The sequence below is a fragment of the Paludibacterium sp. B53371 genome (assembly GCF_018802765.1).
Classification (GTDB): Bacteria; Pseudomonadota; Gammaproteobacteria; order Burkholderiales; family Chromobacteriaceae; genus Paludibacterium.
This window is the reverse complement of the sequence record NZ_CP069163.1, coordinates 3,585,172-3,626,872: the sequence shown is the minus strand read 5'-3', so window position 1 is coordinate 3,626,872 and position 41,701 is coordinate 3,585,172. Positions and strand designations below refer to the sequence as shown.

Below are 41,701 nucleotides of genomic sequence, written 5' to 3'. Positions count from 1 at the left end.
TAATGTTTTACGCAATGTTCTTAAAGCAAAATCCCGCCGTGATCCGGAGCTGGAAGGCGGCGGGAGCTCCGGCGCGTTGCCGCGCCCGGAGCGGTATTCGGCATGGATACGAAGGACCCCGGTTGGCACCTGTTGGTTGGTTCAGGCACAAGGACTCGGCCGGGGTTCTGCAAACAGCCATCATTCTAATGGTTTTTGCCCTAGTTATCCACAGGCGCATAAAAAATTAGCGGTTGACTTTTCCTGTAACATGTTGTCAAATCTCGCGTTTATCTCTTTACCGTTTCGATAATAGGAACACCGCATCATGAAGCGTACTTATCAGCCTTCTACCACGCGCCGCAAGCGCACCCACGGCTTCCTCGTCCGCTCTAAGACCCGTGGTGGCCGCGCCGTCCTGGCTGCTCGCCGCGCCAAGGGTCGTAAGCGTCTGGCCGTATAACCGGACTTGGACTACAGCTTTCGCCGCGCCCACCGGCTTCTGAAAACGGATGATTTTTCATCCGTTTTTGGTATGCGGCAGGCACGCAGCAATGCTCTCTTTCAGGTGTTTGCCCGGCCGAACGATCTGGGCCACCCCCGTCTGGGTCTGGTGGTCGGCAAGAAGGTCGCCAAACGGGCGGTTCGCCGCAACTATATCAAGCGCACCGTGCGCGAGTGGTTCCGGCTCAACCAGCACCAGCTCGGTGGCATGGACTTTGTAGTGCGCTCCAAGCTTGTCTTTGATCGCGACAAAAGTTCCGAAGCTGTCATCGCATTGTCGGCTCTGTTTGCTAAACTAGCTCGATGTCGCGACTCCTCATCCTCCTGATCCGTTTCTATCAGCTGGCCATCAGCCCGTGGCTCGCGCCCCGGTGCCGCTTTATGCCCACCTGTTCTAGCTATGCGATCGAAGCAGTGAGGAAACACGGTGCCTGCAAAGGCACCGCGCTCGCGGCAAAACGGATTGCGCGCTGTCACCCCTGGGGCGGCAGCGGCTATGACCCGGTACCCTAACTTTCCGGTAACCAAGATGGATTCCAAGCGCCTTATCCTGTTTATCGTGCTGTCCTTGGGCATTCTGCTGATCTGGCAGGAAAAATTCGCGCCCAAGCCGCAGCCCGCCGCTGTCGTGCAAAGCCAGACCGCCTCGGCCAGCGCCGCGGCCCAACCTGCCGGCAACACCAGTGCCGCAGAAGTGGACAAGCTGGCCCGTGGTCAGCGCATCACGGTCAATACTGACCTGATCCACGCCGAAATCGACACCACGGGTGGCGATCTGCGTTCCCTGCAGCTGCTGAAGCATGACTCGACCACGGATGCCAAGAAGCCGTTCGATCTGCTGACCGACACCAATGGCCGCGTGTATGTGGCTCAGACCGGTCTGCTGGCGGACAGCAACCCGGCTCTGCCGACGCACAAGACCGTGTTCACCTCGGCTCAGCAAAGCTATCAGCTGACCGGTGACTCGCTGGAAGTGAAGCTGACTGCCCCGGATGCCAACGGCGTCAAGGTGAGCAAGATCTACATCTTCAAGCGCGGTTCCTACGACATCGGCGTGCGTTATGAGATCACCAATGGCGGCAGCACCCCGATCGCGCCGACGGCCTACTATCGCCTGATGCGCGACGGCAAGGCACCGGAAGGCGCGAGCAGTTTTGCCCAGACCTTTACCGGTCCGGCGGTGTACACCGAAGCCAACAAGTTCCAGAAGGTGAAGTTTGACGATCTGGTCAAGGGCAAGGGCGATTACACCAAGGACGGTCACGGTGGCTGGATCGGCATGCTGCAGCACTACTTCATGACCGCCTGGCTGATGAAGCCGACCGGTGGCCAGGACGTGTGCCTGGCGGTGAAGAGCTGCCGCTTCGACATGGGTGCCAGGGATGGTCTGTACTCGGCTGACGCGCTGCTGGATCTGAAGCCGATCGCCCCGGGCAAGACCTTTGACCTGACCGTGCCGCTGTATGCCGGCCCGGAAGAGTACAGCACCATCACCAAGGTGGCGGATGGCCTGGAGTACTCCAAGGACTACGGTATCTTCTATATCTTCGCTTCGCCGCTGTTCTGGCTGCTGACCAAGCTGCACGGTCTGGTGTCGAACTGGGGCTGGGCCATCATCCTGCTGACGCTGATCGTCAAGGCGGTGTTCTACCCGCTGACCGCGGCTTCGTATCGCTCGATGGGCAAGATGAAGGCCTTGTCGCCGCGTCTGGAGCGTCTGAAGGAACAGTTCGGTGATGACCGCGTCAAGTTCCAGCAGGCGGTCATGGAAATGTACAAGAGCGAGAAGGTCAATCCGCTGGGCGGCTGCCTGCCGATGCTGATCCAGATCCCGGTGTTCATCGGTCTGTACTGGGCGCTGCTGTCGTCGGTTGAGCTGCGTCAGGCGCCGTGGATTCTGTGGTACACCGACCTGGCTCGTCCGGAAGCGTTGTTTACCATTCCGGTGATTCACATGCCGGTCGGCCTGTTGCCGATCATCATGATGGCCACCATGTTCCTGCAGACGTTCCTGAACCCGCCGCCCACCGATCCGGTGCAGGCGAAGATGATGAAGATCATGCCGCTGGCATTCTCGATCATGTTCTTCTTCTTCCCGGCGGGCCTGGTGCTCTACTATACGGTCAACAGCATCCTGTCGATCGCGCAGCAGTGGTACATCAACCGCTCGATCGAACAGGCCAAGAAGGTTGCTCAACAGAGCTGATTCACGGCTGATCTGATCCACGAGCCCGACCGCCTGCGGTTGGGCTTTTTCACTTTCAAGAGTCGACCATGTCCATTGCCTACAGTCCGGTCACCATCTGTGCCATCGCTACCGCGCCCGGTCGCGGCGGTGTCGGCGTCATCCGCATTTCCGGCCGCGATCTGCTGCCGTTTGCCAGCGCGATTGCCGGCGGCAAGACGCCGAAGCCGCGTTATGCGCTGTATACCGATTTCCTGGCCGCCGACGGCCATGCCATCGACAATGGGCTGCTGTTGTATTTCCCCGGGCCGAATTCGTTTACCGGCGAGGATGTGATCGAGTTGCAGGGACATGGCGGGCCGGTGGTGATGCGCATGCTGCTGGCGCGTTGTGTCGAGCTGGGGGCGAGGCTGGCCGAGCCGGGCGAGTTTTCCAAGCGGGCCTTCCTCAACGACAAGATGGATCTGGCGCAGGCGGAGAGTGTGGCCGATCTGATCGACGCTGCCAGCGAGTCGGCGGCGCGCAGTGCGCTCAAGTCGCTCAAGGGGGCGTTCTCGGACGAAATTCATGCGCTGACTGACGAGCTGATCACGCTGCGCATGCTGGTCGAGGCGACGCTGGATTTCCCGGAGGAGGACATCGACTTCCTCAAGGCGGCGGATGCCACCGGCAAGCTGGCAACGTTGCGCGAGCGGCTGGAAAAGGTGCGTGCCACCGCGCGTCAGGGGGCGATTCTGCGCGAGGGCATGCATGTGGTGCTGGTCGGCCAGCCGAATGTCGGCAAGTCGAGCCTGATGAACGCGCTGGCCGGCGATGAGGTGGCGATTGTCACCGACATCGCCGGCACTACCCGCGATACGGTGCGCGAGGAAATCGTGCTGGACGGGGTGCCGATGCACATTATCGATACCGCCGGTCTGCGCGAGACCAATGATGTGGTCGAGCGCATCGGCATCGAGCGTACCTGGCAGGCGGTGGAAACCGCGGATCTGGCGCTGGTGCTGGTGGATAGTCAGGAGGGGGTGGACGAGGCGCTGGAGGCGATTCTGGCACGGCTGCCGGCCAGCCTGCCGCTGGTCTTTGTGTTCAACAAGATCGACCTGACCGACGATGTCGCGCAGCAGGATACGCACAACGGTCACCCGGCGGTGTATCTGTCGGCCAAGACGCAGGACGGGGTGGATCTGCTCAAGGCGCGGCTGTTGCAGATGATTGGCTTCAGCGGCGGCAGCGAGGGGGTTTATCTGGCCCGGGCGCGCCACATGGACGCCATCGCCCGCGCCGCCCACCATCTGGAACTGGCCGCCACCGGCTGGCAGCAGATCGAAATCTTCGCCGAAGAACTGCGACTGGCTCAGCACGCCTTGTCGGAGATCACCGGCGAATTCAGCTCGGACGACCTGCTGGGCGTCATCTTCAGCCGCTTCTGCATCGGCAAATAAAGCATCCAAGACGGGGTCAGGTCTTGTTTTTTGCGTCGTGATGCAAAAAACAAGACCTGACCCCGTCTTTGCGCGCCGTCTTTGCGCCGTCTTGGCGTGATGCTTCAGCCGGCCTTTTTCCCTGCAATGATCCGGCTGATGGTGGCGTAGTGCAGGCCGAAATAAGCGGCGAGTTGTACCAGGGTAAAGCCGCCGCTCTGCCATGCCAGCCGGATGGCTTCATTCCTGTCTGAGGTTTGACTCACACACTGGGTCAGCGTTGGTGCCGGCAGTCGGCGCTGGACCCTGGGGATTTCACTGGCGGTCGGCACGGACACGACTTTTTTGGCCCGGCGCTGCATTTGCGCGACAAAGGCGTCATCGCCCAGAAACACCTGCCCTTGCAACTGGTGCCAGGGGGAGGCCGCACTCAGGCCTTGCTGGACAAATTGCCGGTAGTGCAGGCGCGCCATGGCACGATCTTCGGCAAACATCGCCAGCAGGCTGCGGGTGGCCAGCCAGGGGCTTGTGCTGTCTTGCAGCATGGCCGAGTAGCTGCTCCAGCGCCACTGCGCAACCTGTTGCACCAGCCCGGCACGGACCGGGTTCAGCACCACGTAGCGTGCGACCTCCAGCAGATGCGCATCGGCATCGACCAGTACCGCGTGATATCGCCCCTGAAACACATGCCCCACCCGCTGATGGCGACGATTGAACGTCTGGGTATAGACGCCGTTGAGCTGGCGCATGCCTCTGGACAAGTTGCCATGCAGGGTTTGCAGCAGCAGGTGGTAATGGTTGCCCATCAGGCAGTAGGCATAGACCTGCCAGTTGAAATGCGTGCAAACATCACTCAGCAGGGTGAGGAAGCCAGTCCGGTCGTGCTCGTCCAGAAACACCTGCTGCTGTTGATTACCTCGTGTGGTGACATGGTAAGTTGCCCCTGCAAATTCGATACGTAACGGTCTGGACATCGAAGCCTCCGCACTGACAAAACCGCTTGGATGCCTGGATGTGCCAACGATTTCCTGCCGCCTGCAACTTCAGAAAACAGGAAGGCCATCATGACGGGGTCAGGTCTTGTATTTTGCGTCTCGATGCAAAATACAAGACCTGACCCCTGGGTGACTGGGCTAGGCGCTTTGTCGTGTCATCTGGCTGATGTCGCGCTTGGGGGGCAGGCCGAACAGGCGGCCGTATTCGCGGCTGAACTGGGACGGGCTTTCGTAGCCGACGCGGAAGGCGGCGGTGGCGGCTTCCAGTCCGTCGTTGAGCATCAGGCGCCGGGCTTCGTTGAGTCGCAGCCATTTGACGTATTGCAGCGGGCTCATGGCGGTGAGTTGGCGGAAGTGGTGGTGCAGGCTGGAGGGGCTCATTTGTGCCCGGGATGCCAGTTCGTCGATGGTCAGTGGTTCGGTGTAGTGGGTTTTCAGCCAGTCGATGGCGCGGGCGATGCGCTGGCTGTTGCTGCCGGCGGAGAGGATGTGCCACAGGCGCGAGGCTTGTTCGCTGACCAGCAGGCGGTAGTGGATTTCGCGCTGGATCAGGGGGCCGAGCACGGCCAGGTGTTGCGGCTGGTCGAGCAGGGCCAGCAGGCGGCAGAAGGCGTCGAGCAGGCTCGGGGTCACTTTGCCCTGGGCCATGCACTGGCCGCCGGCCGGGCGTTCCGGCGGCGGGCAGAGGCCGCCCTGGGCGATCAGTTCGTTCATGATGCTCAGGTCGAGGCGCAGCACCATGCCCAGGCAGGGGGTGTCTTGGCTGGCCTCCAGGACTTGCGAGCTGGCCGGCAGGTCGATGGCGGTCAGCAGAAAATGTTCGGCATTGTAGGGATAGTGCTGGTCGCCCACCAGCATCTGCTTGCTGCCCTGTACCACCAGCACCAGGCTGGGTTCCACCAGGCAGGCACAGGGTTCGGTGCGGTTTTCGCGCCGGTAGAAGCTCAGGTTCGGAATGCCGGATTCCCGGTCTTCGTTGCCGACGGTGCGGGCTGCGATGATGGTGCCCAGCCGGGCCAGCATGGCGGCTGAATCGGTGTCTCTGGCAAGGTTCATGGGCAGGTTTTCCTCTGTGTTTCTGCCGGGCCGCCGGCACAGGCGAGGCGGCCCGGTGTCTGTCAGCCTTCCTGCTTCAGGGAGGCCATGTCGATGACGAAACGGTACTTCACATCACTCTTGAGCATACGCTCATAGGCCTGATTGATGTCCTGCATGCGAATCACCTCGATATCGGCACCAATGTGGTGTTCGCCGCAGAAGTCCAGCATTTGCTGAGTGGCGGCAATGCCGCCGATCATCGATCCGGCCAGGCTGCGTCCGCCCATGATCATCACCACCGAGTTGAGTGTCGGTTCCAGCGGGCCGAGGTAGCCGACCAGCACCAGCTTGCCCTTGTGGGTCAGGGTCGGCAGGTACGGGTTCAGGTCATGTTCATAGGGCACGGTGTCGACGATCAGATGGAACTGATTGGCCACCGCCGTCATGCTGGCATCGTCGCCGCTGACCACGACATGGTGGGCACCCAGGCGCCGGGCTTCCTGTTCCTTGCCGGCCGAGCGGGTCATCAGGGTCACTTCCGCCCCCAGGGCGCTGGCCAGCTTGATGGCCATATGGCCCAGGCCGCCGAGCCCGACGACTGCCACCTTGCTGCCCGGACCGATGCCGGCTTCCTGCAGCGGGGCCCAGGTGGTGATGCCGGCGCACAGCAAGGGGGCGGCGCTGGCCATGTCGAGTTGATCGGGTACGCGCAGGACGAAGTCCTGGTTGACGACGATCTTCTCGGAATAGCCGCCCTGGGTGATGCCGCCCAGTTCGCTGTCGGGCCAGCCATAGGTAAAGGTAGCACCGCTGTGGCAATGCTGCTCGTAGCCGTCTTCGCAGGCGGCACAGTGGCCGCAGGAATCGACCATGCAGCCGACGCCGACGGTGTCGCCGACCTTGAAGCGGGTGACGCCGGGGCCGACGGCTTTCACTTTGCCGATGATTTCGTGGCCGGGAACGATCGGGTACACCGTCCAGTTCCAGTCGTTGCGGGCGGTATGCAGATCGGAATGGCAGACGCCGCAGTAGTGGATGTCGATTTCGACGTCATTGTCGCGCACCCGGCGACGCTGTATCGGATAGGGGCCCAGCGGGGTGGTGGCGGAGGTGGCCGCATAAGCTTTAACGTTTGATGTGCTCATGATTGTCCTTTCTTCATGGTTCCACAGGGTTGGGGAGTAAGGCTTGCCTTTCGGGCGGTCGTGCCGGTTGTAGTTGCTGGCCGTTGCCCAGCAGCAGGGTCGCCAGCAGCATCAGGCTGCCGGCGCCAAGCAGGGTGGCCTGGATCGACAGATGGTCGAGCAAGGTGCCGCCGAGCAGGCCGCCGAGCAGGATGGCCAGCTGGATGCCGGCGACCAGCAGACCGCCGGCGCTTTCCTGCTGGTCGGCCACGCCCAGCGCCAGCCAGGCGGACCAGCCGACCGGGATGGCGGCGTTCAGGCAGCCCCAGACAAACAGCAGCATGGCCACCCCCCACAGGCTGGCCCCCGGCATCAGCAGGGCGAGGGTCACCAGGGTCAGCGCCAGGGGCGCGCGGCCGAGCAGGCGATAGAGATGGCGCGGCAGCAGGGCGGTGGCCAGGCGGGTGCCGGCCAGGCCGGCAATGCCCAGGCTGAACAGCATCAGCGACAGTTGCTGCGGGCTGACGTGGGCTTGCTGCTCGAGGAAGGGCCGGAAATAGGTGAAGGCGCAGAAGGCGCCGGCAAAGGTCAGCATGACGGCCGGCAGGGCCAGGCGGACATGACGCCGTCGCAATAGCTGCCAGGGTGATGTCGTGGCGCGTGCGGCCTGACGGGGCATGACCGGCAGTGTGCGCCAGAGTGCCAGCAGGTTGAGGGCGGCCAGCGGCACCAGCAGCCAGAATACGCCGCGCCAGCCGATCAGGCCGCCCAGGTAGCTGCCCAGCGGGGCGGCCAGGGTGGTCGCGACGGCGTTGCCCATGTAGACGGTACCGAGCGCGGCCGGGACGGCGGGCGCCGGCACCAGTCGGCTGACGGTGGCGGTCGCCAGGGACCAGAAGCCGCCAATCACCAGTCCCAGCAGCGCACGCGACAGCATCAGGCCGGTAAAGTCTGCCGCCTGCGCCATCAGCAGCAGTGACAGCAGCATCAAGCCGGCCAGGGTGAGCAAGACCCGCTTGCGATCCAGACGGGCAGTCAGACGGGCGATGGTCAGGCTGGCCAGCACGGCAAACAGGCCGGAGAGGGAGATGGCTTGTCCGGCCATGCCGTCGGTGGCCTGCAGGTCGCGCGCCATGGGGGTCAGCAGGCTGACGGGCATGAATTCGGCCGCGATCAGCAGGCCGACGCACAGGGACAGCGACCAGACGGCGGCGCGTGCCGGCGGCGGGATGGCTTGGGTTGGTGGCATTCGGGTTCGTTCTCGGACACCGGTTGGCCGGAGGCCATGCCCCCGGCGCCGTGTCATTTCAGGTTGCGGTTGAAGAAGGCCGTGATGGTGTCAAAGGGGATGACGTCCATGCGGTCGTACAGGTCGACGTGGTTGGCGCCCGGGATAATCAGCAGCTGTTTTGGTTCTGCCGCCGCCCGGTAGGCGTCTTCGCTGAAATAGCGCGAGTGGGCCTGTTCGCCGGCGATCAGCAGGATCGGCCGCGGGGCGATGTCCTGGATGTGGCTCATCAGGGGCATGTTCATGAAGGCCATGGCGCTGGTGGCGGTGAAGGCACCGGTCGAGTTGACGGAACGGCTGTGGTAGCCGCGCGGGGTGCGGTAGTACTCGAAGAATTCCTGCAGCACCGGGTGCGGGTTGGCCGGCAGGGTTTCCGGCAGGCCGCGTGCCGTCATCAGCACTTTCCCCTCGGCATCGAAGGCAAAGCTGTGGCTGCCGGGGGCCGGCTGGCCGGCGGCGGCGTCTTTCCAGCGTTGCTCGCTCAGGAAGGTCAATACCTGGTTGCGCTGGGCGTCGCTCATGCTGTCGCCCAGTCCACGGGCCATGACGCGCGACATGTCGTACATGCTGGTGGTGACGACGGCTTTGATGCGCTTGTCGGCGGCAGCGGCATTCAGGGCCATGCCGCCGAAGCCGCAGATACCGATGATGCCGATGCGCTGGCGGTCAACGTTGGCTTGCAGACCGAGATAATCGACGGCGGCCATGAAGTCTTCGGTGTTGATTTCCGGTGAGGAGACATTGCGCGGGGTGCCGCTGCTTTCTCCGGTGTAGGAGGGATCAAAGGCCAGGGTCACAAAGCCGCGCTCGGCCATGGTCTGGGCATAGCGTCCGGAGGACTGTTCTTTCACGGCGCCGAATGGGCCGCTGACGGCAATGGCGGGCAAGGGGCCGGCCGGGTGTTGTTTCGGCAGATACAGATCGGCCGCCAGGGTGATGCCGTAGCGGTTGACGAAGGTGACTTTGCGGTGATTGACCTTGCTGCTTTCGGGAAAGGTCTTGTCCCATTGTTGACTCAGGTGCATGGCGCTGCCTTGTGCCGGCAAGGTGTCTGCCTTGGACAGGAGTGGCAGTGAACTCATCAGCAGTGCCGAGCACAGCGACAGCAAGCCTCCGAGGGAGGGAAAGCGGGGGGTTGATGCAAACATGGCAGGGGCCTCCGTGTAATCAAGACGGGCTGTCGTCGGGTCGCCACCGGCCGGGTTCGGTGGCGACATGACACGGAGGAAAGTCTAGGGGGGAGGGACTGAAAACCGGTATCTCAGTCCTGCAGGTTTCTTGCCTGATCCTGCAAGACGCCGGTGTTTTGCTCAAGTCAGGGGGTCAATTCAGCCAGCTGGCGACCAGGGGGGCCAGCAGTACCATGCCGATGCCGGTGAAGATCATGGTCAGGCTGGAGATCACGCCTTCTTCCAGGCCGAGTTCATGGGCCTTGGCGGTGCCGGCGCCATGGGCGGAGGAGCCGAGGCCGGCACCACGGCCATGGGCGGTGCGGATGCGCGTCAGCTTGAACAGCGGTTCGCAGCACAGCATGCCGATCAAGCCGGTCAGCACCACCAGCATGGCGGTGATGTCGGGCATGCCGCCGAACTTGGCCGAGACCTGCAGGGCAAAGGGTGTCGACACCGAGCGTGGCAGTACGCTGCGTTCCAGTACCGCCGGCAGCCCCATCAGATGGGCCAGGGCCCAGTTGGAGGCCAGCCCGAGGATCAGCCCGGTGACGACGCCGGACAGGATGGTGATCGGGTAGCGCAGGATCATCTGGCGCTGGCGGTAGATCGGCAGGGCAAAGGCAATGGTGGCCGGCCCGAGCAGCATCACCAGCCAGTGGGTGTAGCGGAAATAGTCATTCAGCGGGATCTGCAGCGAGTACACCAGCAGGATGACGCCGGCCGGCGCCGCCAGCAGCGGGGTCGCCCAGAAGCGGCGGGTCTGGCCGTAATGGTGCTTGGCCAGGTAGTACAGGGTCAGGGTGACGGCCAGGCTGAGCAGGGCCCAGAGATAGTCAGGCATGTTGTTTCCCCTCGCGCAGGCGGGTTTCGAAGGCGAAGACCCGATCGACGACCAGGGCGGTGCCGATCATCACGGTGGCGGTGCCGCCGAGCAGTACCACGAACAGGGAGAGGCCGCTCTGACTGATCAGGGTGCCGTATTTGAGCACGGCCACCACCGGCGGAATGAAGAACAGCAGCATGTCGGCCAGCAGCCAGGCGGCGCCCAGCTCGACCACGTTTTCCGGCACCACCTTGCCGATCAGCAGCAGGGCGAGGATGCCGAGCCCGAGCACGCTGCCCGGCAGGGGCAGGTGGCTCCAGGCCACCAGCAGGTTGCACAGCCACAGCAGCAGGCAGATCAGCGCGACTTGCACCACGGTGCGCAACAGACGAGACAACTTCACGATCAACCTCGAGAAACACGAAGGAACAGGATTCAGAGTATATGCACGGCTGAAAAATAAATATAATGAATACAATTACATGATTAGATAACTTTTGGTTATTCAATGGACTTGCGCGTACTGAAGTACTTCGAGGAAGTGGTGCAGAGCGGCAGTTTCGCCCGGGCGGCTGAGCGGGTGCATATCACCCAGCCGGCACTGAGCAAGGCCATTCATCAACTGGAAGACGAGCTGGGGGTGGTGTTGCTGGAGCGCGGCAAGCGCGGGGTCGGTCTGAAGGTGACGGCAGCAGGCGAGCTGGTGCTGGAGCACGCGCGCCAGTTGCTGGCCGGCCGGGCGCGGCTGCTGGCGGATCTGCAGGATATGACGGCGCTGCAGCGGGGCGAGTTGCGGCTGGGTCTGCCGCCGCTGGGGAGTGGCGAGATTTTTGCGCCGATTCTGGCGCGCTTTCGTGAGCAGTATCCGGCGATTCAGTTGTCGCTGCTGGAGCGCGGGGGCGAGGAGCTGGCGGCGGCGGTGCGTGATGAGCAGATCGAGCTGGCGGCGACCATCCTGCCGTTGCGCGAGGACATGGCGATGTTGTTTGTTCATGACGATCCGATCCGGGTGGCGCTGCCGCGCTCGCATCCGCTGGCCGGCCAGTCAGAGATTGCCCTGGGTGCGCTGGCGGAGACGCCGCTGGTGATGTTCGAGCATGGTTTCGTACTCAACCGGCTGATTCGCGAGGCGTGTCAGTCGGTCGGCTTTACGCCGCGCGAAGTGGCGCGCATTGGTCAGCCCGGTTTCGGTCTGGCGCTGGTGGCGGCCGGGGCCGGGGCGATGTTGTTGCCGGACATCGTGGCGCAGCGCCATGCGGTCGAGGGGGTGGTGTTGCGCCCGCTGACCGGCAGTGATCTGCGCTGGCGGCTGGCGCTGGTCTGGCGCCAGGGTGCCAGCCTGTCTTTCGCGGCACGCGCTTTCATCGCGCTGACGCGCCAGGCTCATCCGCTGGGCTGAGCCGGCGGGGGCCGCTCAGGCCTGCAGGCTGCCGAACAGTTCTTCTTCCTGGGCGAAATGCAGTCGTAGGATGGCCTCCAGTCCGTAGAGACTGCGCTGGATATCCTGAATGGCCGCCACGGTGCAGCTGGTCTGCAGCAGGGTGGTGAGTTGTGCCAGTCTGCGCACTTCGCGATGGATTTCCTGATGGCTGCGGCTCAGTGCCGCCAGGGGGTCTTCGCCGGGCAGCATGGCGGTCACGGCGGGATACAAGCCTTGCTCGTCCTGCTGTTCATGGGTGAGCAGTTCTTCGGTCAGCTGGTGGCAGAGCGCCTGCAGTCTCTGGTACTGCTCTGCTTCACTGGCTTGCGGCAGCAAGGCGGCCACCTCGGTCAGGCGGTTGAGCAGCGGCAGCAATTGCTGATGTTCTTCGCGCAGGGCATTGACCCGTTCGGTGCTCAGCGTCCGGTCCGCCGGGCGAGCGGACTGGCCAAGCAGTGCCCGCAGGGCGGAGAGGATGGCCAGCACATCGATCACCTCCTGTAACAGCGCGCCCTGCAGGGGCGGCAAGTCGCCCAGTGCGGCCGTCAGCATGGCCAGCAGGCACAGCCCCATGCCCAGCATGACGCTCTGGCGGGCGATACGCATGGTCCGCATGGCAATCTGCTTGGCATCGGCCAGGCGATCCAGCCGGTCGACCATCAGCACGATATCGGCGCTCTCTGCCGCCGCTGCCGCTCCCCGGACGCCCATGGCCACACCCACGCCGGCTGCCGCCAGTGCGGGGGCGTCATTGACGCCGTCGCCGACCATCATGGTGCAGTGCTGACCGGAAGCGGCACGGATCTGCTGCAGCTTCATGTCCGGTGTCAGTTCCGCCAGCACCTGATCGACACCGATGCCGGTGCCGATGCCCTCGGCGACCTCCTGCTTGTCGCCGGTCAGCATGACGATTTTCTGCACGCCGGCCCGGCGCAGCATGCGCAGGGCGCGTGGGGTTTCCAGACGCAGCTGATCGGCGAGCAGCAGCCATCCGGCCAACTGGCCATCAATGGCGACGGCCACCACCGAGGCGGTCTCCAGCGGCAGGCGTTTGCGTTCCTGTTCGAACCAGGGTCCGGCGCTGGCATGGGTCAGGACAAAATCCAGTGTTCCCAGGCAAACCTGCTGCGTCCCTACCCGTCCGGTCAGGCCGGCACCGGCGACTTCCTGCACGTCCTCCGGCAAGGGGAGTGGCGTCAGGCCCTGTTCATGTGCCGCCTGCAAGATGGCGGTGGCCATCACATGGCAGGACATCTGGTCCATGCTGGCGGCCAGCCTGAGCAGTGTCTGTGGTGTATGCGGCGGCTCGAAGCAGCGGATCGCCGTCAGGCGGGCGGTTCCCCCGGTCAGCGTGCCGGTCTTGTCAAAGAACAGGTGGTCCGCCCTGGCCAGCTGTTCCAGCGCCGCACTGCCCTTGATCAATACGCCGCGCCGGGCCGCGCGCGACATGCCGGAGACCAGGGCGACCGGCACTGCCAGCAATAGCGGGCAGGGGGTTGCCACGACCAGTACGGCCAGCGCACGGACCGGGTCATGGCTGATCAGCCAGGCCAGCAGTGACAGCAGGAGGGCGAACGGAATGAACCAGAGGGCATGACGGTCTGCCAGCCGGGTGGCTGGCGAGCGGGTCTGGCTGGCTTGCCCGACGATGCGGATGATGCCCTGAAAGGTACTGTCTGTCGCGGCGCGGGCCGCCCGCATGCGGATGGCTTCGCCGGCATTGATCACGCCGCTGAGCAGCAGATCACCGGCTTGTCTGGTGACCGGCAGGGCCTCGCCGGTCAGGGAGGATTCATCCAGGGTGGCGTATTCGCTCATCAGGGGCCCGTCCACCGGGACCGTCTCCCCCTGTCTGACCAGCAGCAGGTCGCCCGGCGCGATGGCCTCGACCGGGATGCGTTCGAGCTGTTCTGCGTGGAGGCGATTGGCCTGGTGGGGTGCTCTGGCCAGCAGGGCGGTCATCTCGCGTTCGGCACGGCCTGTGGCATAGCGATCGAGCCCTCTGCCGGTGGCGGTCATGGCGGCAATGACGGCCGCGGTGGCCGGCTCTCCCATCCATAAGGCCCCGAGCATGGACAGAATGGCCAGCAGGTCGACGCCAAACTGCCGGCGGATCAGCGCGCTGCCGGTTTCAAACAGCAATACCAGCAGGGCCGGTATCGTGGCGCACACCAGCAGCCAGCGGGTCGGCAGGTGCCAGTCACTGGCCGCGCCAAGCCAGTGCAGCATCAAAGACAGCAAGGGAATCGCCAGCAGCAGCAGATTCCATCCCATCGCGTGATGTTTCATGGCGGTGACTCCGCGGCAGAGGTGGTTGGGGGGATCATCGGTAATCGCAAGGTGGCGCACAGTCCGCCCTGCGGTGAAGGTTCGAGCTGCAGCTGCCCGCGGTAAAGCGCTGCCAGTTCGGCGACGATCGACAGACCCATGCCATGTCCCGGTACCGACTCGTCCAGTCGCACGCCCCGCTGCCGCACGGCATCCAGTGCTTCGGGCGCAATGCCGGGGCCGTCATCCCGGATCTGGCACTGCAGTTGTCCCTGCCGGGTGGTCACCGTCAGCGTGACCTGATGCCGTGCCCATTTGCAGGCATTGTCCAGCAGGTTGCCGAGCATTTCCTGCAGGTCCTGTTTTTCGCCGGCAAAGCGAAGCCGGCCATTGGCCTGATCCCACTGCATGCTCAGTTGCCGCTCGGCATGGACCAGTTGCATGGTGCGCAGCAATCCGTCGATGACCGGACCGACTTCGACGGCATGCCCGGGCACTTCTGCCGCGGCGGCGGCGCGCGCACGGGCGAGGTGCCATTGCACCTGGCGACTTGCCAGATCTATCTGCTCCTGCATCCGCTGACTGATGTCGCGCATGCCGGGCTGTGACGATGCCAGTTGTTCGGCGGTTTGGCGCATGACCGCCAGCGGTGTCTTGATGGCATGCGCCAGATTGCCTGCCTGTATCCTGGCCCGTGCGACCAGTTCGGCATTGCGCTGCAGGACCAGATTGAAATCTGCTGCCAGCGCTTGCATTTCCTGGGGGAAGCGTCCCTGAAGCTGGCTGGCTCGTCCCTGCTGGATGTCCTGCAAGGCCTGGCGCAATCCTCGCATCGGAGCGAGGCCGACATGGACCTGAACCAGGGCGGCAATGATGAGCAAGAGGCACAGCAGACCGAGTGCCAGTGTCAGCATGCCGGAAAAGGCACTCATGGCCTGATGGATGCTGCGCATGTCGGCGGCCACGATCAGCCGCCACTGGCTGCCCTGCGCCGCCGGCAGGCGAACGACGCGCTCCAGCGCCATCAGTTGCTGGTCTGCCGGTCCGCTGATGTCGTGCTGGTGCAGGGAGCCGGCCACCAGCCCATCGTCCGGCAGCCGCAGGGTGACATCCCACAATGAGCGCGAGCGCAAGCGGCCAAGTTGCAGGACATGACCGTTTTTCAGTTGATCAATTTGCCAGTACAACCCGGCATAGGGGCGGGACAGGCGTGGGTCGGACAGCCGGGAGGGGTCCACCACCGGCTCGCCTTGGGGACTGAGGTCGAATTGGGCGGTGAGTTGATCCAGTTGCCAGGAGAGCATCTGTGCCATCTGGCGATCCACGTGGTCGTGGAACAATCGCTGCAGGGACCAGCCGGTCAGCAACAGCGCCAGACTGATGCTGATGGCGGTGGCGAGCAGCAATCGCCAGCGCAAACTGTCCCGGAGCGTGGTCCACAGCGGCATGGTTATCCCTTGTTCAGTCGGTAGCCCAGTCCCCGCAGGGTTTCAATGGCTTCGGTGGGGAGTTTTTTGCGCAGGCGCCCGATGAACACTTCGATGGTATTCGAATCCCGGTCGTAATCCTGGGCGTAAATGTGTTCGGTCAATTCGCTGCGGGAGATGATGGTATCCGGCCGGTGCATCAGGTAGGCCAGCACCAGGTACTCATGGCGGGTCAGGTTGACCGGTACGCCGCTGACACAGACTTTGCCGCTTCGGGTATCCAGCGTGATGTTGTGGCAGGAGAGTAATGGTGAGGCCAGGCCATGGGCGCGACGGATCAGCGCACGGACCCGCGCCAGTAGCTCTTCCATATGAAATGGCTTGGCAAGATAGTCATCCGCGCCGGCATCAATGCCCTCGACCTTGTCATGCCAGCTGTCCCGGGCGGTCAGAATCAGTACCGGCATGCTGCGGGCGTTCTGCCGCCAGCGCTTCAGCACCGAAATCCCGTCCATCCCGGGCAGGCCGAGATCCAGGATGACGGCATCGTAGTTTTCGGTATCCCCCATGAACCAGGCCTCCTGGCCCTGCTCGGCTTCATCGACGACATAGCCGTTGGTGCGCAGGGTGTCCGCCAGTTGCTGGCGCAGGGTCCGCTCATCTTCGACCAGCAGCAGTCTCATGCCCCCTCTCCCGGCGCATAGGGATGGCCATGTCTTTTGCCTGCCCTCTGCGGCTTGGTTCTGCTATCGATCAGGGTTGCCGTTCTGGCGTTGTAGCGCACTTTGCGCACGACGCCATTGTCCTGCAGCAGCTTGATCTCATAAACCCACAACTGCTCCTGGCGATCCAGCTCGACTTCCAGGACCGCGCCGGGGAAGGCCTGCTGCACGACTTTCATGACCTTTTCCAGTGGCAGGATTTCGCCCGCCTGCACGGCTTTGCGGGCGACATCCTGCTCCGTGTCTGCCCGGCACGGCAGCGGGAGCAGCAGCCCCGGCAGCAGCATCATGCCGGCAAATGAACTCCACTTCATGGTGTGGTCCTGTGTTGGCGAGTTTTCACCCTATCTCACTGTAGCTGAACGGCAGATGAACACGGCCTTCAGGCTGGCTTCAAGTGTGTTGGTGGAGACTGGCAGCATCACTCAGCAAAGGAGTCACAACATGCAGCGATGCGCTCTTCTGGCCGGCTTGACCTGCCTGTGCCTTGGTGCCCTGGCACAGGCTGGCGACACCACCCCGGCCGCTCAGTTGCAACACTGGAACCAGCAGGCTGGCAGCCCCGGTCAGGCCGCTCGTGGTCAGCTGTTCTTTACCCGGAATCATGGTGCCGAGTGGTCGTGTGCATCCTGTCACGGCAACCCGCCCAGTGCACCAGGCAAGCATGCCGGTACCGGCAAGGTCCTGTCACCCCTGGCCCCCGCATTTAATCCGGCCGCCCTGACCGATCAGGCCAAGACGGACAAATGGTTCCGGCGCAACTGCAATGACGTGCTGAAGCGGGAATGTACCGCACTGGAAAAAGCCGATGTGCTGGCTTTTCTGATCAGCCTGCGTCGCTAGGAGAACGGCCATGCACATTGCCAAGCCGATTTTGCTGGTGGCATTACTGAGTGGCCCGGGCTGGATCCCGGCGGCCCTGGCCGAGGGCAAACACGCGATGCCGCGCACGGTGCCCAAGGCCTATCAACAAGAATGTGCGGCCTGCCATCTGGCGTATCCCCCCGGGCTGCTGCCGGCCGAGTCCTGGCAACGCATCATGGGCAATCTGGACAAGCATTTCGGGACGGATGCCAGCATCGACCCGGCCAGCGTCAAGCTGATCGCCAGTTGGCTGCAGGACAACGCCGGGCAAGGCAAGCATATGCGCTCGGCGCCAGCGCAAGACCGGATTACCCGCAGCAGCTGGTTCATGCACAAGCATTCGGCCATCGGTCCGGATGTCTGGCGCCTGCCCTCGGTGAAGGGTGCCGCGAATTGCCAGGCTTGCCATGTCGGCGCCGAACAAGGGCGTTTCAGTGACGATGCGCTGCGCTTGCCGGCCGGGCTGTCGGTCGGGCAAATGCGTGCCTTTCAGGGAGACTGACATGACAACCCGGATGGAATCTCCCGCTCAGGGCGCCCCGGTGACGGCTCCGGCCTCTCGCCGGGTGGTCGATGCGCCGGTGCGGATGTGTCATGCCTTGAGTGCTTTGTGCTTTACCGGCGCCTGGCTGACCGCGGAAAGCGAGGCCTGGCGCAGCCTGCACATGACGCTTGGCTATGCACTGGCCGGACTGCTGGTCTTTCGTCTGCTGTATGGCCTGATGGGGCCGGGTCCGGCGCGACTGTCGCTCTGGCAAAGCCGTGCCGGGCTGTTGCCGGATCTGCTGCGCAAAGGCCGGTGGTGGCAGCCGTCGCCGAAGCAGTGGATCAGGCAGGGGCAGCAGGGTGTGATGGCCTTGCTGGTGCTGTTATTGCTGTTCGGGATTGTGCCCCTGACGCTCACGGGCTATCTGAGCAATCATGACGCCCCCGAGTGGGTGGCAGAAGGTCATGATCTGCTCGGCAATCTGATGCTGGGACTGGTCCTGGCTCATGTCGGGCTGGTACTGCTGGCCTCGCTGCTGCGTCAACAAAACCTGCCCTGGTCGATGCTGACCGGCCGTCTCCCGGGTCGTGGCCCTGATCTGGTGACGCGCAATCATCACTGGCTCGCCCTGCTGTTGCTGGCTGCCGTTCTGGGCTTCTGTGCCTATGACTGGCTGTCTGCCAGCAGTGCGACTGTCGGTTTGTCCGGCCCCACCCATTGGAATGAAAGCACACATCATGATGAGTCAGACTGAAACGCTCTATCTTTGTCAGGCCTGTGGCGTGGTCTATGACCCGCGCGCCGGATGGCCGGAAGAAGGATTCGCCCCCGGCACCCCCTGGGAGGCCATTCCGGATGACTGGCGCTGCCCGGAGTGTGGTGTCACCAAGCGTGATTTTGTCCCCCTGGCTTGTTAGGCCGGCCATTTGACTGCTGGCGGATGGCGGCTTGCGCCGTCCGCCAGCGATACAGGAGAAAAGTATGCATCCGGCACTCGACCAATTCGTCCGGCAATTCATCGGCACGGTCATGGCGACCCTGCTGCCCCTGATCGTCATGGTGTTCCTGCACATGCCGTCCCATCTGGCGGCAACCACTGCCGGCGAACATCTGTCGGCGCCCGCCGAACTATCCGTACAAACGTCCCGCCCGGGCAAAGCCATCGGCTGACGGCTGCCCCGGGTCTCGCGCTTCCCCTCGCTCACATGACTAGACAAATTAAACATTTGTCTAGTTTTCCTGCTTTATGCTAGATTTTTCCAAACCACGATTTTTATGTGATTTTTGCCGTTTTTCGTGCTGATTTCAGCTTTTTTGCATATTTTTGGAAATATTTCATTTTATCTGATTGATCTGTCTAGACTGATGCCCGCCGCAGCGCGGCATGACCCAAGATAGCGATATCCCGATCCAAAGGTTTTGACATGCAAGACAACCAAGCTAACGGCGGCTTGCGCCGCGCCCTGCGCGCGCGCCATCTGTCGATGATTGCCATTGGCGGTTCGATCGGCACCGGGCTGTTTCTGGCTTCCGGTGCCACCATTGCCAGTGCCGGCCCGGCCGGCGCGCTGCTGGCCTATGCGGTGTGCGGTCTGATGGTGTATTTCCTCATGACCAGTCTGGGGGAGATGGCGGCCTATATGCCGCAGACCGGTTCGTTTCAGGTGTATGGCAGCCGCTTTGTCGACGAGGGTTTCGGCTTTGCGCTGGGCTGGAATTACTGGTTCAACTGGGCGGTGGTGATCGCCGTCGAGCTGGTGGCGGCCGGGCTGATCATGCATTACTGGTTCCCCGCCACGCCGGGCTGGGTGTGGAGTGCGCTGTCCCTGGCGCTGATCGTGGCGCTGAACATTGTGTCGGTGAAGGGGTTCGGCGAGGCGGAATACTGGTTCTCGCTGCTGAAGGTGCTGACCATCATCGCCTTCATCGTCATCGGTCTGCTGATGATTGTCGGCATCATGACCCGCCCGGTGTATCACGGTCTGGCGGCGGGCCTGCCGGTGTTTTTTGCCAGCGGCAACGGCTTCGTCGGCGGTTTTGCTGCTTTTATCAGTGTTTCGATGGTGGTCGGCTTTGCCTATCAGGGCACCGAGGTGATCGGTGTGGCCGCCGGCGAGGCGGATGATCCGGCTCAAACCTTGCCGCGTGCGGCAAGACAGATTTTCTGGCGCATCCTGATGTTCTACATGCTGTCGATTCTGGTGGTCGGCCTGCTGCTGCCCTACAACGATCCGCTGTTGCTGAAGAATGAGATGAGCGATGTCGGCGCCAGCCCGTTCACCCTGGTGTTCCAGCGTGCCGGCATGGCGGCGGCGGCCAGCGTGGTCAACGCCACGATTCTGTCGGCGGTGTTGTCGGCGGGGAATTCCGGCATCTATGCCTGCACGCGCATGCTCTACAGCATGGCGCAAAATGGCATGGCGCCGCGGGCGCTGGGCAAGGTGTCGCGCAACGGGGTGCCGCGCAACGCGCTGTATCTGACGACTGCCGTGGCGGCGCTGTGTTTCCTGACTTCGCTGTGGGGTGACAGCAAGGTGTATATGTGGCTGCTGAACTGTGCCGGCATGACGGGGTTCATCGCCTGGCTGGGCATCGCCATCTGCCACTACCGCTTCCGCCGGGCGCTGGTCGCCCAGGGCAAGGATCTGTCGGTGCTGCCGTATCGTGCCAGGTGGTTCCCCTTCGGTCCGCTGTTCGCCTTTGTGCTGTGTCTGGTGATCATGCTGGGGCAGAACGTCGGGGCCTTCAGCGGTGCGCACATCGACTGGAACGGCGTGCTGGCCACCTATATCGGCATTCCGCTGTTCCTGCTGTTCTGGCTGGGCTACAAGTGGAAGCATCGCCGGCCGCTGATTGCGCTGGGCGATATCGACTTCTCGGCGGCACGCGCCGACCGTTGAGCGGACTCAGGCCGCCAGCGCCGCCAGCTGGCGGCAGGTTTCGCCGATGCCGGCGTGAATGCAGGGGTCGAACAGCTCGTCGAAGCGGGTCGGGGTGTAGTTGATCAGGGCGCAGGGGATGCCGGCGCGCGCCGCCTCGACCGGGATCAGGTTCACCGGCGACACCTCGAGCGAGGAGCCGAGCACCAGCAGCAGATCGGCCTCCAGTGCCGCATGAAATGCGGCCTCGATCAGGGGCACGGCTTCGCCATACAGCACCACATCCGGCTTGAGCACTTCATGGCAGCGGCGGCACAGCGGCAGAGTGTGATGCTGGACATAGTCGAGGGCATGGCTGCTGCCGCAGGCCGGGCAGCTGGCGGTCAGCAGGGTGCCGTGCAATTCCAGCACCTGGCTGTTGCCGGCCCGGCCATGCAGGCCGTCGATGTTCTGGGTCAGGATGGTGAGCTGTTTGCCGCCCTGCTCCAGTTCGGCCAGAAAGCGGTGGCCGTCGTTGGGCAGATAGCCGCCGACCATCTTGAGATGAAAGATCTCGCGGAACGCCTGCCAGAAGGCCTCCGGTTCGCGCTGGAAATAATCGATCGACACGACTTCGGGCAGGCTCATGTTGCGGGTCCACAGCCCTTTGGCGGAGCGGAAATCCGGAATGCCGGACTCGGTGCTCATGCCGGCTCCGCTGAGCACGGCGATGTGGTTGGCCTGATCGATCAGTTGACGCAAGGCAGTCAGCGCGGGGGACATGGTGTTTTTTCTGGCAAGACGGTTTGATGCCGTCATTATAGCCTTACCACAGCCAGGCCAGCCCGAACACTGCCAGCATCAGGCACCCGAGCAGCAATTTGGCCAGGGTGGCGACGATCAGCCCGCTGCCGGCGGCCAGCGCCGCCCGTCCGGCCTGGCGCCAGTCGCGGCCGCTGCTGCGTTCGCCCAGCAGGGCGCCCAGCAGCGGGCCGAGCAGCAGGCCCGCCAATCCGCCGAACACACCCAGCACACTGCCGAGGCCGGCACCCCACATGGCACGGGAGCTGGCACCGCTCTTGCGTACGGTCCAGGCCGAGGCCAGGTAATCGGCGAGCCAGCCCAGCAGAGCCAGCAGGCCCAATAGCAGCAGCGGGGCCAGACCGACATGCTGATAGCCATCGTGCCAGGCCAGCAGCCACAGTCCGCCAAAGATCAGCGGCACGCCCGGCAGCAGCGGCAGGAGAATGCCGGCAAAACCGGCGGCGATCATCAGGATGGCGAGCACGGTGTAGGTTTCCGTCATGGTTCCATTCCATGTTTAGTGGGTAGCGCATGCTGACGCAGGATCAGACGGCACGCCAGGATTGCAGGGCGGCTATCCGCGCCGCCAGCGGCGGGTGGGAGGAAAACAGCCGGCCCAGTCTGCCGCCGGGCAGACCGTGGATCCCCAGGGCCGCCATGCGCGCTGGCAGGCTGGCCGCCTGCCCGCCCTGCAGCCGGCGCAGGGCGGCAATCATGGCCTCTCGCCCCACCAGCCTTGCCGCGCCGGCATCGGCACGGAATTCGCGCTGGCGCGAGAACCACATCACGATCAGGGAACCCAGCAGGCCGAGCACGATTTCCAGGACGAAGTAGGTCAGGAAATAGGCCCAGCTCGCCTGCCGTCCTTCGCCCTGCAACATGCGTTCGACCGCCCAGCCGACGGCACGTGCGACGAAGATGACAAAAGTGTTGATCACGCCCTGCAGCAGGGTCATGGTCACCATGTCGCCATTGGCGATATGCGACACTTCGTGCGCCAGCACGGCCTCAGCCTCGCTGCGGCTCATGGTGTGCAGCAAGCCACTGGACACGGCGACCAGGCTGGCGTCGCGCCGCATGCCGGTGGCGAAGGCATTCACCTCCGGCGCGTCATAGATGGCGACTTCGGGCATGCCGATGCCGGCCTGCTGTGCCAGGCGGCGAACCGTGCCCAGCAGCCAGGCCTCCAGCTCGTTTTGCGGCTGGGTGATGACCTGGGCGCCGACCGACATTTTGGCCACCCAGCGCGACATGGCCAGGGAGATCAGTGCGCCGCCGAAACCGAACAGGGCAGCAAACACCAGCAGGCTGCCAAACTGCATGCCCTGGGCGCCGAGAAAGCGATCGGCGCCGAGCAGGCGGGCGGTGACCGACAGGGTCAGCAGCACCGCCAGGTTGGTCAGGACAAACAACACGATACGTTTCATGTCTGTGCTCCTTTCAGCGGAAGACCGGGTCAGACTTCATCTCGCCAGCCGCTGGCCGGCGGCACGCCGGGCGCGGTCTTGCGCAGCGACAACACGATCGAGGTGCCGATGATGGCGGCCACCACCCCGAGCGAGAACAGTACCGGGATCGGCCACACATCCAGCAGCAGCATCTTGGCGCCGATGAATACCAGCACCACGGCCAGGCCATACTTGAGCAGAACGAAGCGATCCGCCAGGCCGGCCAGCAGGAAGTACATGGCGCGCAGGCCGAGAATGGCGAACACGTTCGAAGTCAGCACGATGAAGGGGTCGCGCGACACGGCAAAGATCGCCGGGATGGAGTCGACGGCAAACACCAGGTCGGAGACTTCCACCAGGATCAGCACCAGAAACAGCGGGGTGACAAAACGTGTCAGCCGCCCATCTTTGTGCTGCATGACGACAAAGCGCTCGCCCTGCAGTTGTTCGGTGACATTCAGGCGACGCCGCAGCCATTGCAGCAGGCGATTGTTGGCCGGATCGGCAGGTTGGTCGACGGTGCGCCACATCTTGATGCCGGTCAGCAGCAGGAAGGCGCCGAAGACATACAGCAGCCAGTGGAACTGGTTGATCAGCCAGACGCCGCCAAAGATCATGCCGGTGCGCATCACGATGGCGCCCAGGATGCCAAAGGCCAGCACGCGCTTTTGCAGGCTGGGCGGCACGGCGAAGGCAGCAAACAGCATCAGCCAGACAAAGACGTTATCAACGGCCAGGGATTTTTCGATCAGGTAGCCGGTGATGAATTCCAGTGTCTTGGTATCGGCCATCTCGCGGCCATACTGGCCATCCAGATGCCACCACAGCAGACCGGCAAAGCCCAGGGCCGTGGCGACCCAGATCACCGACCAGCTCGCCGCCTCGCGAAAGCTGACGCGATGTTCGCGCCCGCCGCCGACCAGCAGCAGATCAACCAGCAACATAAACAGGACCAGGGCAAAGAAGCCTGCCCACATCCACCAGGTACCAATGGTTTCCATACTTGACGCTCCCGGTCAGACAATGGCCGCGGCACCACCATGGCGCACGAAAAAACGGCCCGGATCCATTGCGGACTGAGGGCCGTTTTCTGCCTGACAGGGGGACCTCAGCTTACGCAGCAAAGGTCTTGCTCGCAGCACACGGGCTGCCTGGGATGCCGGGATGGCCGTTTCCGGCAATCCGTCGTGACGACACCACAGCGAAGAGCTACTCCCCCTTGGGATAGTGCCAAGATAGAAAAGCCAACGGTTTTCGTCAAGTATTATCTTGCTGCATCCGTCTATCCGGACTGCATGGAACAATCTACAAACATGGTAATCTGGCGCGGATACACTCCCCGATCACCCTAACCAGTGCAGGATCGTCTCTCGGCATGGCAAATCTGATTGCACCTTCCCAATACGGCTCGGACGAGGCCGGTCTGATCACGGCGTACCGCTTTCGCCCCGGGACACCCGGCGAGCCGCTTGACGCCAGTGAAGCGCAGGCTTGTCTGGCCGCCCGCGAGGAAGGGGTGTTCGTCTGGCTGCATTTCAATCTGGCCAATGCGGCGGCCGAGCGCTGGCTGCGCCAGCACTTGCCGCTGCCGGACGAGTTCTACGAGGCGCGCCATGCCGGCTCGCGCTCGACCCGTATCGAGCAGCTCGGGCCGGATTTGCTGGCGGTGGTCAACGACGTGACCTTCAGCGCCGACCTGCTGTCTTCGGACATTTCCACACTCTGGGCCTATGCCAGCCAGCGGGTACTGGTGACCGCGCGCCTCAAGCCGCTGCGATCGGTGGACATGCTGCGCATTGCGGTCCGGCAGGGTACGGTGTTTCCTTCCACGGTCAGCCTGATGGTGCATTTGCTGCAGGATCAGGCGGATGTGCTGGTCGGCATGGTGCGCGAGACCACCACCCGGGTGGACGTGATCGAGGACAATCTGCTGGCACAGCGTCTGAGCCACCACCGCTCGGATCTGGCGGCCATGCGCCGGGTGCTGGTACGTTTCCGGCGCCTGCTGGCACCGGAGCCGGGTGTGCTGCTGCGCCTGCTCAATCGCCCGCCGGTCTGGCTGACCGAGGCCGATGTGCAGGCGCTGCGCACCTCGACCGAGGAGTTTTCCCTGGTGCTGAGCGATCTGGATGGACTGGTGGAACGGATCAAGCTGTTGCAGGAGGAGCTGGCCACCCGTCTGGACGAGCAAACCAACCGCACGCTGTTCACCCTGACGGTGGTGACGGTGCTGGCTTTGCCGATCAATATCGTGGCCGGCTTTTTCGGCATGAATGTCGGCGGCGTGCCCTTGTCCAGCCACCCGCACGGTTTCTGGATTCTGGTGCTGCTGGTGGCCAGCTTCACCGGGCTGGCAGGCTGGTGGGCATTCCGCGGACGCGACCGTTATTGAGCCGCCGCGCCTTGCAGAGCCAGCACCATCTTGCCGAGGTTTTTTCCCTGCAGCATGGCGATCAGCGCATCGGCGCACCGTTCCAGGCCATGCACCACGGTATCGGCCAGCGGCAGTTCCCCCTGTTGCAGTGCCGGCAGCAGCCAGTCTTCCAGTTCGCCCTGTACGGGGCGGTAATCCCGCACCAGGAAACCCTGCAAGGTCAGGCTCTTGCCAACGATATCGTATAACTTCGGCTGAGGCGGGGCGCCGGACCCGTTGTACAAACTGACCGCACCGACCCAGGCGATACGTCCCCGCTCGGCCATCAGCGAGATCGTCTGATCCAGTTGTTGTCCGCCGACATTTTCCAGCGCAATCTGCGCGCCCCCCGGCAACGCGGCCTGCAAGGCTTCTGTGGCATGGGCATCGTGGTAATCCACCACCTGATCGAAGATCCCCTGAGCCATCAGCGCTTGCGCCTTGCTGGCGGAGCCGGTGCTGCCGACGATGCGCCCCGCGCCCAAGCGGCGTGCCATCAGTGCCGCCGCCATGCCGACCCCTCCTCCGGCGGCATTGATGAAAACATCTTCGCCGGGCTGCAACCGGGCAATACGGGTCAGGGCAACATAGGCGGTCAGGCCGGTGCCGCCCAGCAGGCCGAGCCAGGCGCGCAGCGGTACACCCGGTGGCGGCGTCAGCACCACGGCCCCGGCGGCGGGGAGGACGGCATGGCTGCGCCAGCCCTGGCGGTGGTACACCAGCGAACCGACCGGCAGCGTGGCGGCTCGCGAGGCGATGACCCGCCCCAGGCTGCGGCCTTCCAGCGGCTGATGCAATGCCCATTCGGCATCCATGCATTCACGCATATAGGGATCAACAGACAGAAACAGGTTCTCGACCAGCACCTCGTCAGCCGCCAGATCCGGCAAGGGTCCGCTGACCAGGGCAAAGTCTTCCGGGCGCGGCATGCCGTCTGGGCGGCGAATCAGGTGAAACCATTGTCCTTGCATGACTCGTTCTCCATCTCGGGGGAAAGTGCTCAGGCTAGGTCACTGGCCATGGCGAATAAAGTCATGCAATATGGATTGATTATTCGTTTTTTGTGAAGAATTCAGGGGCAGCATGGATCAGCTTCAGGCGATGCGGGTGTTCTGTCAGGTGGTGGACGCCGGCAGCATGGCGGCCGCGGCAAGGGTGCTGGATCTGGCCCCGGCCAGTGTGACTGCCACCATCTCCCGGCTGGAGCGCCATCTCGGCGTCAGTCTGTTACAGCGCAGTACCCGGGCGCTGGCCATGACCGAAGCTGGCCGCTTGTGGTACGGTCAGGCACGCCAGATCTTGCAGCAGGCTCAGGCGGCCGAGGAGGCGGTACGGCGTCATGCGCGCGAGCCGCATGGTCAGTTGCGGGTGACGACCACGCCTGGGGTGGCGGCGCATTTCATTTATCCCTGGCTGGCGGATTTTTGCCACGATTATCCGCACATCGAGGTCGAGCTGCTCATCGATCACCGGGTACTCGACCTGCAGGGCGAAGGCATCGATCTGGCCTTGCGCACCGGCCATCTGGCCGACTCTTCCCTGATTGCCCTGCCCTTGTTGCACTATCATCATCTGACCTGTGCCAGTCCGGCCTATCTGGCACGACACGGCGTACCGCAGCATCCGCGCGAGCTGGCGGCACACACCTGCCTGACTTACCGCCGCCACAGCCGCTGGCGCTTCCAGCATGAAGGAGAAATGCTGGAAGTGGCCGTGTCTGGCCGGCATGTCAGCAATGATGCCCGGGCGCTGCTTGCCTGGGCGCTGGCAGGCGAAGGGCTGCTGCGACAGCCCGACTGGTTGCTGGCCGAGGCGCTGCGGCAGGGCCAGTTGCAGGCGGTGCTGACACCGTTCACCCTGAGCGGACGACAGCGCACGCCGCTGAGCGCGGTGCTGCCACAGCAGGGTTTGCGGCCTCGAAAGGTCGATGTCTTTCTCTCTGCCTTGCGGGCGTTTCTGGCTCAGGACAGCCGCGATATATACCCTCCCGAAATAAAAACATAAGTTATTATTATTTCTAGAACTAATTTATTGCTGTTAAAGTCACTGCAAAACCAACCAAAATCCAGGAGCATCCATGAAACTCGTCCCGACCCTGTTACTCGCCCTGTCCCTGCCGCTGGCAGCGACTTCCGCCCTCGCCGATGATCTGGCCGCCATCAAGTCTGCCGGTGTCATCAAGTTCGGTACCGAAGGCACCTATGCCCCGTTCACCTTCCATGACGCCAGCGGCAAGCTGGTCGGCTTCGATGTCGAACTGGGTCAGGCTATCGCCAAGCGTCTGGGCGTGAAGGCCGAGTTTGTCGAAGGCAAGTGGGACGGCCTGATCGCCGGTCTGGATGCCAAGCGCTACGATGCCGTGATCAACGAAGTCGGCATCACGGAAACCCGCAAGGCCAAGTACGATTTCTCCAATCCCTACATCGTCTCCAAGGCGGCGCTGATCGTGCGCAGCGACAACAGCAGCATCAAGTCGTTTGCCGATCTGAAGGGCAAGAAATCGGCCAACACCCTGACCAGCAACTTCGGCAAGATCGCCCAGGCCAACGGTGCCGAAATCGTGCCGGTACAAGGCTTCAATGACGCCATCGAACTGCTGGCTTCCGGCCGCGTCGATGCCACCATCAACGACAGCCTGTCCTTCCTGGACTTCAAGAAGCATCAGCCGAATGCCAAGGTGAAAATCGTGGCGACCGATGCCAATGCCGATTCCTCCGGCGTGATCTTCCGCAAGGGCAACCCGCAACTGCAGGCCGCCATCAACAAGGCGCTGGCTGAGCTGAGCGCTGACGGTACCTACAAGAAGATTTCGCACAAGTACTTCGGCGCCGACGTTTCCAAGTAAGCTGCCGCAACAGGCACCGACGACCCCGGCGCATGCGCCGGGGTGTTTGCTTTTGTGCCCGACCACTCTGTTGAAAGGACATCATGCCGGACTGGTTGAAACTGATGCTGGACTCCCTGCCTTCCCTGCTCTACGCCGGGGTGGTGTTTACCGTGCCGCTGACGCTGCTGTCGTTCGCGCTGGGCCTGAGCCTGGGCTTCGTCACGGCGCTGGTGCGGCTGTTTGCGCCGGCCCCGCTGGTGGCCATCGTGCGCTTTTACGTCTGGCTGATCCGCGGGACGCCGCTGCTGGTGCAGCTGTTCCTGATTTTCTACGGTCTGCCGAAGGTGGGCATCGTGTTCGATCCCTTCCCGGCGGCGCTGATCGGCTTCTCGCTCAATGTCGGCGCCTACACCTCGGAGGTGATCCGCGCGGTGATTCAGTCGGTGCCCAAGGGGCAGTGGGAAGCGGCCTACTCGATTGGCATGACCTGGCGTCAGGCGATGCAGCGTACCATTCTGCCGCAGGCCACCCGCGTGGCCGTGCCGCCGCTGGCCAATACCTTCATCTCGCTGATCAAGGACACCTCGCTGGCCGCCGTACTGACGGTGCCGGAAATCTTTCAGGCCGCGCAACGCATTGCGTCGGTCACCTATGAACCGCTGATTCTCTATACCGAAACCGCGCTGATCTATCTGCTGTTCAGCTCGGTGCTGTCCTGGTGGCAGCAGAAGCTCGAGCTGCGCTTTGGCCAGCATCTGACGCAGGAAGGAGCGCGACCATGATTCGCCTGACGCAGATCCACAAGCAATTCGGCCACAACCCGGTGCTCAAGGGCATCGACCTGGCGCTGGAGTCCGGCACCGTCACGGCGCTGATTGGGCCGTCCGGCAGTGGCAAGAGTACGCTGCTGCGCTGTGTCAACCTGCTGGAAATCCCGCAGCACGGCAGTGTGGAAGTGGGCGAGCATCGCATCGACTTCGATCATCGCGGTCAGCATTCGCGCCATGCCGTGCAGGCCTTGCGGCGTCAGACCGGCATGGTCTTTCAGAACTTCCAGCTGTTTCCCCACCGTACGGTGATCGAGAACGTGATGGAAGGACTGGTCACCGTGCAGAAGGTGCCGAAGGCCGAGGCGCGGGTCCGGGCGATGAGTCTGCTGGAAAAGGTCGGCATGGCACACAAGGCCGATGCCTGGCCGGCCACGCTGTCGGGCGGGCAGCAGCAGCGTGTGGCGATTGCCCGTGCGCTGGCGCCGCAACCGCAGGTGCTGTTGTGTGACGAGCCGACGTCGGCACTGGATCCGGAGCTGGCCGGCGAGGTGGTCGAGGTGCTGCGCCAGCTGGCGCAGGAAGGCATGACCATGCTGATGGCCACCCACGATCTGCGTCTGGCGGCGAACATCGCCCAGCACGTGGTGTTTCTGGAAGATGGTCAGGTCATCGAGTCGGGCAGTCCGCAGGCGCTGTTCGGGCAACCGCAGCATCCGCGGACGGTGGATTTCGTCTCCACCCTGACCGGGGCGCAACAGCTGCCGCAGCAAGCCTGATTCAGGTGGGGGTGTCGCCGGGCACCTGGCGTGACAGGGATTGGGCCAGCAATTCGAACAGCTGGTCGACACACAGCGCCAGCAGAACCAGCAGCACCGCTGCCTGAAACACCGGGGCGGCCTGGAAGCCGGAGAGTCCGGCGATGATAGGCAGACCCAGGGTCGATGTCCCCAGCGTCGCGGCCAGGGCGGCGCCACCGAGGATGAGCATCACCGCACGGCGCATGCCGCCGAGCATGACGGGCGCGGCCAGCGGCAGTTCGATCTGCCAAAGCCGCTGCCAGTGTGTCATGCCGATGGCGCGCCCGACCTCACGCGTCGCCTCCGGCACCGCATCCAGCCCGTCCAGGGTAGCCTGTGCCACCGGCAACATCCCGCCGAGCATCAGGGCCAGCAGCGCCGGCCCCACCCCACCACCCATCAGCAGTGCCGCCACGGCCAGCAGGACCAGGGGCGGAAACCATTGCAGCATGGCCAGCAGGCTGTGCAGCAGGGGTCGCCAGGCCCGGCCTTGCGGTCTGGTCACCAGCACGCCCAGCCCGACGCCGGCCAGCAGCGCCAGCCCCGAGGCGGCAGCGGCCAGAGACAGCTGGTACCACAGCAGCGTCGCAAACCCCTGCCCGGCCTGGCCGGGAAACAGCAGCAGCCAGATCAGCAGCAGGCAGAGACAGCCAAGCAGGGGGCGCCAGGGTTTGCCAATCGAAAGCCTCATCGGGTCACATCCAGCAAATCGGTAAAGTGCAGGGTGCCGAGCATCTGTCCCTGCGCATCGGCCACCGGCAGGCAACTGACATGGCGAGCGATGAAAATCGACAAGGCTTCGCGCAGCGTGCAGTCGGCGGCAATTGGCTGTCCGCTGCTGTGCACATTGCGCCGTACCAGATGTTCGACACGATCCAGGGCCAGCAGACGCACACCGACATCACTCTGATCGACCCACTGGCGCAGAAACGCGCAGCCAGGTGCCAACAGAACCTCGCGCGGGGTGCCCTGCTGCACCACCTGCCCCTGATCCATCACCACGATTCTTTCCCCGAGGCGCAGCGCCTCGTCCAGGTCATGGGTCACCAGCAGCACGGTTTTGCCGTACTGCTTGTGAATGCGGACCAGGGCCTGCTGCAGGCTCTGGCGTGTCAGCGCATCGACCCCGCCGAACGGGTCGTCCAGCAGCAGGACGGATGGTTCGGCCGCCATTGCCCGCGCCAGTGCGACCCGCTGCTGTTGCCCGGCGGACAGCTGATGCGGATAGCGCTGGCGGAAGCGCTCCGGCGGCAGTTCCAGCAGAGCCATCAGGCTGTCGACCTGTTGGTCGATGCGTGATGCGGGCCATTTCAGCAGGGCCGGCACGGCCGCGATGTTTTGCGCCACGGTCCAGTGCGGAAACAGGCCGACCGACTGGATGACATAGCCGATCTGACGCCGCAGCATCTCCGGGGCCTGGCTGTTGATGTCGTGACCATCGACCGTGATCAGGCCGGTATCCGGTTCGACCAGCCGGTTGATCAGTTTCAGGAGGGTGGACTTGCCCGAACCGGGCGGACCGATCAGGGAGGTGAATTGGCCAGCCGGTATTTTCAGGTTGAGGTCCGTGACGGCCGACCAGCCGCCATACCGCTTGTTGACGCCGGAAATCTTAATCATGTGGGGGAACCCCTATCAGGGAAATGGCCAGCCGGAAGCTGGCGTCGACCAGCATGGCCAGCAGCACGATGGGCAGCACGCCCAGCCCGATCAGGTCAACGGCGCGGGCCGACAGGCCCTCGAACAGCAAGGTGCCCAAGCCCCCGGCGCCGATCAGTGCGGCCACGGCAGCCAGACCGATGGTCTGGAGGGTGGTGGTGCGCAGGGCAGACAGGTAGACCGGCAGGCCAAGCGGCAGCTCGACCTGGCGAAAGCATTGCCACTCGGTCAGGCCGATGCCGCGGGCACTGTCGCGCGCGGTCCGGGGAATCTGCCGCAGGGCCGCCAGCGTGCCCTGCGCGACGGGCGGCAAGGCAAACAGCAACAGAACCAGCAGGGAGGGCATGATGCTGACTCGGGCAGCGTCATGGCTGCCCGGCCCCAGCAGCACGAACAGCACGGCACATACGGCCAGGGCGGGCAGGGTCTGCAGCGCCTTGAGCACGGCAAGCAGTTGCCGCGCCATGCGGGGGTGCTCGTCGCAGGCCAGGCCCAGTACGGTTCCGAGCACCGTGGCGGGCAACATGGTCAGGAGGAGGAGCAGCAGATGGCGCCACAGTGCCTGATCAACTGTCGTTGCGTGGCGGCGATAGGCCCGCAGCAGGGACAGCTGGTCACATTGTCCGCTGTGCAGCAGCCAGATCAGCGGCAGGCACAGCAAGCATGCTGTCAGCCAGCACAGCGGGCGGGACAGTTCGAGCTGGCGCAAGGATTCGCGCCCCTGCAGCACGGCATAGAGTTGCAACAACCAGAAGCCGGCACCCAGCGAGACACGTCCCGCGGCCGCATCGTCGGGCAGCAAGCGCTGTGCGGTCTGTCCGGCCAGTCGCAGCATGGCGTAGTCCAGCAGCACCACGGCCAGCAGCAGGCACAGGTGCAGCCGCCCGTCCTGGCGGCGCCAGGGCGCCCAGGCTGGTACGATCAGCACCAGCAGCCACAGCCAGTTCGTCCCCTGCAGCAGGGCCGGCAGATACCTTGCCTGGTCGCCCGACTGCGCTGTACTCGCCTGCCCCAGCAGGGGGGCCAGCAAGGCGGCACCTAACAGGATCAACAGTCCCAGTTGCACCGGGCTATAACGCCGCTTCAACACGGCCATGCCTGACTCACTTCACCAATTCCTTCTTTTCGGGCGCATCATCCGCCAGCGGGTGCGATGGCACCGATGCCGCGGCATCGGCACATAGGGTAGTCGTTAATCATGCAGCAACTGCATATTGTATGGTGTGATCGCCGGAAAGGCACCTTCGGCGCGGGTGAGTTGCATTTATTGGTATAAAAGCCATTTGCCTGTCATAGAACATCTGGTTCCAACCGATCTGACGGCCGGCCGCTTGATGACACTGGTATTTTCAGATAAAGATAATTTATTATTGGCCTCCGGCAAGACTGCCTTGCCGCCCCTCATCAACCCGGATGTCGTCATGAACCATCAAGGTCGCACGCTCAAGCTGGCGCATCGCTTCGCCATTCTCCTCGCCGTTTTTGCCCTGGGTTTTGCACTTTATGGTGTCTGGTCGTTCAAGACACTCAACGATCTCAAGGTCAACGGCCCGTTGTATAACCGTATCGTTCAGAGCAAGGACCTGGTGGCGGAGGTGCAGCCGCCGCCGGAAAACATCATCGAATCCTATCTGGTGACGATGCAGCTGGCCGACACGACGGATCCGGGTCAGCAGGGACGTCTGCTCGACAAGCTGAACGCCCTGCACAAGCGCTATGAAGCGCGCTATCGCTACTGGACCAATCAGGGGCTGGACAGCGATTTGCAGCAGTCTTTCCTCAAGGAATCGCATGCGTCGGTCGAGGATTTTTACGATCAGGTGTTCAGCCAGCTGGTCCCGGCAGTACAGAAGGGCGACCGGGATGGCATCCAGTCGGTGATGCCCCTGATCAAGGCCTCGTATGAGGTACACCAGCAGACCATCCTCAAGGTGGTGGAGCAGGTGAACAAGAAAACCGCCGCCGACCTGGCCTCGGCGCAGGACAAGATCCATAACGCCACCCTGCTGATGCTGGCCATCTTGCTGCTGGCGCTGTTGGCCGGCATCGTGGTGGCCACCATCATCGTGCGCGGGCTGACGCGCAGCCTGGGCGGCGAGCCGGAGTTCGCCACCCGCATGACCCAGACGATTGCCAGCGGTGATTTGTCGGCGGAGATCGTGCTGCGCCCCGGTGATCATGACAGCCTGCTGGCCGGGCTGGTGGTGATGCAGAGGGCTTTGCGTCAGCTGATCGGCGACATCCAGTCGGCCGCCGATCAGTTGCTGCACTCGGCCAGGGATCTGTCCGGCGCCTCCGCGGACGTCTCCGGCCGGGCTCGCGAGCAGAGTGAGGCCGCCTCCGCGGTGGCGGCCTCGGTCGAACAGGTGAGTGTCAGCATCAATCATGTGGCGGAAAGCGCCCAGGACGCTCATGGCATCGCCCGCGATGCCGGCGAACTGTCGGTGCAGGGCGGAGAGCTGTTCCATGGCACGATCGGCGAGATCAATCTGATTGCCGACGAAGTTCAGCGCTCGACCGAGGTGATCCACCAGCTTGGCAGCCAGTCGGACCGCATCTCGCAGATCATCAATGTGATCAAGGAAATTGCCGATCAGACCAATCTGCTGGCGCTGAATGCCGCGATCGAGGCGGCACGTGCCGGAGAGGCCGGCCGCGGTTTTGCCGTGGTCGCCGATGAGGTACGCAAGCTGGCGGAGAAAACCTCCCGTTCGACCAAGGAAATCGGCGACATGATCAGCGCCATCCAGCAGGGCACGCAACAAGCGGTGCTCAGCATGGAAACCGGCAGCGACAAGGTCAGGGACGGTGTCGCGATGGCGGAGCGCGCCGGCGAGGCGATGGAGCAGATCGAAGGCGGGGTGCGCAAGGTACTGTCTGCAGTCGCCAGCATTTCCGAGGCCCTGGGCGAGCAGCGCTCGGCCAGCCATGACATCGCCGACAATGTGGAAAAAATCGCGCGCATGAGCGAGGAAAACAGTCAGGCCGTGCTGTCGGTGTCGTCCTCGGCGGACCAGCTGATCGAGCTGGCCAGTTCACTGCGCAGCAAGGCCGGTCATTTCCGGCTGCAGGGATAAGTCCGACACGGCAGCCTGCCCTTCCCGGGCAGGCTGTGCCGGTGCCCGCCAGCGCCATCAGGCGGTTGATTGTGGCAAAAACCCAAAAAGCTTGATTCTGCTGTCATTTATCATTACTAATTTCCATCACAATCCTGCTGTCGCGGGCGCCTTGCCTCATACTAGGGGAACCCCGAGTAGGGTGTTGTTCCCGGCGGCCCATGCCGGGGCAATCCGCGGTTTGGCCGCGACTTGAAGCAAGTACTGGCAGCCCAGTGCCATTGGAACCCGCCCACCGGTCTGACAGGGCCAGGTGGGTCACTCGAGAAGCAGCACGATGCCGGCTATCGCCATACGCCTCATTCAGCGTTTTCTGCTGGCCAGCCTGCTGGCGCTGTCAGCGCCCCCGTTGTTGGCCGCACCCCTTGCCACGCCCGCGGTTCAGCCGCTGGTGCTGGCATTCAGTCCCTTGCCCCCCTGGAAGGTGATTGACGCCCAGGGCACGACATCGGGTCCCTATCTGGACATCATCCGCAAGCTGACCGACCGGGTCGGCGTGCCGCTGGAGGTACGCCCCTGCCCGCTGATGCGCTGCCTGGAAATGCTCAAGCGCGGCGATGCCGACCTGGGCATCGGCATCGCACCCGGACCGGATCGCGACGCGATCGTCGATTTTCTGCGCCCGCCTTTTGCCGAGGGCAGCACGGTCTGCTTCTATCGCCGGCAGAATGATCCTGACTCGCGCGTCGAGCTTTACAGTGATCTGCAGCGCCTGCATATCGGCGTCACCAACGGGGCGCACTACTTCCCGCGCTTCGATCAGGACAAGAATCTGCTCAAGGATGGCGCGCCGGACAAGCTGTCCAATCTGCGCAAGCTGGTGGCCAGTCGTGTCGATGTGGCCATCATGGTGTGTGGCGAGGCCGAATTGCTGCTGGAACGCCCGGAATTTCGCCATCGTCTGGTGCTGGCCGGCCCGCCGATCAAGACCGGACCGCGCAATGTGGTCCTGGCCAGACATTCGCAGCATTACGGCATGAAGGACAAACTGCAGAAAGCCTTGCGGCAAATGGTGGAATCCGGAGAAATTCACCGTCTGCTGGCCCCGGTAGAACAATAAACGCGCCCGGCCGTCTCGCGGCGGGGCGCGTCATCAGCCCGGCGACTCGCCGCGCTTACAGCGATAGCAACAAATCCGGCCGGTCGCTGCAAATCATGTCGACCCCCCAGGACAGCAGCTTGCGAGCCCGGAGCGGCTCATTCACCGTATACGCCATCACCCGGTAGCCCTGGCCGTGCAGCTTCTGCACCAGCGCCTGCGTCAGATGCTGGTGATCGGCATGCAGCGCCGCGGCGGCGCACTGGCTCATTTCACTCAAATAATCCAGCGGGATCTCTTCAACCAGATAACCACGCGGCAGCTCGGGCACGGCTTGGCGGGCGGCGCGCAGGGCGGCGGGGGAGAACGACGACAACAAGGGCGGGATGGCGGCGCCTTGCCACAGCGCGCGGGCAGCCAGCGCCACCTTGCGGCCGGTTTCTTCGTCTTGCCCCGGGTTGGGTTTGATTTCCAGATTCACCGCCACGCCATGTTCGACACAAAAGGCGGCCAGTTCTTCCAGTGTCGGCAGCACCTCGCCACGGTAGGCCTTGTGATGCTTGATGCCGCAATCGAGCTGGCGCAATTCGGCCATGGTCAGCGCCCCGGCCAGGCCCTGGCCGTTGGTGGTGCGCTCAAGGGTATCGTCATGCAGCAGGAACAGTACCCCATCGGCAGACAGCTTGACGTCACACTCGACGGCACGGGCGCCGATCTTGTAGCCACGCCGCAACCCGGTCAGGGTATTTTCAGGGGCCAGGGCGCCACCGAGGCGGTGGGCAAAAATGCGCGGGTAAGGCCAGGACTGCATGCTTGATCCTTGTGAATGGCGTCGGCAATTGCCGGTTTAACGACATTGTCAAAATACTAATCGAATTCGAACGGAATATTGCCATTTTTTCCAAAGTCTTACGACGAGCCAACCAGCCTGTCGGCGCTTTTCCTTGTCAGACAGCCGGACAGGGCGTTTGCGCGGTCAGGCCTGCTGTTGTCGAACGACAACGTCGCGCGATTTCAACACCTGCAGGGCGAAAATATTTTGCGATGCAATATTCACCGGCTTTCTTGGTTATCATACCTAACAGTCGCTATACGATTATTACTCCAGCAGTGGTTTTTCTCGTTTGCCCGGCAAGCGCGATAAAACTTCACGCCAAGCTATTCAGGAAACGTATTGCGCCGGATTCCGGCATAAACTAGATTTGTTTACCCGAACGTAATAAAAGCCGCGTTCGGGCGCCAGAATTCTCCGCTTCGTGGTTTTAATGCTATTTGACTTTATGTGAAAGGAAGACGATGCAGATCGCAATTCCGGCCGAGTATACGGCTGGCGAGACGCGCGTGGCCGCGACACCGGAAACGGTGAAAAAGCTGGTGGCCATGGGGCACCCTGTGGTGGTCGAGCAAGGTGCGGGTCTGAAGTCGGCCATTCCGGATGCGGCCTATGTCGCGGCCGGTGCCACGCTGGCGGACAACCGTCAGGCTGCGCTGGCTCAGGGTGACATTGTGCTCAAGGTTCGCCCGGCCACCGCCGAGGAGCTGGCGGAAATGAAGCCCGGTGCCGCGCTGATTTCGCTGATGAACCCCTATGCCAACCCGACTTTCCCGCTGATGGCGGAAAAGAAGCTGTCGGCGTTTGCCATGGAACTGCTGCCGCGTACGACGCGGGCTCAGTCCATGGATGTGCTGTCCTCGCAGAACAATATTGCCGGCTATCGCGCCGTGCTGCTGGCTACCCAGTACTACCCGCATTTCATGCCGATGCTGATGACGGCGGCCGGGACGGTGAAGCCGGCCCGCGTACTGATCCTCGGGGTGGGTGTCGCCGGTCTGCAGGCGATTGCCACCGCCAAGCGCCTGGGCGCGGTGGTGGAAGCCTTCGACGTGCGTCCGTCCACCAAGGAACAGGTCGAGTCGATGGGGGCCAAGTTCGTCGAAGTCCCGATGACCGATGAGGAAAAGGCGGAAAACGACGGCGTCTACGCCAAGGAAATGTCGGAGGACTACAAGCGTCGTCAGGCCGAGCTGGTCGACAAGCACGCCCGCCAGGCCGACATCATCATTACCACCGCGCTGATTCCGGGACGCCCGGCGCCGCGTCTGCTGTCGGAAGACACCGTGCTGGGCATGAAGCCGGGCTCGGTGGTGATCGACATGGCCGCGGAAAGTGGCGGCAACTGCGCGCTGACGCGCAGTGGCGAAGTGTTCCAGACCGAGCATGGCGTCACGCTGGTCGGAACGCACAATCTGCCTGGCCTGCTGGCCGCGGATGCTTCCAGCCTGTATGCCCGCAACCTGCTGACCTTCCTGAGCCTGATGCTCAGCAAGGAAGGTTTTGCCATTGATCTGGCCGATGACCTGCTCGACGCCACGCTGGTGACCCACAACGGCGAAGTGCGCTTCGGCAAGGCTCAGGGCTGATGGCCCCGGCATTCAAAGGAACAGGAGTTACACACTATGGTTGATCCGTTCATCACCAGTTTCACCATTTTCGTTCTGGCGGTCTTCGTGGGCTACCACGTGGTCTGGAACGTCACCCCGGCCCTGCATACCCCGCTGATGGCGGTGACCAATGCCATTTCCGGCCTGATCATCGTCGGTGCGCTGCTGCAGGTGGTCGACATCAACGGTCAGTCGATCACGCTGACCTCGGTGCTCGGCGCCGTCGGGATTTTTCTGGCCAGTATCAACATTTTCGGCGGCTTCATGGTGACCCAGCGCATGCTCGAAATGTTCAAGAAGAAACGCTAAGGAACGATGATGCAAAACCTCTCTGCGATGTTGTACCTGATCGCCGCCGTGCTGTTTGTGCTGGCACTGAAGGGACTGTCTTCGCCGGTGACGGCGCGACGCGGTAATCTGTTCGGCGTTATCGGCATGGTGATTGCCATCGGCACCACCTTCCTGATCATGGACAAGCCGGTCCTCGGCCTGATCGCCGTGGCCATGGCCGCCGGTGCCGCCATCGGTGCCTGGAAGGCGCGCACGGTGGAAATGACCGGCATGCCGGAACTGGTCGCCGCCATGCACTCGCTGGTCGGTCTGTCGGCGGTGCTGATTGCCGTGGCCTCGGTGTTCCACAGCGGCCTGACCCACAGTGCCGACCAGAAGGTCGAGCTGTTCATCGGTGCCTTCATCGGTGCCATTACCTTCACGGCCTCGGTGATCGCCTACGGCAAGCTGTCGGGCAAGTTCGGCGCCAAGTCGGTGGTGTTCAACGGTCAGCACCTGCTGAACCTGCTGATGGCCATCGTGATGGTCGGCTTCGGCGTCGCCTATTTTGTCAGTGACAGCCATGCCGCCTTCCTGGCCATGGTGGCGGTTGCCCTGGTGCTGGGCGTGACCCTGATCATCCCGATCGGCGGCGCCGACATGCCGGTGGTGGTCTCGATGCTGAACTCCTACTCGGGCTGGGCAGCGGCCGGTATCGGCTTCACCCTCAATAACCCGGTACTGATCATCGGTGGCGCCTGCGTCGGCGCCAGCGGTGCCATTCTGTCCTACATCATGTGCAAGGCGATGAACCGCTCGATCGTCTCGGTACTGCTGGGCGGCTTTGGTGCGGAAGCCGGCGGTGGCTCGGCCGGCCCGTCCGGCCCGAAGAATTATCGTTCGGGCTCGGCCGAAGATGCGGCCTTCCTGATGGCCAATGCCGACTCGGTGATCATCGTGCCTGGCTATGGTCTGGCGGTATCGCGTGCCCAGCATGCGCTGCAGGAGTTTGCCACCATGCTGACCGAGAAGGGCGTGAATGTCCGTTACGCCATTCACCCGGTCGCCGGCCGCATGCCGGGGCACATGAACGTGCTGCTGGCAGAGGCCGACGTGCCCTACGAGCAGGTACTGGAAATGGAAGAGATCAACTCCGACTTCTCCAATACCGACGTGGTCCTGGTGATCGGCGCCAACGACGTGGTCAACCCGGCGGCCCAGAAGGACAAGTCGAGCTCGATCTACGGCATGCCGATTCTGGAAGCCTACAAGGCGCGCACGGTGATCATCGTCAAGCGTTCGATGAGCACGGGTTACGCTGGTCTGGACAATGATCTGTTCTATATGGACAAGAGCATGATGGTATTCGGCGATGCCAAGAAGGTGGTCGAAGACCTGGTCAAGGCGGCAGAGCACTAAGCTTTTACCGTTTTTTCTGAAAGTCAAAAGGGGCAGCCATCAGGCGGCCCCTTTTGACTGTGGAAAACCCTCTGCACCGCAGGGCGAAAACGCCAACCACGGCACGGATGATGTCCCCGTTGTGACGCGCCAGCCGCCCCACTCAAGGGAAAGGGCAGCCATCTGGCTGCCCCGCTTGATGCTCCCAAGTTCGATGCGTGTTCAAGCCATGGCGATTATGGCTTCACGCTGCTGTCACCCTGAGCGGGTGCGTCGGCCGATGGCATGGCGGCGCTGGCTTCAGCATGCGGCTGGGAGGCCGAGCCGGCCTGGTTTGCCGGGGTACTTTGTGCTGCCCAGCTGAAGCAGGCCAGCAGTGAAGCGATCAGGGCAAAGGCCATCAGGATTTTTTTCATCGGGTTACCTTTCGGTTTGTTAACAATGCACGACCCTGATTGCAAACGGCGTGCCAGCCCGAACGAATCCTTTTTAATCAGTCAGTTAGCCATCCCCCCCACCGACACAGGTCGCCGTTTTGTCTCCTGAGAGCGACAGCTGGTCGCACTTAAAACGCAAACCACTGATTTTCCAGCGCTTTCCCTGTCCCGAATCAGCGACAAGCTGTCTTACTCGGTGGTGCTGGGGTTCCAGAAGGCCTGCTTGATATGTGGCAGTTGCTTGAGTACATCGGCAATGCGGTCCAGCTCTTCTGATTTGACCGAGGTCGACAACAGGGTGGCGGTCAGCTCGACCTCCTCGTCGCCAAAGGGCTCGACATCCATGTCGCCCAGGGGGTAGTGGGCGGCCTCCAGCAAATCGTCGATCAGCGTCAGGGTCTGCTTCTGCTCTTCGCGGTCGCAGATGACGCACAGCTGATAGGTGACTTCACTGGTCTGGTCGTCAATCGGCTGGCGGTTGATCGAATTGACGACCGGACGCAGCAGGGTGTTGGAGGCCAGTACGAACAGGGTGGTCAGCAAGGCGGAGTCCAGCAGACCGGCACCGGCGCAGGCCCCGGCCGCCGCCGAGCCCCACAGCGTGGCGGCGGTATTCAGCCCGCGTACATTGAGGCCCTCTTTCATGATGGTGCCGGCGCCGAGGAAACCGACCCCGGAGACCACATAGGCGGCGACCCGCATGGCACTGGCGGCACCATCCATGCGCACTGCCATATCGACAAAGGCGGCAGCGCTGACGGCCACCAGTGTATTGGTGCGCAGTCCGGCGGTCCGCTGGCGGAATTGTCGTTCATAGCCGATGGCCGTCCCCATGACGAAGGCGGTGATCAGGCTGATCAGGGATTTGCAGAATTCGGCTTCACCGAAATGCGGCATCAAGCTCATGGCATGCTCCTTATCTGGCAGATTCGGGCCATGGCAGCAGGTCGCCCGCCGGGCGGACGCAGCACAAGACACTGCGCACCGGGCTCGGCTCGGGTGCTCAAACACGTGTTTTCAGGTACGGATCGACGATCAGGATACGCACCGCCTGCCTGGACAAGACGGCGGCGCAAGAGAGGGCAGCGGTCAGGCCAGGATTAACGGGAAAGCCGGTTTGACTGACAACTCTGACTGTCCAAGGTATAACCCCAAGAATTAAAACGGTATCGCATTGTATTTTTTTGTCATTAAGCGGGTCAAGTGCACCACAGCCGCATGCCACAAAGGCCGCACTGTTTCCTTTTTGCAATACACATCATGTAGGCTGCAAGTATCCATCAAAGCATCACTGCACAAGGCCACCCCGGTCATGACTGCCAGACACTGGCTCGGACGCATCGTTATTGCATGCTGGATGGCAGCAAGCTGTCTGCCGCTGGCCGCACAAAGCACGCTGGTCGTGCGCTATGGCCCCGTCAGCCCGATCAATGAATATCGCTGGCGCGTGCTGGATCTGGCGTTGTCGCATACCCGCGCCACAGACGGCCCGTACCGGCTGCAGCCCTATGAAGGCCCCCCGGTCAGTCAGTCGCGGGCCATCACCCTGCTGGAACGTGCGCAACTGGATGTGGTGGCCATTCCCTGCTCCCCGGTGCGTGAGAAAATCCTGCGCCCGGTGCGCTTCGATATCCTGCGCGGCATGCTGGGTTACCGCATCCTGATGGTGCGCGCGGAAGAACAGACGCGCTTTGCCCGGCTGTCTG

The 41,701-nt window shown here is 63.1% G+C and carries 45 protein-coding genes (1 of these 45 cut by a window edge); 23 read left to right on the top strand and 22 right to left on the bottom strand.

The annotated features are described in order from the left end of the window. Positions 1-307 precede the first annotated feature (307 nt). The 5 genes from rpmH to mnmE all read left to right on the top strand — a co-directional run bounded on the left by rpmH (position 308) and on the right by mnmE (position 4,110). Entirely contained in the window at positions 308-442 is a 135-nt protein-coding gene (rpmH, locus tag JNO51_RS17290; protein ID WP_008955801.1) for a 50S ribosomal protein L34, read from the top strand. A 6-nt stretch (positions 443-448) separates the two neighbouring features. Further along, positions 449-811 (top strand): ribonuclease P protein component, encoded by a 363-nt coding sequence (rnpA, locus tag JNO51_RS17285; RefSeq protein WP_215779836.1) that lies wholly within the window; start codon positions 449-451, stop codon positions 809-811. Continuing rightward, entirely contained in the window at positions 787-996 is a 210-nt protein-coding gene (yidD, locus tag JNO51_RS17280) for a membrane protein insertion efficiency factor YidD (RefSeq protein ID WP_215779834.1), read from the top strand. Before rnpA ends, yidD begins: the two co-directional genes overlap by 25 nt. Positions 997-1,012: 16 nt before the next feature. Further along, complete coding sequence (gene yidC / locus JNO51_RS17275; RefSeq protein ID WP_215779832.1) at positions 1,013-2,689, top strand: membrane protein insertase YidC; 1,677 nt, start codon at positions 1,013-1,015, stop codon at positions 2,687-2,689. 68 nt (positions 2,690-2,757) lie between these two features. After that, on the top strand, positions 2,758-4,110 hold the full coding sequence (gene mnmE, locus JNO51_RS17270; protein ID WP_215779829.1) for a tRNA uridine-5-carboxymethylaminomethyl(34) synthesis GTPase MnmE: 1,353 nt from the start codon (positions 2,758-2,760) through the stop codon (positions 4,108-4,110). Between the two features lie 104 nt (positions 4,111-4,214). Here mnmE and JNO51_RS17265 read toward each other — a convergent pair whose 3' ends face one another. The 7 genes from JNO51_RS17265 to JNO51_RS17235 form a co-directional block, all read right to left on the bottom strand. Then, a complete protein-coding gene (locus JNO51_RS17265) occupies positions 4,215-5,063 on the bottom strand; it encodes a transposase (protein WP_215779827.1) in 849 nt (282 codons plus the stop codon). 159 nt (positions 5,064-5,222) lie between these two features. Then, entirely contained in the window at positions 5,223-6,140 is a 918-nt protein-coding gene (locus JNO51_RS17260) for an AraC family transcriptional regulator (protein ID WP_215779824.1), read from the bottom strand. Positions 6,141-6,202: 62 nt separating this feature from the next. Then, positions 6,203-7,267, bottom strand: a complete 1,065-nt coding sequence (locus JNO51_RS17255) for an NAD(P)-dependent alcohol dehydrogenase (protein WP_215779822.1) — start codon at positions 7,265-7,267, stop codon at positions 6,203-6,205. A gap of 13 nt (positions 7,268-7,280) precedes the next feature. Next, positions 7,281-8,495, bottom strand: coding sequence for an MFS transporter (locus JNO51_RS17250; protein ID WP_215779819.1), 1,215 nt, complete (start codon positions 8,493-8,495; stop codon positions 7,281-7,283). Positions 8,496-8,548: 53 nt separating this feature from the next. Further along, positions 8,549-9,682 carry an alpha/beta hydrolase gene (locus tag JNO51_RS17245; RefSeq protein WP_252346136.1) on the bottom strand — a complete coding sequence of 378 codons (1,134 nt, stop codon included), beginning with the start codon at positions 9,680-9,682 and terminating at the stop codon, positions 8,549-8,551. Between the two features lie 175 nt (positions 9,683-9,857). Then, entirely contained in the window at positions 9,858-10,547 is a 690-nt protein-coding gene (locus JNO51_RS17240; protein ID WP_215779816.1) for an LrgB family protein, read from the bottom strand. Continuing rightward, positions 10,540-10,932: a CidA/LrgA family protein gene (locus JNO51_RS17235; protein WP_252346135.1), complete on the bottom strand. Its 393-nt coding sequence runs from the start codon at positions 10,930-10,932 to the stop codon at positions 10,540-10,542. Before JNO51_RS17235 ends, JNO51_RS17240 begins: the two co-directional genes overlap by 8 nt. Before the next feature lie 105 nt (positions 10,933-11,037). Between JNO51_RS17235 and JNO51_RS17230 the strand changes: the two genes are divergently transcribed. After that, positions 11,038-11,928 (top strand): LysR substrate-binding domain-containing protein, encoded by an 891-nt coding sequence (locus tag JNO51_RS17230; RefSeq protein WP_215779813.1) that lies wholly within the window; start codon positions 11,038-11,040, stop codon positions 11,926-11,928. A gap of 15 nt (positions 11,929-11,943) precedes the next feature. Here JNO51_RS17230 and JNO51_RS17225 read toward each other — a convergent pair whose 3' ends face one another. From JNO51_RS17225 to JNO51_RS17210, 4 genes are read right to left on the bottom strand one after another with little or no spacing between them, the layout of a single operon-like run. Next, positions 11,944-14,238: a heavy metal translocating P-type ATPase gene (locus JNO51_RS17225; RefSeq protein ID WP_252346134.1), complete on the bottom strand. Its 2,295-nt coding sequence runs from the start codon at positions 14,236-14,238 to the stop codon at positions 11,944-11,946. Continuing rightward, on the bottom strand, positions 14,235-15,665 hold the full coding sequence (locus tag JNO51_RS17220) for a sensor histidine kinase (RefSeq protein WP_215779811.1): 1,431 nt from the start codon (positions 15,663-15,665) through the stop codon (positions 14,235-14,237). The genes JNO51_RS17225 and JNO51_RS17220 overlap by 4 nt, the downstream gene beginning before the upstream one ends. Before the next feature lie 2 nt (positions 15,666-15,667). Further along, a complete protein-coding gene (locus tag JNO51_RS17215) occupies positions 15,668-16,327 on the bottom strand; it encodes a response regulator transcription factor (RefSeq protein WP_215779809.1) in 660 nt (219 codons plus the stop codon). Continuing rightward, entirely contained in the window at positions 16,324-16,680 is a 357-nt protein-coding gene (locus JNO51_RS17210; protein WP_215779806.1) for a PepSY domain-containing protein, read from the bottom strand. Before JNO51_RS17210 ends, JNO51_RS17215 begins: the two co-directional genes overlap by 4 nt. Positions 16,681-16,810: 130 nt before the next feature. On the opposite strand from JNO51_RS17210, the gene JNO51_RS17205 reads away from it, so the two are divergent. The 6 genes from JNO51_RS17205 to JNO51_RS17180 all read left to right on the top strand — a co-directional run bounded on the left by JNO51_RS17205 (position 16,811) and on the right by JNO51_RS17180 (position 20,617). Next, positions 16,811-17,209 carry a DUF1924 domain-containing protein gene (locus tag JNO51_RS17205; protein ID WP_215779795.1) on the top strand — a complete coding sequence of 133 codons (399 nt, stop codon included), beginning with the start codon at positions 16,811-16,813 and terminating at the stop codon, positions 17,207-17,209. A gap of 10 nt (positions 17,210-17,219) precedes the next feature. Next, positions 17,220-17,732 carry a diheme cytochrome c gene (locus tag JNO51_RS17200; RefSeq protein ID WP_215779793.1) on the top strand — a complete coding sequence of 171 codons (513 nt, stop codon included), beginning with the start codon at positions 17,220-17,222 and terminating at the stop codon, positions 17,730-17,732. Between the two features lies 1 nt (position 17,733). Then, complete coding sequence (locus JNO51_RS17195) at positions 17,734-18,471, top strand: cytochrome b/b6 domain-containing protein (RefSeq protein WP_215779791.1); 738 nt, start codon at positions 17,734-17,736, stop codon at positions 18,469-18,471. Beyond that, the gene (locus JNO51_RS17190; RefSeq protein WP_215782775.1) at positions 18,458-18,634 is read left to right on the top strand and encodes a rubredoxin; all 177 of its coding nucleotides are present in this window, start codon (positions 18,458-18,460) and stop codon (positions 18,632-18,634) included. Before JNO51_RS17195 ends, JNO51_RS17190 begins: the two co-directional genes overlap by 14 nt. Before the next feature lie 64 nt (positions 18,635-18,698). Next, positions 18,699-18,887, top strand: a complete 189-nt coding sequence (locus tag JNO51_RS17185; RefSeq protein WP_215779789.1) for a hypothetical protein — start codon at positions 18,699-18,701, stop codon at positions 18,885-18,887. Between the two features lie 254 nt (positions 18,888-19,141). After that, complete coding sequence (locus JNO51_RS17180) at positions 19,142-20,617, top strand: amino acid permease (RefSeq protein ID WP_215779787.1); 1,476 nt, start codon at positions 19,142-19,144, stop codon at positions 20,615-20,617. Between the two features lie 6 nt (positions 20,618-20,623). On the opposite strand, the gene JNO51_RS17175 is transcribed toward JNO51_RS17180, so the two are convergent. The 4 genes from JNO51_RS17175 to JNO51_RS17160 are packed head-to-tail and all read right to left on the bottom strand — an operon-like array spanning position 20,624 to position 23,828. Beyond that, entirely contained in the window at positions 20,624-21,358 is a 735-nt protein-coding gene (locus JNO51_RS17175; RefSeq protein WP_252346133.1) for an NAD-dependent protein deacylase, read from the bottom strand. Between the two features lie 43 nt (positions 21,359-21,401). Further along, a complete protein-coding gene (locus tag JNO51_RS17170) occupies positions 21,402-21,881 on the bottom strand; it encodes a DUF456 domain-containing protein (RefSeq protein ID WP_215779785.1) in 480 nt (159 codons plus the stop codon). Between the two features lie 43 nt (positions 21,882-21,924). Beyond that, entirely contained in the window at positions 21,925-22,806 is an 882-nt protein-coding gene (htpX, locus tag JNO51_RS17165) for a protease HtpX (protein WP_215779783.1), read from the bottom strand. Between the two features lie 29 nt (positions 22,807-22,835). Then, on the bottom strand, positions 22,836-23,828 hold the full coding sequence (locus tag JNO51_RS17160; RefSeq protein ID WP_215779780.1) for a TerC family protein: 993 nt from the start codon (positions 23,826-23,828) through the stop codon (positions 22,836-22,838). Between the two features lie 374 nt (positions 23,829-24,202). On the opposite strand from JNO51_RS17160, the gene JNO51_RS17155 reads away from it, so the two are divergent. Next, entirely contained in the window at positions 24,203-25,219 is a 1,017-nt protein-coding gene (locus tag JNO51_RS17155) for a transporter (protein ID WP_215779778.1), read from the top strand. On the opposite strand, the gene JNO51_RS17150 is transcribed toward JNO51_RS17155, so the two are convergent. Beyond that, complete coding sequence (locus JNO51_RS17150) at positions 25,213-26,211, bottom strand: NADP-dependent oxidoreductase (RefSeq protein ID WP_215779776.1); 999 nt, start codon at positions 26,209-26,211, stop codon at positions 25,213-25,215. The genes JNO51_RS17155 and JNO51_RS17150 overlap by 7 nt on opposite strands. Positions 26,212-26,323: 112 nt before the next feature. On the opposite strand from JNO51_RS17150, the gene JNO51_RS17145 reads away from it, so the two are divergent. The 4 genes from JNO51_RS17145 (at position 26,324) to JNO51_RS17130 (ending at position 29,613) form a co-directional block, all read left to right on the top strand. Beyond that, positions 26,324-27,244, top strand: coding sequence for a LysR family transcriptional regulator (locus JNO51_RS17145; protein WP_215779773.1), 921 nt, complete (start codon positions 26,324-26,326; stop codon positions 27,242-27,244). Positions 27,245-27,317: 73 nt separating this feature from the next. Continuing rightward, positions 27,318-28,085 carry an amino acid ABC transporter substrate-binding protein gene (locus JNO51_RS17140; protein ID WP_215779771.1) on the top strand — a complete coding sequence of 256 codons (768 nt, stop codon included), beginning with the start codon at positions 27,318-27,320 and terminating at the stop codon, positions 28,083-28,085. An 83-nt stretch (positions 28,086-28,168) separates the two neighbouring features. Beyond that, positions 28,169-28,849 (top strand): amino acid ABC transporter permease, encoded by a 681-nt coding sequence (locus tag JNO51_RS17135; RefSeq protein ID WP_215779768.1) that lies wholly within the window; start codon positions 28,169-28,171, stop codon positions 28,847-28,849. Continuing rightward, positions 28,846-29,613, top strand: a complete 768-nt coding sequence (locus JNO51_RS17130) for an amino acid ABC transporter ATP-binding protein (RefSeq protein ID WP_215779766.1) — start codon at positions 28,846-28,848, stop codon at positions 29,611-29,613. Before JNO51_RS17135 ends, JNO51_RS17130 begins: the two co-directional genes overlap by 4 nt. Position 29,614: 1 nt before the next feature. On the opposite strand, the gene JNO51_RS17125 is transcribed toward JNO51_RS17130, so the two are convergent. The 3 genes from JNO51_RS17125 to JNO51_RS17115 are packed head-to-tail and all read right to left on the bottom strand — an operon-like array spanning position 29,615 to position 32,389. Beyond that, entirely contained in the window at positions 29,615-30,325 is a 711-nt protein-coding gene (locus JNO51_RS17125) for an ABC transporter permease subunit (RefSeq protein ID WP_215779764.1), read from the bottom strand. Further along, the gene (locus JNO51_RS17120) at positions 30,322-31,254 is read right to left on the bottom strand and encodes an ABC transporter ATP-binding protein (protein ID WP_215779762.1); all 933 of its coding nucleotides are present in this window, start codon (positions 31,252-31,254) and stop codon (positions 30,322-30,324) included. The genes JNO51_RS17125 and JNO51_RS17120 overlap by 4 nt, the downstream gene beginning before the upstream one ends. Continuing rightward, complete coding sequence (locus JNO51_RS17115) at positions 31,247-32,389, bottom strand: ABC transporter permease (protein WP_215779760.1); 1,143 nt, start codon at positions 32,387-32,389, stop codon at positions 31,247-31,249. Before JNO51_RS17115 ends, JNO51_RS17120 begins: the two co-directional genes overlap by 8 nt. Positions 32,390-32,714: 325 nt before the next feature. Between JNO51_RS17115 and JNO51_RS17110 the strand changes: the two genes are divergently transcribed. Next, positions 32,715-34,370: a methyl-accepting chemotaxis protein gene (locus tag JNO51_RS17110; protein WP_215779758.1), complete on the top strand. Its 1,656-nt coding sequence runs from the start codon at positions 32,715-32,717 to the stop codon at positions 34,368-34,370. Between the two features lie 316 nt (positions 34,371-34,686). Then, entirely contained in the window at positions 34,687-35,469 is a 783-nt protein-coding gene (locus JNO51_RS17105) for an ABC transporter substrate-binding protein (protein ID WP_215779755.1), read from the top strand. A gap of 55 nt (positions 35,470-35,524) precedes the next feature. On the opposite strand, the gene ugpQ is transcribed toward JNO51_RS17105, so the two are convergent. Beyond that, positions 35,525-36,259 carry a glycerophosphodiester phosphodiesterase gene (ugpQ, locus tag JNO51_RS17100; protein ID WP_215779753.1) on the bottom strand — a complete coding sequence of 245 codons (735 nt, stop codon included), beginning with the start codon at positions 36,257-36,259 and terminating at the stop codon, positions 35,525-35,527. Positions 36,260-36,744: 485 nt separating this feature from the next. Here ugpQ and JNO51_RS17095 point away from each other — a divergent pair, with 485 nt between their 5' ends. The 3 genes from JNO51_RS17095 to JNO51_RS17085 are packed head-to-tail and all read left to right on the top strand — an operon-like array spanning position 36,745 to position 39,579. After that, a complete protein-coding gene (locus JNO51_RS17095) occupies positions 36,745-37,869 on the top strand; it encodes a Re/Si-specific NAD(P)(+) transhydrogenase subunit alpha (RefSeq protein WP_215779750.1) in 1,125 nt (374 codons plus the stop codon). Positions 37,870-37,905: 36 nt separating this feature from the next. Further along, positions 37,906-38,199 (top strand): proton-translocating transhydrogenase family protein, encoded by a 294-nt coding sequence (locus JNO51_RS17090; RefSeq protein WP_133683066.1) that lies wholly within the window; start codon positions 37,906-37,908, stop codon positions 38,197-38,199. Between the two features lie 6 nt (positions 38,200-38,205). Beyond that, positions 38,206-39,579, top strand: a complete 1,374-nt coding sequence (locus JNO51_RS17085; protein WP_371822860.1) for an NAD(P)(+) transhydrogenase (Re/Si-specific) subunit beta — start codon at positions 38,206-38,208, stop codon at positions 39,577-39,579. Positions 39,580-39,794: 215 nt separating this feature from the next. Here the strand turns inward: JNO51_RS17085 and JNO51_RS17080 are convergent, their stop codons facing one another. Both JNO51_RS17080 and JNO51_RS17075 read right to left on the bottom strand, forming a co-directional pair. Further along, positions 39,795-39,974 carry a hypothetical protein gene (locus JNO51_RS17080; RefSeq protein ID WP_215779746.1) on the bottom strand — a complete coding sequence of 60 codons (180 nt, stop codon included), beginning with the start codon at positions 39,972-39,974 and terminating at the stop codon, positions 39,795-39,797. Between the two features lie 210 nt (positions 39,975-40,184). Further along, entirely contained in the window at positions 40,185-40,901 is a 717-nt protein-coding gene (locus JNO51_RS17075; RefSeq protein ID WP_215779744.1) for an MgtC/SapB family protein, read from the bottom strand. Between the two features lie 451 nt (positions 40,902-41,352). Between JNO51_RS17075 and JNO51_RS17070 the strand changes: the two genes are divergently transcribed. Beyond that, positions 41,353-41,701: the beginning of an ABC transporter substrate-binding protein gene (locus JNO51_RS17070; protein ID WP_215779742.1), read on the top strand. 476 nt of this gene lie beyond the right edge of the window; only the first 349 of its 825 coding nucleotides appear in the window; it begins with the start codon at positions 41,353-41,355; its stop codon lies off the right edge, out of view.

Excerpts from the sequence above, each read along its gene's own strand:
- rpmH (WP_008955801.1), top strand. The coding sequence starts at position 308 with ATGAAGCGTACTTATCAGCCTTCTACCACGCGCCGCAAGCGCACCCAC.
- yidD (WP_215779834.1), top strand. The coding sequence starts at position 787 with ATGTCGCGACTCCTCATCCTCCTGATCCGTTTCTATCAGCTGGCCATC.
- yidC (WP_215779832.1), top strand. The coding sequence starts at position 1,013 with ATGGATTCCAAGCGCCTTATCCTGTTTATCGTGCTGTCCTTGGGCATT.
- mnmE (WP_215779829.1), top strand. The coding sequence starts at position 2,758 with ATGTCCATTGCCTACAGTCCGGTCACCATCTGTGCCATCGCTACCGCG.
- JNO51_RS17265 (WP_215779827.1), bottom strand. The coding sequence starts at position 5,063 with ATGTCCAGACCGTTACGTATCGAATTTGCAGGGGCAACTTACCATGTC.
- JNO51_RS17260 (WP_215779824.1), bottom strand. The coding sequence starts at position 6,140 with ATGAACCTTGCCAGAGACACCGATTCAGCCGCCATGCTGGCCCGGCTG.
- JNO51_RS17255 (WP_215779822.1), bottom strand. The coding sequence starts at position 7,267 with ATGAGCACATCAAACGTTAAAGCTTATGCGGCCACCTCCGCCACCACC.
- JNO51_RS17250 (WP_215779819.1), bottom strand. The coding sequence starts at position 8,495 with ATGCCACCAACCCAAGCCATCCCGCCGCCGGCACGCGCCGCCGTCTGG.
- JNO51_RS17245 (WP_252346136.1), bottom strand. The coding sequence starts at position 9,682 with ATGTTTGCATCAACCCCCCGCTTTCCCTCCCTCGGAGGCTTGCTGTCG.
- JNO51_RS17240 (WP_215779816.1), bottom strand. The coding sequence starts at position 10,547 with ATGCCTGACTATCTCTGGGCCCTGCTCAGCCTGGCCGTCACCCTGACC.
- JNO51_RS17230 (WP_215779813.1), top strand. The coding sequence starts at position 11,038 with ATGGACTTGCGCGTACTGAAGTACTTCGAGGAAGTGGTGCAGAGCGGC.
- JNO51_RS17225 (WP_252346134.1), bottom strand. The coding sequence starts at position 14,238 with ATGAAACATCACGCGATGGGATGGAATCTGCTGCTGCTGGCGATTCCC.
- JNO51_RS17220 (WP_215779811.1), bottom strand. The coding sequence starts at position 15,665 with ATGCCGCTGTGGACCACGCTCCGGGACAGTTTGCGCTGGCGATTGCTG.
- JNO51_RS17215 (WP_215779809.1), bottom strand. The coding sequence starts at position 16,327 with ATGAGACTGCTGCTGGTCGAAGATGAGCGGACCCTGCGCCAGCAACTG.
- JNO51_RS17210 (WP_215779806.1), bottom strand. The coding sequence starts at position 16,680 with ATGAAGTGGAGTTCATTTGCCGGCATGATGCTGCTGCCGGGGCTGCTG.
- JNO51_RS17205 (WP_215779795.1), top strand. The coding sequence starts at position 16,811 with ATGCAGCGATGCGCTCTTCTGGCCGGCTTGACCTGCCTGTGCCTTGGT.
- JNO51_RS17200 (WP_215779793.1), top strand. The coding sequence starts at position 17,220 with ATGCACATTGCCAAGCCGATTTTGCTGGTGGCATTACTGAGTGGCCCG.
- JNO51_RS17195 (WP_215779791.1), top strand. The coding sequence starts at position 17,734 with ATGACAACCCGGATGGAATCTCCCGCTCAGGGCGCCCCGGTGACGGCT.
- JNO51_RS17190 (WP_215782775.1), top strand. The coding sequence starts at position 18,458 with ATGAGTCAGACTGAAACGCTCTATCTTTGTCAGGCCTGTGGCGTGGTC.
- JNO51_RS17185 (WP_215779789.1), top strand. The coding sequence starts at position 18,699 with ATGCATCCGGCACTCGACCAATTCGTCCGGCAATTCATCGGCACGGTC.
- JNO51_RS17180 (WP_215779787.1), top strand. The coding sequence starts at position 19,142 with ATGCAAGACAACCAAGCTAACGGCGGCTTGCGCCGCGCCCTGCGCGCG.
- JNO51_RS17175 (WP_252346133.1), bottom strand. The coding sequence starts at position 21,358 with ATGTCCCCCGCGCTGACTGCCTTGCGTCAACTGATCGATCAGGCCAAC.
- JNO51_RS17170 (WP_215779785.1), bottom strand. The coding sequence starts at position 21,881 with ATGACGGAAACCTACACCGTGCTCGCCATCCTGATGATCGCCGCCGGT.
- htpX (WP_215779783.1), bottom strand. The coding sequence starts at position 22,806 with ATGAAACGTATCGTGTTGTTTGTCCTGACCAACCTGGCGGTGCTGCTG.
- JNO51_RS17160 (WP_215779780.1), bottom strand. The coding sequence starts at position 23,828 with ATGGAAACCATTGGTACCTGGTGGATGTGGGCAGGCTTCTTTGCCCTG.
- JNO51_RS17155 (WP_215779778.1), top strand. The coding sequence starts at position 24,203 with ATGGCAAATCTGATTGCACCTTCCCAATACGGCTCGGACGAGGCCGGT.
- JNO51_RS17150 (WP_215779776.1), bottom strand. The coding sequence starts at position 26,211 with ATGCAAGGACAATGGTTTCACCTGATTCGCCGCCCAGACGGCATGCCG.
- JNO51_RS17145 (WP_215779773.1), top strand. The coding sequence starts at position 26,324 with ATGGATCAGCTTCAGGCGATGCGGGTGTTCTGTCAGGTGGTGGACGCC.
- JNO51_RS17140 (WP_215779771.1), top strand. The coding sequence starts at position 27,318 with ATGAAACTCGTCCCGACCCTGTTACTCGCCCTGTCCCTGCCGCTGGCA.
- JNO51_RS17135 (WP_215779768.1), top strand. The coding sequence starts at position 28,169 with ATGCCGGACTGGTTGAAACTGATGCTGGACTCCCTGCCTTCCCTGCTC.
- JNO51_RS17130 (WP_215779766.1), top strand. The coding sequence starts at position 28,846 with ATGATTCGCCTGACGCAGATCCACAAGCAATTCGGCCACAACCCGGTG.
- JNO51_RS17125 (WP_215779764.1), bottom strand. The coding sequence starts at position 30,325 with ATGAGGCTTTCGATTGGCAAACCCTGGCGCCCCCTGCTTGGCTGTCTC.
- JNO51_RS17120 (WP_215779762.1), bottom strand. The coding sequence starts at position 31,254 with ATGATTAAGATTTCCGGCGTCAACAAGCGGTATGGCGGCTGGTCGGCC.
- JNO51_RS17115 (WP_215779760.1), bottom strand. The coding sequence starts at position 32,389 with ATGGCCGTGTTGAAGCGGCGTTATAGCCCGGTGCAACTGGGACTGTTG.
- JNO51_RS17110 (WP_215779758.1), top strand. The coding sequence starts at position 32,715 with ATGAACCATCAAGGTCGCACGCTCAAGCTGGCGCATCGCTTCGCCATT.
- JNO51_RS17105 (WP_215779755.1), top strand. The coding sequence starts at position 34,687 with ATGCCGGCTATCGCCATACGCCTCATTCAGCGTTTTCTGCTGGCCAGC.
- ugpQ (WP_215779753.1), bottom strand. The coding sequence starts at position 36,259 with ATGCAGTCCTGGCCTTACCCGCGCATTTTTGCCCACCGCCTCGGTGGC.
- JNO51_RS17095 (WP_215779750.1), top strand. The coding sequence starts at position 36,745 with ATGCAGATCGCAATTCCGGCCGAGTATACGGCTGGCGAGACGCGCGTG.
- JNO51_RS17090 (WP_133683066.1), top strand. The coding sequence starts at position 37,906 with ATGGTTGATCCGTTCATCACCAGTTTCACCATTTTCGTTCTGGCGGTC.
- JNO51_RS17085 (WP_371822860.1), top strand. The coding sequence starts at position 38,206 with ATGATGCAAAACCTCTCTGCGATGTTGTACCTGATCGCCGCCGTGCTG.
- JNO51_RS17080 (WP_215779746.1), bottom strand. The coding sequence starts at position 39,974 with ATGAAAAAAATCCTGATGGCCTTTGCCCTGATCGCTTCACTGCTGGCC.
- JNO51_RS17075 (WP_215779744.1), bottom strand. The coding sequence starts at position 40,901 with ATGAGCTTGATGCCGCATTTCGGTGAAGCCGAATTCTGCAAATCCCTG.